The sequence below is a fragment of the Paenibacillus sp. ALE2 genome (assembly GCF_054113385.1).
The window spans coordinates 3,098,527-3,156,197 of the sequence record NZ_CM134213.1 but is presented as its reverse complement, the minus strand read 5'-3'; the positions used below and the strand labels follow the sequence as shown (position 1 = coordinate 3,156,197).

Annotated in this window: 44 protein-coding genes and 1 riboswitch (2 of these 45 only partly in view); of the genes, 5 read left to right on the top strand and 39 right to left on the bottom strand. The window is 46.8% G+C overall.

The annotated features are described in order from the left end of the window. Positions 1–1,091: the 5' portion of a dihydroxyacetone kinase subunit DhaK gene (dhaK, locus tag ACXHJ1_RS13800; RefSeq protein ID WP_457904776.1), read on the bottom strand. Its footprint begins 670 nt before the window's first position; only the first 1,091 of its 1,761 coding nucleotides appear in the window; its start codon is at positions 1,089–1,091; its stop codon lies beyond the left edge, outside the window. A 1-nt stretch (position 1,092) separates the two neighbouring features. Then, positions 1,093–2,226: a glycerol dehydrogenase gene (locus tag ACXHJ1_RS13795; RefSeq protein WP_016818681.1), complete on the bottom strand. Its 1,134-nt coding sequence runs from the start codon at positions 2,224–2,226 to the stop codon at positions 1,093–1,095. A 189-nt stretch (positions 2,227–2,415) separates the two neighbouring features. On the opposite strand from ACXHJ1_RS13795, the gene ACXHJ1_RS13790 reads away from it, so the two are divergent. After that, positions 2,416–3,447, top strand: coding sequence for a PocR ligand-binding domain-containing protein (locus ACXHJ1_RS13790; RefSeq protein WP_457904775.1), 1,032 nt, complete (start codon positions 2,416–2,418; stop codon positions 3,445–3,447). Between the two features lie 145 nt (positions 3,448–3,592). Here the strand turns inward: ACXHJ1_RS13790 and ACXHJ1_RS13785 are convergent, their stop codons facing one another. The 14 genes from ACXHJ1_RS13785 to ACXHJ1_RS13720 all read right to left on the bottom strand — a co-directional run bounded on the left by ACXHJ1_RS13785 (position 3,593) and on the right by ACXHJ1_RS13720 (position 18,651). Then, on the bottom strand, positions 3,593–4,525 hold the full coding sequence (locus ACXHJ1_RS13785; protein WP_016818679.1) for a DUF2167 domain-containing protein: 933 nt from the start codon (positions 4,523–4,525) through the stop codon (positions 3,593–3,595). A 578-nt stretch (positions 4,526–5,103) separates the two neighbouring features. Then, positions 5,104–5,880: a DNA and RNA helicase gene (locus ACXHJ1_RS13780; RefSeq protein ID WP_153794490.1), complete on the bottom strand. Its 777-nt coding sequence runs from the start codon at positions 5,878–5,880 to the stop codon at positions 5,104–5,106. 17 nt (positions 5,881–5,897) lie between these two features. Beyond that, positions 5,898–6,053 carry a hypothetical protein gene (locus ACXHJ1_RS13775; protein ID WP_162835280.1) on the bottom strand — a complete coding sequence of 52 codons (156 nt, stop codon included), beginning with the start codon at positions 6,051–6,053 and terminating at the stop codon, positions 5,898–5,900. A 55-nt stretch (positions 6,054–6,108) separates the two neighbouring features. After that, a complete protein-coding gene (locus tag ACXHJ1_RS13770; protein WP_153794491.1) occupies positions 6,109–6,621 on the bottom strand; it encodes an RDD family protein in 513 nt (170 codons plus the stop codon). A gap of 62 nt (positions 6,622–6,683) precedes the next feature. Further along, the gene (locus ACXHJ1_RS13765; RefSeq protein WP_457904774.1) at positions 6,684–9,335 is read right to left on the bottom strand and encodes a molecular chaperone; all 2,652 of its coding nucleotides are present in this window, start codon (positions 9,333–9,335) and stop codon (positions 6,684–6,686) included. A 31-nt stretch (positions 9,336–9,366) separates the two neighbouring features. Then, a complete protein-coding gene (locus ACXHJ1_RS13760) occupies positions 9,367–10,056 on the bottom strand; it encodes a hypothetical protein (protein ID WP_016818675.1) in 690 nt (229 codons plus the stop codon). Beyond that, positions 10,053–11,372 carry a normocyte-binding protein gene (locus tag ACXHJ1_RS13755; protein WP_457904773.1) on the bottom strand — a complete coding sequence of 440 codons (1,320 nt, stop codon included), beginning with the start codon at positions 11,370–11,372 and terminating at the stop codon, positions 10,053–10,055. Before ACXHJ1_RS13755 ends, ACXHJ1_RS13760 begins: the two co-directional genes overlap by 4 nt. A 46-nt stretch (positions 11,373–11,418) precedes the next feature. Next, a complete protein-coding gene (locus ACXHJ1_RS13750; RefSeq protein ID WP_457904772.1) occupies positions 11,419–13,296 on the bottom strand; it encodes a serine/threonine protein phosphatase in 1,878 nt (625 codons plus the stop codon). Between the two features lie 22 nt (positions 13,297–13,318). Further along, positions 13,319–14,149 (bottom strand): PP2C family protein-serine/threonine phosphatase, encoded by an 831-nt coding sequence (locus ACXHJ1_RS13745; RefSeq protein WP_044787224.1) that lies wholly within the window; start codon positions 14,147–14,149, stop codon positions 13,319–13,321. 35 nt (positions 14,150–14,184) lie between these two features. Continuing rightward, the gene (locus ACXHJ1_RS13740) at positions 14,185–14,712 is read right to left on the bottom strand and encodes an FHA domain-containing protein (protein WP_025365579.1); all 528 of its coding nucleotides are present in this window, start codon (positions 14,710–14,712) and stop codon (positions 14,185–14,187) included. A 64-nt stretch (positions 14,713–14,776) separates the two neighbouring features. Further along, positions 14,777–15,325, bottom strand: a complete 549-nt coding sequence (locus ACXHJ1_RS13735) for an FHA domain-containing protein (protein WP_457904771.1) — start codon at positions 15,323–15,325, stop codon at positions 14,777–14,779. Between the two features lie 32 nt (positions 15,326–15,357). Then, on the bottom strand, positions 15,358–15,807 hold the full coding sequence (locus ACXHJ1_RS13730) for a J domain-containing protein (RefSeq protein WP_016818669.1): 450 nt from the start codon (positions 15,805–15,807) through the stop codon (positions 15,358–15,360). Between the two features lie 130 nt (positions 15,808–15,937). Then, entirely contained in the window at positions 15,938–16,363 is a 426-nt protein-coding gene (locus ACXHJ1_RS13725) for a hypothetical protein (protein WP_007431573.1), read from the bottom strand. Positions 16,364–16,482: 119 nt separating this feature from the next. Next, positions 16,483–18,651, bottom strand: coding sequence for a hypothetical protein (locus ACXHJ1_RS13720; RefSeq protein ID WP_025365581.1), 2,169 nt, complete (start codon positions 18,649–18,651; stop codon positions 16,483–16,485). A gap of 637 nt (positions 18,652–19,288) precedes the next feature. Between ACXHJ1_RS13720 and ACXHJ1_RS13715 the strand changes: the two genes are divergently transcribed. Beyond that, positions 19,289–21,379: a vWA domain-containing protein gene (locus ACXHJ1_RS13715; RefSeq protein WP_243208214.1), complete on the top strand. Its 2,091-nt coding sequence runs from the start codon at positions 19,289–19,291 to the stop codon at positions 21,377–21,379. Positions 21,380–21,419: 40 nt separating this feature from the next. Here the strand turns inward: ACXHJ1_RS13715 and ACXHJ1_RS13710 are convergent, their stop codons facing one another. From ACXHJ1_RS13710 to gcvH, 15 genes are all read right to left on the bottom strand, one after another. Beyond that, a complete protein-coding gene (locus ACXHJ1_RS13710) occupies positions 21,420–22,331 on the bottom strand; it encodes a serine/threonine protein kinase (RefSeq protein WP_107734588.1) in 912 nt (303 codons plus the stop codon). 177 nt (positions 22,332–22,508) lie between these two features. Continuing rightward, the gene (locus ACXHJ1_RS13705; protein WP_457904770.1) at positions 22,509–23,762 is read right to left on the bottom strand and encodes an L-lactate MFS transporter; all 1,254 of its coding nucleotides are present in this window, start codon (positions 23,760–23,762) and stop codon (positions 22,509–22,511) included. Between the two features lie 189 nt (positions 23,763–23,951). Further along, complete coding sequence (locus ACXHJ1_RS13700; RefSeq protein ID WP_044787231.1) at positions 23,952–24,716, bottom strand: LytR/AlgR family response regulator transcription factor; 765 nt, start codon at positions 24,714–24,716, stop codon at positions 23,952–23,954. Beyond that, positions 24,713–26,374 carry a sensor histidine kinase gene (locus ACXHJ1_RS13695; RefSeq protein WP_174820839.1) on the bottom strand — a complete coding sequence of 554 codons (1,662 nt, stop codon included), beginning with the start codon at positions 26,372–26,374 and terminating at the stop codon, positions 24,713–24,715. Before ACXHJ1_RS13695 ends, ACXHJ1_RS13700 begins: the two co-directional genes overlap by 4 nt. 26 nt (positions 26,375–26,400) lie before the next feature. Then, a complete protein-coding gene (locus ACXHJ1_RS13690) occupies positions 26,401–27,387 on the bottom strand; it encodes a S66 family peptidase (protein ID WP_457904769.1) in 987 nt (328 codons plus the stop codon). 182 nt (positions 27,388–27,569) lie between these two features. After that, complete coding sequence (locus ACXHJ1_RS13685) at positions 27,570–29,066, bottom strand: methyl-accepting chemotaxis protein (protein ID WP_457904768.1); 1,497 nt, start codon at positions 29,064–29,066, stop codon at positions 27,570–27,572. Positions 29,067–29,273: 207 nt separating this feature from the next. Then, complete coding sequence (locus tag ACXHJ1_RS13680; RefSeq protein ID WP_044787235.1) at positions 29,274–29,915, bottom strand: 50S ribosomal protein L25; 642 nt, start codon at positions 29,913–29,915, stop codon at positions 29,274–29,276. A 228-nt stretch (positions 29,916–30,143) separates the two neighbouring features. Then, positions 30,144–32,672 carry a type I pullulanase gene (pulA, locus tag ACXHJ1_RS13675; RefSeq protein ID WP_457904767.1) on the bottom strand — a complete coding sequence of 843 codons (2,529 nt, stop codon included), beginning with the start codon at positions 32,670–32,672 and terminating at the stop codon, positions 30,144–30,146. 267 nt (positions 32,673–32,939) lie between these two features. Continuing rightward, a complete protein-coding gene (locus ACXHJ1_RS13670; protein ID WP_457904766.1) occupies positions 32,940–34,595 on the bottom strand; it encodes an amino acid ABC transporter ATP-binding/permease protein in 1,656 nt (551 codons plus the stop codon). Further along, positions 34,588–36,741 carry a DUF454 family protein gene (locus ACXHJ1_RS13665; protein WP_457904765.1) on the bottom strand — a complete coding sequence of 718 codons (2,154 nt, stop codon included), beginning with the start codon at positions 36,739–36,741 and terminating at the stop codon, positions 34,588–34,590. The genes ACXHJ1_RS13670 and ACXHJ1_RS13665 overlap by 8 nt, the downstream gene beginning before the upstream one ends. 210 nt (positions 36,742–36,951) lie before the next feature. Continuing rightward, positions 36,952–38,097, bottom strand: a complete 1,146-nt coding sequence (locus ACXHJ1_RS13660) for a mannitol-1-phosphate 5-dehydrogenase (protein ID WP_457904764.1) — start codon at positions 38,095–38,097, stop codon at positions 36,952–36,954. Then, complete coding sequence (locus tag ACXHJ1_RS13655; protein ID WP_025365592.1) at positions 38,094–38,528, bottom strand: PTS sugar transporter subunit IIA; 435 nt, start codon at positions 38,526–38,528, stop codon at positions 38,094–38,096. Before ACXHJ1_RS13655 ends, ACXHJ1_RS13660 begins: the two co-directional genes overlap by 4 nt. Next, the gene (locus ACXHJ1_RS13650; protein ID WP_457904763.1) at positions 38,525–40,603 is read right to left on the bottom strand and encodes a BglG family transcription antiterminator; all 2,079 of its coding nucleotides are present in this window, start codon (positions 40,601–40,603) and stop codon (positions 38,525–38,527) included. The genes ACXHJ1_RS13655 and ACXHJ1_RS13650 overlap by 4 nt, the downstream gene beginning before the upstream one ends. Positions 40,604–40,686: 83 nt before the next feature. Then, positions 40,687–42,165, bottom strand: a complete 1,479-nt coding sequence (locus ACXHJ1_RS13645) for a PTS mannitol transporter subunit IICB (RefSeq protein ID WP_457904762.1) — start codon at positions 42,163–42,165, stop codon at positions 40,687–40,689. A gap of 426 nt (positions 42,166–42,591) precedes the next feature. Further along, complete coding sequence (gene gcvH / locus ACXHJ1_RS13640; protein ID WP_016819056.1) at positions 42,592–42,990, bottom strand: glycine cleavage system protein GcvH; 399 nt, start codon at positions 42,988–42,990, stop codon at positions 42,592–42,594. A gap of 408 nt (positions 42,991–43,398) precedes the next feature. Further along, positions 43,399–43,472, top strand: a riboswitch (glycine riboswitch). A 189-nt stretch (positions 43,473–43,661) separates the two neighbouring features. Between gcvH and gcvT the strand changes: the two genes are divergently transcribed. From gcvT to gcvPB, 3 genes are all read left to right on the top strand, one after another. Continuing rightward, a complete protein-coding gene (gcvT, locus tag ACXHJ1_RS13635; protein ID WP_457904761.1) occupies positions 43,662–44,762 on the top strand; it encodes a glycine cleavage system aminomethyltransferase GcvT in 1,101 nt (366 codons plus the stop codon). A gap of 123 nt (positions 44,763–44,885) precedes the next feature. Further along, complete coding sequence (gene gcvPA, locus ACXHJ1_RS13630; protein ID WP_457904760.1) at positions 44,886–46,241, top strand: aminomethyl-transferring glycine dehydrogenase subunit GcvPA; 1,356 nt, start codon at positions 44,886–44,888, stop codon at positions 46,239–46,241. Next, positions 46,238–47,734: an aminomethyl-transferring glycine dehydrogenase subunit GcvPB gene (gene gcvPB / locus ACXHJ1_RS13625; protein ID WP_019688296.1), complete on the top strand. Its 1,497-nt coding sequence runs from the start codon at positions 46,238–46,240 to the stop codon at positions 47,732–47,734. Before gcvPA ends, gcvPB begins: the two co-directional genes overlap by 4 nt. Before the next feature lie 128 nt (positions 47,735–47,862). On the opposite strand, the gene ptsP is transcribed toward gcvPB, so the two are convergent. From ptsP to ACXHJ1_RS13585, 8 genes are all read right to left on the bottom strand, one after another. Then, positions 47,863–49,575, bottom strand: coding sequence for a phosphoenolpyruvate--protein phosphotransferase (ptsP, locus tag ACXHJ1_RS13620; RefSeq protein ID WP_016819060.1), 1,713 nt, complete (start codon positions 49,573–49,575; stop codon positions 47,863–47,865). Continuing rightward, positions 49,568–49,843, bottom strand: coding sequence for an HPr family phosphocarrier protein (locus tag ACXHJ1_RS13615; protein WP_007431597.1), 276 nt, complete (start codon positions 49,841–49,843; stop codon positions 49,568–49,570). The genes ptsP and ACXHJ1_RS13615 overlap by 8 nt, the downstream gene beginning before the upstream one ends. A 110-nt stretch (positions 49,844–49,953) precedes the next feature. Beyond that, positions 49,954–51,999: a glucose-specific PTS transporter subunit IIBC gene (ptsG, locus tag ACXHJ1_RS13610; protein WP_016819061.1), complete on the bottom strand. Its 2,046-nt coding sequence runs from the start codon at positions 51,997–51,999 to the stop codon at positions 49,954–49,956. Positions 52,000–52,238: 239 nt separating this feature from the next. Next, positions 52,239–53,114 carry a glucose PTS transporter transcription antiterminator GlcT gene (gene glcT / locus ACXHJ1_RS13605; RefSeq protein WP_019688297.1) on the bottom strand — a complete coding sequence of 292 codons (876 nt, stop codon included), beginning with the start codon at positions 53,112–53,114 and terminating at the stop codon, positions 52,239–52,241. A gap of 192 nt (positions 53,115–53,306) precedes the next feature. Then, complete coding sequence (locus ACXHJ1_RS13600; protein WP_457906181.1) at positions 53,307–54,842, bottom strand: SPFH domain-containing protein; 1,536 nt, start codon at positions 54,840–54,842, stop codon at positions 53,307–53,309. 48 nt (positions 54,843–54,890) lie between these two features. Beyond that, positions 54,891–55,409, bottom strand: a complete 519-nt coding sequence (locus ACXHJ1_RS13595; RefSeq protein ID WP_013372583.1) for a hypothetical protein — start codon at positions 55,407–55,409, stop codon at positions 54,891–54,893. A gap of 173 nt (positions 55,410–55,582) precedes the next feature. After that, complete coding sequence (locus tag ACXHJ1_RS13590) at positions 55,583–56,746, bottom strand: iron-containing alcohol dehydrogenase (RefSeq protein ID WP_016819065.1); 1,164 nt, start codon at positions 56,744–56,746, stop codon at positions 55,583–55,585. A 185-nt stretch (positions 56,747–56,931) separates the two neighbouring features. Beyond that, on the bottom strand, positions 56,932–57,671 hold the final stretch of the coding sequence (locus ACXHJ1_RS13585) for a UDP-glucose--hexose-1-phosphate uridylyltransferase (RefSeq protein WP_457904759.1). Its footprint extends 904 nt past the window's final position; 740 of the gene's 1,644 nt are visible here — the last part of the coding sequence; its start codon lies beyond the right edge, outside the window — the gene reads right to left on this strand; its stop codon occupies positions 56,932–56,934.

Here is a 57,671-nt window from a genome sequence, read left to right as displayed (position 1 = left end):
GCAAAAGCAGGGGCAGTTTCCACCTCGAAAGATACTTGCCGATTTTCGTCTGCTACAGTTGATAGGTCTGTGAACACGACTTGATCAGCAGGTCCAGACACCTTGAACGCAGGCGTGTTGCTTTCATGGGAAAGTAAGGTTTGCAGTTCGTCGTCCAGCTTCATGATTGAAACTGAGATGCCCGCCATATCGATACTTGTCATATAATTGTTGACGAAAGATCGATTGATCTTGATTCCCTTCGCTGCTAGTTCGCGAGTGACCGCATAATTGAAAAGATACAGTTCTTGCAGAGGCGTACCGCCAAAACCATTGATCAGCAGTGCAATTTCTCCGCTGAATCCGTTTTCGATCTGCATGTCTCGAAGGAGGTCGGTTACCATTCTGCGTGCCAGCGTATCCGCATCTGTCAGCTTCTCGCGTCTGATTCCAGGCTCGCCGTGAATGCCCACGCCGTATTCGATTTCATCAGGCCCGAGCTCAAACGTTGGCGAGCCCTTCGCCGGCACGGTGCACGACGTCAATGCAAATCCGATACTGCGTACATTCGCAGCGGCTTTCTCCGCCACTGCTTTGACTTCTGCCAAACTACGCCCCTCTTCTGCCGCTGCACCCGCGATCTTATGCACAAGTACCGTGCCCGCTACACCGCGCCGTCCGACCGTATATAGACTGTCTTCTACAGCGATGTCGTCTTCAACCTTTACATAGTCCACTTCCAGACCATCTTCAGCAGCCAGATGAGCGCCGTTTCTAAAGTTCATGATATCGCCGCTGTAGTTTTTGATAATCAGCAGTGTGCCTTTTTTCCCAGCGGTCGCACGGATGGCCTGATACACTTGAATTTGCGAAGGAGAGGCAAAAACATCACCGCAGACCGCCGCATCGAGCATCCCCTTGCCGACAAAGCCGGCGTGAGCGGGCTCGTGTCCGCTGCCACCACCGCTGATAAGCGTTACTTTCTCCGTGTTCAGTTCCTTTTTCTTGAGCACTTTATATTTTGGTAGAAATTCCAACTCGGGATGCGCGAGCGCGATACCACTGCACATCTCAAGAACCAAATTTTCCGTACGGTTGATGACCTTTTTCATGCTATTTTACCTCCGCTTTGTACTGGCTGCCGATCCGGTCGGCCGCAGCAATTGCCGCTGCAACTTGCTCTACCGTGATCGGAAACGGCATGGCATGAATCGATTCCTCCTCAATGCAGGCTTTAGCAGCTACTTCCATGAGTTCTTCCTGGCTGATATGATCGACACCGATATCGGCCAAGCAGACCGGCAAACCGATGGTTAAACAGAAATCCAGTACCTGATGTAATTCTTCCGTCGGTGCGTTTTCGAGCACCAGCTGTGCGATCGTACCGAACGCGACTTTTTCTCCATGGTAATAGTGATGCGTGCCTTCCAGAATGGTAAGTCCATCATGAATCGCATGGGCCGCAGCAAGTCCGCCGCTTTCGAAGCCAAGACCTGAGAGTAAAATATTAGTTTCAATGATATTTTCGAGTGCTTGTGTAACATGATTTTCATCGCATGCCGCTTTTGCTTTGGCACCGTCTTTTAAGAGCATTTCATAGCATAACGTTGCAAGTGCCAACGCCGCATTCGTACCTACGGCTGGCGCACACTGTCCCTCGCGTACTCCATTAGGCAGTCCAGCGTTGACCCTGGAGTAAGAGCGAGAGGTCGCACGGGCTTCAAAGTATGTCGATAGTGCATCACCCATACCTGATACGAGGAATCGGGTTGGTGCATTGGCAATTACAGTGGTGTCAACTAATACGACACTCGGGCTTTGTTTAAAATAGGCGTAATCGTCGAATGCGCCTTCTGGAGTATAAAGAACGGCCGAGTGACTTGTCGGCGCATCCGTCGCAGCAATCGTCGGACAGATGATAAGCGCTTCCCCTTGTGCCACACATTTCGCCGCGTCAATCGCTTTGCCGCCGCCGAGACCAACGATGCAATCACATCCATTCGCAGTGGCGATTTCTTGGAGTCTAGACACTTCTTGTCTGGAGCACTCACCCATAAAACCGCTTTCAATAAAGGTTACGTTATACTTTTCCGTAGTGGAATCAAGCTTATCTTTCACCCGCTCCACATCGGCTGGATGCGCGATCAGTAAAGCAGATTTGCCAAAGGTACTCACATAGTAACCCAAATTCAACAATTCGTTTTCACCTTGTACATATTTGCTTGGGCTGATAAAAGCTTTTCTCATCTATAATTCCTCCCTTTAATGGTGTTGGTTTCGTTCTGATTAAAACTATAAACGAACTATGTGAACTTTACATTGGAGGAATCAAGGAATATATTATAATTTGCAATCGTATTTTTTTGCACTGAAGCATGTAAATTGTACTTTTTTGTTGTTGCTTACAGGATAATTTACCATTAAGGGATGAGAATCTTGATACGTGAACATTTGAGCATCCAGAAAATCTTTGATTTGAAAAAGTGGGAGCAGTTGCAGGATTCATTAGCATCCGTTACCAAATTAGCCATTCTCACCGTCGATTATAGAGGGAATCCCGTAACTAGTCACAGCCAATGTCAATCGTTCTGCAAGAAGGTTCGCCAAGATGAGAATCTCCTTCCCTACTGCCAGAAATGTGACTCTCGTGGTGGACTTGAAGCGGTGCGTTCCAACAAACCTTATATTTATCTCTGTCATTATGACATCGTTGACATCGCGGTACCAATCATTATCGACGATAAGTACATCGGCGCCGTCATGGCAGGTCAGGTTCGCCTAGCCGATCCTTCGAACGCTTTACAGTTGGAACAAATCCTCACATCAAAAAATGAAAAACTGTACAGTTCCAAATGGGAGGAACTTAAAGACTACTATGCCGATCTACTGACGATGACCTATCAGGAAATTCAGATGATCTCCAACATGTTATCCTTATTGTGTAATTATATTGTTGAAGAAGCAATGAACAAAAATCTTCTCGCGGAAATGTTCGAAAAGGCTTCGGCCATACAGTCCAGTCCGCAATTGTCTGATATCCTTCCTGGCTACTCGCTGAAGCATATCGAAAGCCTTAAGAAAGAAATGAATAATTTCTTAGCAGATGCCTATCTGAACTCCTCAGGGGATGAGGATATTCCGTGCGGAAATCCTGTACTCAAACCCGCCTTTGAATATATTTATGAGCACAAAGGTGAAACTTTCTCTCTAAAAGCCATGGCTGACTTGTGTCACATTAGTCCGAGTTATTTTAGTCGGCTGTTTGCGAAGGAAACGGGTGAGAACTTTTCCAGCTATCTTGCCCGCTTAAAGATGAAATGGGCGAAGCAGCTGCTCGAAGCTACAGATATCCCTGTATCCCAGATCAGTAGTGAGCTCGGCTTTAATGAGCCAGGGTATTTTATTAAAATATTCAAAAAATATGAAGGCACAACACCCGCGGTATACCGAAAGTATTACAAGGGATAAATATAAAAAACAGATGATTCATAGGTCTATCATTACCATGATCATCTGTTCATAATGTTCTTGCCCATGCTACCTCTTCAGTGTGTACTGATCAGGCTGCCTGACCTTTTTGTTAGTAATTATATTATGGTGTGTTTCTTTAGAGCTACTGTAATGTTTCTGACTGATCCTGAGCATTCGTTTCATTGTGCATAGATTCTGACTTTTTCTTGCGAAATAATTTGGCAAAAAACTTGCCTATCACACCAAACACACCTACACAAGCAGCACCAATGAGGACAAGCACCTTAACTCCCGCGCCCTTAATAAAAGCAAGGATTAATGCCAACAAGCCTACCTTTTTAGCTACTGCCAAGCCGGCCCCTCCCAAAATCAGTCCGGTCAGGCCATATTCAGAAATTTTGTCCGTTGAAGCATTAAAATCTTCGTATCGCTCACCTGATTTGACTGTCAGCTTGGGTAATATTTTCTCATTCAAGAACTTCTTATCCGCGTCCAAATGTGCAGGATCGGACACTAATATGGCAGAGATATAACCCTGACGAGTGAGCACACGAACATTATAATTAATCAGCTTTTCCTTGTTCCCATCCTCCGCCAGCATAGACCAGGTTAAATTATGGGTAGTTTCATTATAAAAAGGCTCCACATCCCAGCCTGTAACATACAGACGATCACTTTCCACTTTTTCCTTGTTACTCTCTTCCGTACCCTCTTTATAACTATCTAGAATGGCATCTGCATCGATGTCTTCTTTTTCATCATCCTTGATATGTCCAAGTTCATAGTATTCAAAAACAACTTCCCAATTTTGATTTTCATCCTTCGGAAATATACTCCCAATTTCCTTGCCAGATGGCTTTTCGTGATTCATCTCGCTTACCTTCGCAGTGTTAGCCGCATCCAAAAAAAGAAGAGATGAGTCTAAATCAACCGCAGCTACATTTCCCAGGTCTACCTTTCGGCCACCCTCAATCCATTTTAATTGTTCACTAGATGAAGCCCACGCATTTCCTCCACTGAGTAACACCAGACTAAGCGCCAACAGCGCTCCCAAAATCGTTTGGCCCCATCTCATTTTGTAGTTACATCTGTTATCTAGTCTCTTATTCAAAACTCATTACCCCTTTATAAATTCCAATATCTCCCGTGTCCTCAACCATATTAGCCACTGCTTCATATTTTGTCAATTCACCGTAGCAAAGGGCGCTTCCACGACTTTATACTCATTTTTATACATATGTATGCAAATTTTCTACTCTAATCGGACTGGTTTGACAAGGTATGGATGAGCGATATAAAAAGACTCATCATGGACAAGCACAATTGCGCAATCGCTGCAACTTATCCGTTCAAGTCTCTCTCACTTATAATTTCTTAAAAGACGTATTCCTTGATATGACAATCTTGTTGATCTCAAGCCTAGTCTCAAGCACATCCATCTAGCCTATAAAATGTCGAATTTCAGCAGGTTAAGGAATGCATACTTCACCAAACAAGCGACTATAGTCTTAGTGACTTTATTCCTGTTTTTATACATATGTCGTCTTTTTTATTTAAAAAAATGTATAGGCTTACACCGGATTGATTTAACAAATACTGGGGCATAGAAGTAAAGATAGAGGGGATGCATACTCCACTCCTCTATCTGATGTTCTAATCCACAATCATCCGTCCAGCTCCACCGCCCTGCCAGCGGCCTGTTGTGCGCTTCCCCCGTCCGGCTCCTTCCAAAATCAGCACTAGTTGCCTATGGAGCTGAGCATGTGAATATTCCTTATATTCCGCACCACTTCGGTTTGCAATATAATGCTGGATAGATTCTCTGTCCACAGCCTCCAGGTTCAGGCACATCATAGCAAACATACAATCCATCGGATCGGTTGTACCGCTTTTGAGCAGCTCGGATGCAAAATAGCGCAGCGTTTCTGGGCGCAACGTACTTTGATACAACCCCGCAAAGGGGGCATGGATATCACTCCATGTATTGAATTCAGTAGCCATATCAGCAAAATCCTGATAATTGGAGCGAAGCACAGCTCCATCTTTGAGTTTGAATCGACCCAACTCCAGCTCATCCAATCCGATCTCAGCCTCGGCCTCTAGCACAATATCTGCATGATGCACGGTGAAATCCGGGCGATCGGTTTGTTCCAAAAAGAGCAGCTTCAACACCGATAGCCGCCCCGTAGCCACATATGAAACTTCCTGCTCTTGCTCCAGCAGGTATAATCTATTTTTATGCTTTACAATGCCTCTGCCTACGGTCAGCGCATGTTCCCCGACGGTCACATTCATTCCGGTAATAATACCATCCGAATAATCCTGATACCGGATATCCAGAAAGCTACGGGGGTAATCCCGCAGATTTTCCAGCATCTCGGTTTTGAGAATGCGACCTTTTTCAAACTTTGGAACGATATGCGTTAACATGGGATTTCCTCCTTTCTCTATTCTTCTTTATTTAAGGGAACAGATAGCCGATTCACACCAGGCGCAGGAGGCGGAACAATAACTCCATCATCGGTGGTGGGTGGAGCTTTACTTACTCCAAGTAATCCAATAAATAGGCGAAAATTCTTTTCTATACATCTGCGTATATCCATCGTGCTCCCCCCGATTGAAGACTGAGGTTTAATCTCAGAGTTTATTGATCTACCTTTACATCCCGGCTCCGCGCCCAGCCTGCTCGCGCAGTATATAATTCAGCTCGCGCTTGTCCACAACATAGGTACGTGCAATCAGATCGTGAAGAGCCTGTTTTCTAGCTGTAAAGCCTGCCATGATAAAACCGATCCACAAAATGATACTCGATACAATTTTACTCCAGTAGCGGGCACTCGCACGTCCAAAGCGCAGCTTTTGGTTAAATTCATCTACTACAACGATACCAAGAGCCAGCTTGCCCACCGTAGCTCTGCATTTGGACGATTCCATGATCGCAAAATACAACCATGAAGCCCCCAAATTCATCAAAGTTTGTCCTAATAATTGCATAGTAAAAATAGCAGTCGGCCCGTCTGTCAGCATAGAGGTTTCTGCCGGAGATGGCACCCAATCTCCAATGGCCTGAATGATGATCCAGACCAGTCCGATAATCATAAATACAAATCCTAAAATAAGGCTGTCAATAATATAGGCCAAAGTTCGTTTCCAAAAACCTGCATACAGCATGTTATTCCCTCCATGTGTTGTGTGCTTTTCTGATTTCTGCATTTTGCAAAATCCTTAATTTATTATTTCGTGCCGTCAAAGAAATCCAGCTCGGAGAGATCATTTTCGAAGGCATAAAAGCGCTTCGGACCCAGATACAGCAATTCATCACGGCGAGTAATCGGTACGACGTAAAAGCCCCAACGACTATCCCCGACAAAAACAAAATATTTCGTCTCCTCATTGCGAATGGAGTCCGTATCATCCTGTGGAATATCCTGCCCGTACAGCACAGCAATTTCCTCATACGGCATGGGTTCAAAGGCATCTGGCCGACTGCGGTACACATGACGCTGACGCAGCTTGCCCCCGTTGGCCGTCAGGAAGAATTCTACTTCAACCGCTTGAGACGGCCGGGAAATAGAACCGCGTACCCGATTGCTTTCCAAACTCGCAATCAGTTCCTTCTCACGCCCCGTATGCGTCCATGCGCTGACCGTATACGGAATCGCTGGAATATGATTGGTAATGACAGGCTCAATGGTTCCCATTTTTTTAGCGTTCAGGTAACGGATAGCCCCGCGCAGACAGGCCATTTTCAACTCAGGTACTCGGCTCAGGTCTTCTGCCTTTTGTCGAAACTCAATACTGCGCCCCGGTACAAATTCCTTGAGTGCTTCGCGGAACACGTCAATCCGGCAGGACTGCCCGGTTAGCTTGATAATCGAATAATCCTGCAAGCGTCCCTCCAAATAAAAATCATCCAGAAACTTGCGCACAATATTGTAGATATCTGCCTTAAGTAGCTGCTGTACTTCACGAATATTAAACACTACATCAGGTAGACCATATTCATCACGGAACCGTCCATTCTCAATGACCGAAACCAGCCAACGATCCATTACGGCAATGTTCAGGTCGCTTTCAGCAGATAATACCTGCTCGGATTCAAAGCGGCTGCGCAATATCCCCGTACGTAGAAAAAATTCCTTTTTCATATTTTCTGCCGCACTCCACAGCAGATGAAAATTACTCAGTACCCGTTGATATTCATCCCGTGTAGCATGCTCATACCGTTTGAACGCGGTAGGCAAGATCGCCTCTGCCTCACGATACCGTTCCTCCAGCCCTGCATATACAGCATCTACACCAAACTCATCCACATGACGGTACAAATCTCCCGAAGGAATGCCGATCAGAGCATCAATATCAGTGTCAGGCAAACGCGTCTCCGCAGCGTAATAACCTGCAAATACAATTTTCATAAACTGCATAATCCGATACGTCAGATTATTTCCACCAAAATTGGTATCCCCATTTTCATACGTTGTGTGAATATCCAGCTTGTAAGCAATACGTCCATCTTCAATCCGGAAGCGGCAGGAAGACAAATCTGTCGTGCCCCCACCACAATCAATGACAAGTGCCTGATACTCCTCACCGTCTGCAAAAGTTCCTCGTTCCATCTGGTCTGCCAACGTGTTGTACAGCACTGCCAGCCCTTCGTCCAGCGCATCCTCCGCTTCAATCCGATAATCAGGCAAAATATCGCTAAACATCTCAATAAATTGGGGCTGCAGCTTGACAGGAGCAGAAAAGTGTAAATTGCGAAACCGACACTTAAATTGCTGCTCGGCTGTAGCAATCACATAACGGATAAACGCCGCTAAAATATCGCTGCGGGAAGCGGTTGCTGTATTCCCCTCAGAATCCATTAATTCTTCGATTCGCTTATAGTCATTGACCCAACGTTTAATCCCCCGCAATACCGTAGCACGGCTGCCTGCCACATCACTTCCACGTAGTGCCTCCTCCCCAAATACATAAACGATATGCTCGGGATTGGAGCAGTCCGCGACGCGAATGGCGGTCGGCAGCACTTCGATCCAGTCGCCTTCCGTACCTTCTGGACCAGGGAATGACACATAATTGATAGCGTCCAGCCTTACTGTGCTGCTCATCCCTGTATCAGGGGCCGTAACGTAGGAACTATCCAAATAAGCACCTGCCGTGGTGTTCGAGGTGCCAAAATCAATCGCCAGTACCGCTACGGTTGTTTCCGTGCCCCGAATGATCAGCTCTGCCACCGGGATTCGATGACCCTGAAGTTTCAGCGGTAGCATCGGCTTGTCTCCATAGTAGAGGTTATAAAAATATTCTGACTCCTGTCTTCGCAGAAACAGCAAGCTATAGCTATGATTAGATGTCTCTCGCAGTTCAGCATCGCGGTGACGAGAAAGATAATATACGCCTGTTCGTCCCTCATCCTTCACCAAATTTAAAACACCACATAATTCCCCTGTCGCATTCACCAGCAGCACATTAGATGAGCTCAGCCAAGGCAAATCGGATTCGATCCGATAGTTGTCCATGCGACCTGTGCGCACACCCTGATACAGCGTGATTTTGGCGGGAACCCGAATACCGCCACTCTCCTGCGGGCGGTCATTCCAGTTGCGCTGTAGTGCCGATTGCATACGTTCAAAACCGTCAGGATTGGGTCTGGTAATGAGTAGATGCTCCTCCGCGCTTCGAAATCGCAAGATTACGCGAATCAATTCTTCACGTGCCAGACGATTCGCAAAGCCCTCGACCAGTCGCTCTTTATCACATATCCCGCGCAACTGAAAGGTCGTCATTTGCTCCAATTCCGCCTGCGTGTATTTAGTCGTGAAACGAGCGCTTTTTCGATCGGTGAGCGGGTCTAGCAACCTGTATGTATAGGGTCCGTTCATCGTTCACATGTCCTTTCTTAGCCATTTAGCCTTAATAGAGGGCGATAGCATCTATTTTCATCGTAGGGTCTTCCTCCAAAATGCCGAAATGACTGGTCCAATACAATTCCGTCGTAAACCGTGCTGGAAGAAACAAATCGAGAATCAGATCGACTTTGATTCGTGACAGCATCGTCTCCTCCTGGCCAATATATATGAGTAGTTCGTCTTTTTCCTCACAGTTGGTGTAAATGATCGAGCGATGGAAGACGCGACGCATCGTTTGTTTTAACAGATGTACGGCTTCCCCCGTCTCATACAGGCGCAGCAGGCCTTCAGCAATCGCGTCCTGTTCCTCACGGTTTAATTGTCCAAAGGCTTCCTTTACCTTCGGGCCAAAGATGCCATCCGCAATATCACGCTGAACAAACCGGATATGGTACTCTCGCCGATTCATCCCTTGATACAAATCGATCTCCGCCAGAAAATGCATCATAATATCAAATAGCGATTCTCTCAGCTCCAGATCCTCTGCTGCATCCGGTGGAAACAGATCCCGAAAAATAGAATAAAAGCGGTAGTACGGATTAATCTCCACTACCTGCTCCAAATGGGACGTATTCAGCTCAGCCAAGCTAAGCTCCATATACGGAGAATAGCTGACAGCGGGTACGAAGCGGAATTTATCTACATCCAGCCCCTGTTTCCTTGCGCGCATGAGCAAATCCCAAACGTAATTCACACCCATTCTCCTTCACACTTGTACTCTGGAAAATACATCTGCACTTCCGACACCAGAAAGCTCATTAAATCGGATAAAATGTAAGCAGGTGTGGTTGGCAACACATCCTCAGAACCACGTCTGAACCCCAATCGCATGATCTGCTTGCCATCCTCTGTCCGTACATTATCGCTGACAAACGGATTTAACGGATACGTCTGAGTTTTGGTTACAAGGTTGCTTGTATCATTTCGCCCAGCACCTCCCCAGATGTCCACACGCTCTAGCTCTAGCCCCTGTGCCGCTTCAAACGAATTAACGATGCGCGTGATCTCTGCTTTAGCCCGGACAATCACGGCCTGTTTTCCTGCATAGCGACCCAAAAAGCTGTCCTGCCGCCGATTAGACAATACCGGAAAAGTCTGACGACTAAGCTTGGTTGTAAATGGTTTCGTAACCTTCAACACATTCCATTCGCCAGATTTATCACGTGGTGTGACAATCGTCAGTTCCTCTTCTGTCCGCTTGATATAGCGGATATCACTTTCAGTCCCGTCAATCAGGTAACCATGCTCTGATCCTGTTTTACGCAAAGGCAGCACATGCTCATAGTTCACACGATCCATAGCTGGTATAGGAAAACCGCTGTTCTTTAGAGCCAGTCTTTCAATGTTCCACAACGGAAAAACATCGGCTTTCTTATAAACGTCGAATTCCTCCAACGAAATCGAGATTTCATGGATTTCTTCATGAGCGGCCGGCTCGCCGTCCCCACCAATCAATACACAGTCCACAAATTTATAAGCGTATGGATGATTAATCGTTTTCCACGGCATGCCATTTTGCATAAATGTATGATACAACTGCTCAATCTCCAACATATAAGAACGATTATGCTCCAGACGAAAACGAATCGGGTATTTTGCAGTTTCCGTGACCAGCATTCCTAAGAAAATTCGTTTGCTGCGTACCAGTGCCGAGATTTGTTCGGTCTCCATTCCGAGAAAAAGCGTAAATAGCGGCATCTCCCCGCCTTCGCGCACCACCTCTGCCACACGACTGATGTCTACCTGTTTTTCTACTGCATCGGAGGGCAACACAGGATATAAAAATTCATGAATCGGGTCATAGTCCTCACGCGATGTCAATGACACATACACATCAAACTTTTCTTCTGTATTCTCAATTTCCTCAAATACCCGCCGTTCTAGCTGGCGGGTCATTTCTTCCTGATATTCGACGAGGTTCATAAATACCCCCGCCATCATATTTTTCAGTAAACGTCTCTGCTCTAAATCGTCCATCTTGCTCAAACGATCTTGTACCAGCTCTTTCACGACGTCTCACTCCTTTCCGGCTCCAGCATTCAATGAACATAAAAACTTATTTCCCGTTCGCAGCAGCCTGATCTTGACTCTCTGAATTAGACGCCCCGGCTGCTTTAGAAGCAGAATCAGCAGTTCCTTGCTCTTTGCTGGTGTCCGCCTTGGTCGAAGCGGCATTGCCATCCCCCGTACCACCACTTTTTGCAGTCGGAGAGGCTTCCCTCTTCGCGGGCGTAGTACCCGCTGAAGCCGTCGGCGCAGCCTTCGCTTGCGATGCTGTGGCAGAGGTTGCCGCAGCGGAAGATGAAGCTTCACTCGCTGCGTCTCCAGCATCTGTGTCGTTCAACACTCCGTCAGACAATCCCAATCCAGCAGGAAGCTGTCCATTTTTCTGCTGCTCCGCGCTCTGCTTTTCCTCCGCCTTGGCTATGCTCCGCTCCAGCGCCAGAACACTTTCGAGCTTATCAATCTCCTGATAGATCTCCTGTGCTCCGCTATAAGCATCAATGGCCCCTTCATAATCGAGATCTTTCATCAGCCGATCCCCTTTGGCCTGAAGCTTGCCAGCTTGAATCTCCTTGAGCTGCTGCTGAATAGCTGTCAATTTATCATTGGTCTCTGCAATCTTCTTCTCCAGCTCTTTTTGCGCGGACGTATAGCCGGATTCCATCGCAGCCTTATTTGCTTTTTTGTACAGCTTGAGTGCATTTGTGTAATCGCCACCCTGGAATTTTAAATCTCCGTCCTTCATCCAGCTCGCCGTCTCGGCATAGCTGTCCAGTTGGTCGATTTTATGCTCAATGTCCTTCACATTAAAGGGTGGATATAGCCCGGCGCTTTTCCGTGCTTTATCGTAGCTGGCTTCAGCTTTGGTAAAATCGGCCTTTTCCACATAGCCGTCTCCGTCGACCATCAATTGAGATACTTTCTGCTCTGCCGTGTACAACCGCTTGTGAATTTTATCATTAATCTTAACTGCCGCGTTTTTCGCTTCACTGTAGGATTTGAGCGCTTTTGCATAATCACCAGCTCTTGCATAATCATCCGCAGCCTGAGCCGATTCGATCATCGTTTCCAGCGCAGCCGCTTTGTTCGCAGCCATACGCGCCAGTGTAATCCATGCTCCTCCGCCCACGATTACAAAGGCGAGCAACGCAATCAAAATCCGTTTGATCAGCTTACGACGGTTTTTAGGCTTTTCCTGGAAAACTTTGTTTACATAAATGGCGGCAGCCGTGTAATTATTCACCGTCCGGCGCTGTTTGCTCAGCAGGACCTCTTCCAACGTATCCGTCAGCATACCCGGGTCCTTCGCTTCCTCCAGCGCACCCAGCATTTCCGCCAGTTCAACGTCCTCCCACATCCCAGATGTAGCGAGCAGCATGACATCTCCATCTGCAAGCTGTGTCTTTTTGGCGTAATGGGCATGAAACCCATTCGGATTCCCCAAGTATTCCAGCAGATTCCCCCGTTCCTCGTGTGTACTGGTCGCTTCGTCTGGAATACGACCATCATCTGCCAGTGACTGAGCCAGGCTATGATCCTTACTGCGAAAATTAAGCCTTCCATTGCGAAAATGATATAGCCGCACATTACCGCACGAAACGTACACCATTTTGTTGTAGTTGGTCACTACCATCAGTAGACTGGCCTTAAGCCGGACACGACGGCTTTCAAATTGCAGCCATTCCTGCGCTTCACGCAGATCTCTCATCAAACGCCGCTTGGACATGGAAGGCTTCTCCATAAAGTTTTCCAGCACCGTTTTGACTACCATTTCTGCGCTGCGCAGCTCCTGATCCGAATCCAGACCGTCTGCGAGGACATAACAGGCCATGTCGTCCGTCTCCATGAATGCAAAATAGTCCCGGTTATCTATATAAGAGCCCGCTTCCGACACAAAGGCGGTACTAAAATCGCTGTTGTCCTTGCGCATCGCTACCCCCGTCTTTCTTGTTTCATCCTATCGCCAAAATAAGCACTGTCGCATTATCCTGACTTTTAAACCCTTTATCGTTAATGGTGTCGATCATGGCATCCGCCATTTCCTGCGGTGTTCCGCCCTTGCGCATGATCTCTTCCTGCTCAATCTCAGTCAGCGCCTCCTGAATGCCATCACTGCACAGCAGCACATAATCACCCGAATACAGGCGAATCGGTGCATTCCCCAGTTCCATGCTCTCAAAGCCTTCATAACCCAAGTAGTTGACCAGTTGATTGCGTACAGGACTCGTTTTAGCTTCCTCTGAGGTCATTTGTCCAGCAAGCACTCGTTCTTCCAGCAGTGTTTCCGCTGTATGCTTAGAATTGACTGTCTGAAAGTGACCATTGCGGTAAATTGTAATCAAGCTGTCGCCCACCGCTCCGTAATACAGCTGATAGCCGCACACAATGACCGCCGCGAGCGTCGTTCCCCCGCCCTGCCCATTCAAATTTTGCAAAATACCGCGATTGCTTTGGGTTGCCGCCTCTGCAAAATATCCGTTCAAATTCGTTGCATCTTCTAACTTGGCAAATGCCTTCGTAAAAGTCGTCACAGCCAAGGTACTGGACATACGTCCATTAGCCAGCCCACTGATCCCGTCTGCAACAACAGCCAGCGTACCCACAGGAGTGGTCATACTGGAGAAATAATCATCCTGCTCGCTCCGGCTCCCGATCGTTTGACCATTTCCAATCTCAATTCCACTCACGGTACGGTTGCCGGAACTTCGCGTCAGTCGTATACGGATGATGAGAAGAACAGCGAACAGCACCGCAGCTCCACATACAACAAAATAAGGCTGCATCTCGTTACCTCCCTGCACCATTGCCCACTTCCGTTCTAATTTTCGTTATCCCACTCGAAATGAGCGCCGCACAGCGGAATAAAGATAAATTTGCTGCGTCCGAGCTGAATCACGTCATAAGCAGCCAGCTCCACTGGTGAATATACCGCCTCGTTATTGTGATACGCCAAGCCTGACGAATCGCCTGGCAGCAAGTAAAAGTTGCGTTTCTTCGGATCATACACAATGACCGCATGATTTCTGCGGGAAATCGTGTTGTCTCCGATAATACGGACATGCATTTCCTCTGCGCGCCCGATAAAGTTTTTTTCTGCCATAATGCGATAGTCCTGACCCACCTGTGCTCCTTCGATACATACCAGCCATCCGGTTACCGGGTGAATCCCTACCGTCTCGCCTAAATACGGCATGGTTTTGTCATCGTCTCCCGCAACGTTTGTTTTCGCTGCTGGTTCCGCGCTCTTGGGTGCGGCTATATTTACTACCGAATTACAATAAGGACACGTGTTTCCGTGCTTTCGTGTACTGAACATGTGTCCATTCGGGCATCTTGTCAAACTCATAGTCGGTTCCTTCCCCCATTGTCTTGATTGTCTTTACAGCGATCTACGTGTTGTGCAATTTCTTCTATTTAACGAGCAGCCTGGTATTGGCAATATATAATAAGTCGCCTGAGTAAATTCGGTAAGGCTCGCCACTTTCCAGCTTTTTGGTGACACTTTCGTTCGCAGACCGTAGCCCGGTACCGTTGTCGGAATCCACATCCTCCACAAACCAGTCGCTGTTTACCCGGTTGAGTACCGCATGCTCCACACTTACCAAGGAAGCATAATCTGTACCTGCTAAATCAATATCCGCTTCAGAGCGTGATGTTGTTTTGCCGATTAACAATGAGGTTTCGCCTTCAATATACCATTCTTTAACAGACTCACCCTCTTCATCAATCAACACCAGCTTGGCAATCCGTTTATGCTCTGCCTTTGGCTTGGGCACAGGTACCACGGACACCAGATTGCGTAGTATGTATACAAGCACGCTAATCCCAATACCTATCGCGACCACAGTCTTCAAACCGCTGTAGCCTGTACGATTAAACACATAAAAGGCGATCGCCAGCATCAGCCCGAACATGGCAACATCTATGATGAAAACCCATCTGCTCTGCGCCGTTTTCACTGCTTGCTTCCCCCGTTTCTATCCTGAAATCATCACTTTTTACGAATACCAAAAAATTGGTTGAACATGGCTGAGGTATCCGTCGGATCACCGGATTTTTTTGTTTTTTTCCCTGGTGAGCCCTCCTTCGTTTTCGGATGAAAGCCGAAAAATTGCTCAAAATCAGTGCCTATGTCAGCCGGATTGAATCCTTTAGCTGTCCTACGCGTACCGCCTGAAGGTGCTGCCCCTCTCGCTTTATCTTGCTGTTCTCCGCTAGTTCCCGTAGCTTTTCGGATGAGCTCAGCATCGTATGCCTGCCGCAATGCTTCGTCACGCAAGGTATTGTAAGCCTCGTGAATCAGCTTGAACTTGCGCGTTGCTTCCTCGCTTCCCTGGTTGGTATCAGGATGATACTTTTTGGCCAGTTTACGGTAAGCTTGCTTAATCTCTGCCTCCGAAGCATCCCGGCCGACACCGAGCAGCTCATAGTAGTTGGTCATTGTCTGATGTTCCCCTCTCCGAAAAAAATAAATATTAAGAGACCCGTAGGCCTCTTAATATTTATCCACCCTTCACGTATGCGCCGGGTGAGTGTGTGTTTAAGCCGCGCTTAACATTAAGACGTTAAGCTTAAACCGGATATCCGCCGTCGATAGTAGCCAACTCGGTTTTGTCTTTCTTTTGTTTGATGTAGAGTGTAAACGCACCTACACCTTCTGTGTCACCGAAGTGCTCGTTGTAGTCTACAACGAAAGCATTCGGGAAGTAGATTTTACGCACCACTTGATCGGCTGCGATAACTTCCAGTGTTACTTTACGGTAGCTGTCTGCTTTTTCAGCAGGAACCAGAGACCACAAAGCCAGTTTCAGCGTGTCATCCGCGCTGTCACCATCTACTGCTGTGATGATTTTACCGCTGATGCGCAGCGTGGAGCCTACGTCAGTGGAGCGTGCATTGGAATCGTCCGGTGTATCGGTGTCATAAATAACCGTTTGGATGTTATCCAAGCCCAGCTCGATTGTTTCTTGTCCTTCTACTTTCAATCTGAATCCCATGTGTGTTGCCTCCTTGATATTAGGTAAAATGATGGCGGAAGAAGCAGGGCTTCTCCGCGATTTATGTATAAAGGCGGTTCTGGATAGAAACGCCTCTACCATCTTTCGTAGTGCTCGGATCATGATTTGACCGAGCTGGTTCCCTTAGTGATCATGACTTCCAGGTTCTTCACATTACCATTGAAGACCAGATCGATATGACACATATTGCTTTTCTCGTCAATAATGAAGCTCATATCATCTCCGTCCTGAATGATCGAGTTCACAGATCCTCTGCTGCTCAGCCACTTGCTCTTCTGGCTGCTCGGATTGTTACTAAAGAAGCGGACGATATTTTCGTGTTTGAAGTCACCTGTTTGGTAGCGCAAAATACGTTCAATGTACGTGCTGACCAGCGTTTTGTAGATGGAGTCAAAGCCGTCCTCGGACATCGCCATGCTTCTTGCCTTGTAGACAGTAATCCGGCGGATATCCTTATCCTGAATCTGAGCATTCTCGGACGAGAATACAAAGCCAAAGTTTTTACGGTTGATGGCATCCTTGATCGTGTTGGTGAACCCAGTGATTTCCTTGGCCATCGTCGTCACCGTGCGCAGACTGTTGTCTCCAGCTTCAATGTCGAAGCGTACACCCGGGAAGTTTTTATTGACCGTTTTGAACGTCTCACGCAGGTATTCAGGACATTGATAGGAAGCGACCAAGCCAGCGGCCACATAGGCAGCGCCCACATATACGCCCTCGATCCACAGCTTGAGAATATCTTCTTTTTCCTTGGAGAGCTGCACACCGTCTTCGGTCTGTAGCATTTTGCTATCAATAATGACACCCGATTTATCCTTCGGAATAATGGTAAAGTTCGGTACACAAGGAATCGCAAATTCGCTATATTCTCTGCGTACAAGACTGGCGCATTTATCGACATATTTATCGATGCCTGCTGTCGCCATACTGTTGAAGGTCGTCTCTTCACCGGATTCAAAGTTAAAGAACATTTGAATTTTATAATCCTTCACGACTTGCAGCAGCATCGAAAGCGATTCCATCGAATTTCCGCCCTGCTTTACGACCTTCTCGTTGCCCTTAAAGCGTTCACGAGAAACTTTTACCTTACCGGCTGCTTCAAGCTCGATAGATGGAACGATCCCGAACCAGATGGTGTCGCTGAATTCATTTTTGGCATTTACGGTGTTCAGGTACGTTTCCAGACGCGGGATATTGCTACTTTTCACCAGCATGTCCAGCTTGTTATTCGCTACCAGCATTGTCGGCAGCATCCCTTTGCTCTTCGTCGCATATTGATCGAAGAACATTTTGACACCGAGGATTTTTTCTACCAGCGGCTTAACCGCCTTTACGAAATCATCCTTGGCATTTTTATAGAACTCCAGATACGTGTTGTAGTTCTGAACTTCAACCGCTGTGTCAACCTTAGTCTGAACAGCTGGCAGTGGCACAAACGTGCGAACCACCAAGTCTTTTACATAGTCAGAAGGCGTATCTGTAATAGAGTTGTAATCTTCTTCGAATACTTGGGAGAGATCGCCAGTGCTGTTCTCATCCAACAGCATCAGTTCAGTACTTTCGCTCTTCGGCGCTTCAATAATTTTCAGTTCGCCGCTTTCCCCAATGGAGAGCATACCCACCTGAATCAACTCACCGGCGTTTTCCTCTTGGGCCCCACCGAGCAGAAGTCGGGTTTTGATGTCCTCAATGGCCAGTGGCAGCATAGCCATAACGTTGTTATAGTTCTGGCTCGCTTCCTCGAACATGGCATTGAGCTTGTCACCCATATCAAGTTTCTTCGGATCGCCATCATCCAGCTTGTCGTATTCACCGTACATATAGTGAATTTCTTTGCGGACTTGACGAATATCGTCCATAACCTTTTTCGGTGAAATCATATCCAACAGATTTTCAAATTTGAAATCTACATTGGTGATTCCTTGACTGCGCTTAGTATCAATGAGCGTAAACAACATTTTCAGAAAATCATTGCTTTGATTGATACGAATTTCAGAAATGCTATCCTCATCAATTCCCTCAGGCTTTTTAAGGGTGTAGACGACCTTTTGATTGGCCGCGTTAAAAAATGAATACACGGTCGGTGAAAACTTATCCAAAAATTCGTCAAAGCTGCGCACCAGAAGGTGCTGATTAATTTCCTTGATCTTCTCATCGCTCAAGCTGTCGATACCCTTCACATCACCTACAATGGTGATCAGGTCCAGCTTTTCCGGGTTAATCTCTTCAAAAAGCATTGTCCGGTTGGTTTGATAAATGATTTCCATCGCTGTCGACAAATGAATAAAGTTTGAGTATAGGTCCATTGCTCCATATTCGAACATGGGATGTCCAATTTGAAACGGACGAATATTCATTTTTAGTTCATTTGCCTCCTCCCCCCTACTTAACATTTAAATTCGTCAAAGGATTGAGCTTATACCACATTTACGGTACAGGCATATAACCTCGAAAATCGGTCCGAAGCGCTATTCGGCTTTTAACGGCAAGGCATTCAAATGAGATAAAATTCAAAATCAAAAGTCATATAACACAGAAACTTCAAATTTATGATTTCGTATTCCTAACTTCAATCCCAATTTTTGCCGTTGATACGAGAGCTATCATACAAAGCACCCTTTAGTTTTGTCAATTTCTGTAGTCTCAGATTGAAATAGGGCATTTTGGCTCATTTTATGCGTGAATACGTAATTTTTATGATATGTTAGACCTGTTTCTTCAGGGAAATATTCACAAATGGAATCCAATTGCCGATAGAAGTTCATTGGATATTTCTGATAAGCGTAAAAGTATCAAATTCATGGCTAATGTGAGGGTTTTCAGCTGTTTTGATCCTTTATCCCTTATATACCAAGGATTAGGAGAGTTGGCACGCCCACATTGGTCTCGCCGATGGAGGAGCTTATGTTCAGAATAAGGAAACTAGGAATTATCATTTTCATGACTTTTGTACTATTTTTCCAAATGGGCTTAAACGGGGTCATTTGCACTGTAAATCAGGCTAATGCAGCATCTTCGGGGACTGCTCCGATTGAGGGTTACGATGCTGTTTTTGTACTGGATACCAGCTATTCCATGAGAGACACGGATCCCGAGGGTATTGCCGCCGAAGTCATTAGTATGTTTATGGACTTAAGTGATGCAGACCGTACACGCGTGGGTTTCGTCGCCTACAACCATCATGTTGTCGCCTCAAAACCACTTACCTCGATTGGCGTGGCAGCGCAAAAATCGCAAATTCAGCAGGAAATCAGAATGTTGAACCGTTCTGGCTATACAGATTTGGGACTTGGGCTGCGTAAAGGCTCAGAACTGCTAGCTGCCGGAGCATCCCAAGGGCGTCAGCCTTTTATGATTTTATTGTCAGATGGAGAGACTGATTTTGGTGCCTCTTCTGGTTCTCGGTCTAAGGGTGACTCGAATAACGATGTATCCTCTGTCATCAAATCTGCACAGACCAAGGGATACCCGGTGTATACGATTGGCCTGAACCATGATGGCACGGTAAACCGGCAAGAACTCGAACGGATCGCTTCTCAAACGGGAGGAGCTTCTTTTATTACGAGTAGTGCTGAGGATCTGCCGGAAATTCTGAATCGTATTTTTGCCAGTCAAATTCGCTCCAAGCTCGTTCCAGTTGCTGCAATTACGACCACTGGCGAGATGCAAGAATTAACGGTGACTCTACCGGACTCTAGTATGGAGGAAGCCAATCTGGTGCTTTTGTCGGAGCATCCCCTGCTGGAAACCCAGCTATACTCCAATTCAGAAAATGTCCGTAGGTACAAGTCGAGCCGATATGCAATTTTGAAAATTGAGCATCCACAAGCAGGTAAAGTGAAGTTGAAATTACGGGGCATACGCGGAGATTTGGTTAAAATCAATTTACTTGGCAGCTACCGACTGGAAGCTGAAGCTACTATAAGAGGAACGCAAACAACAGCAACTCATGGCGGCAAGCCTATGCAATTGCTGAAGGGACAAGCGACACCATTTCAAGCTCAGCTCCTATTACCGGATGGCCAAAATCTTACAGATGAGGCCGTATATACATCTCTTCAAGCCCATATTATAGTTACCCCTGTAAAAGGCGGTACAGCTAAAAAGGTGCCTATGACCTATAAGTCAGGAGCCTTTCATACCGAATATGCGTTCCCACAAACGGGTGATTATACATGGCAGCTATCTCTGGATAGTCCGCAGTGGTACCGTAAGGGAATTGTACATAAAGTTCACGCCACCAATGCAGCACCACAAGCTTTAAACGACCTGACGATACATCTGGTAAAAGAAGACGGTGATTCCCGTCGAAGTTTAGAGGATTTTATTGTTGATCCCAATCATGACAAGCTGAATTATAAGCTGGATTCAGGAGCCTCTGAGGATACAATTAATGCCGAGATTAACGGTAATGATCTGCTGCTATCTAAGCTTCACACAGGTGACACGAAGCTAAAGATTACCGCTACCGATCCAGAAGGTGCATCCAGTAGCGCTACACTGACCGTTTCAGTCCAATCCCGGTATACAGCCATTAAATGGACGGTAGCCATCAGCATTGTGATAGCTGCTCTTCTGTATTGGTTCTTGCGACCGAAGCCGCAGTTTGCTGGAAGAATCGAAGGATATTTTCTCGCTACAGCGAGTGGACAGGAGATTCCGGTAAAATCTTGGCCGCTGACCTCCTTTCCGGGTCATAAGGTCAGCTTGCAGGAGTTATTCCGTACGCTTGACGTTCACGAACCATTACCAGAAGCGGAACGAATCCTATTTTCCGCAGGTAAAAAAGGAACTCTGATCGTGAAACATGATACACGCTGTGCCCTGCAGCATGGAAAAATCAGATTGACTCGCAACAAAAAAGCGGTCATGGCGTATGGTGATAAACTGTACATCACGTTTGAGGACGGCGTCACTGAAATTGAGCTGCGGTACAAGGCGATTAAGCCGAACACTTCAGTGTACACCGACCATATTCAAGCTCCGACAGGATAACGCCCGTCGGAATAAAAAAGAGAAGCACCTACTCTTACGATTAACGAACCGTAAGAGTAGGGCGCTTCCCTTTTTTTATCCAATATTCCGCACGTAGTGCGGCTTTAAACCATCGAAGTGAGCGGCAACGCTTGTTAGCCTGTACCTCCAGGCCACGCCGAATCACGTACGGCAGTAGTGAAATCCCTGCATTTTCGATCCGAATCCGTTCGGTCCGATCTGCAAATAATCTGCCTGGCACGTCCGGTGGAGGTGATCCTTTTTGGCAATAATACAGCGTGGCGGCCAAGCTATAAATATCCGACACAGGTCCCTGCCGCGAACGGTTAGAGTAAAATTCCAGCGGAGAATAGCCTGCCGTCGTGAAGATCGGATGCTCCTTGCCTTCGAAATGCACAGCAGAGCCAAAATCAATCAGCTTGACGTTGCCATGTTCCCCAATCATAATGTTGCCTGGCTTAATGTCCCGATGAATAATTCCTTTGTTGTGTATATACTCCAAGGCATCAATTAAAGGCAGCAGCGTTTGGTACAGAAAAGCAGGATCAGACGTTGGCACAGCCTCTTCTTGCATCATTCGATCCAGCGTCTTGCCTGCACAGTATTCCATGACCAGATAAGCAGTTCCATTTTCCTCAAAGTGATCTATATAACCGACAACCCCCGGATGATTTAATTCCTTCAACATTTGCCCTTCACGCAAGAAATAATGCATAAACTCTACATATTTGGATTGCATAGAAGCGCTACAAGTGACCGTTTTTCGATCCATCCCCCGCAAAGCCAGCGCATTCGGAAAAAATTCCTTTACAATCACCTTTTCTCGGTTATCCAACAGCCTTGCCGTATACACGATGGCCAGCTCACTGCGGGACAAGGCGCTTCGAATTTGATATGTATTTCGCAGCTTCGTATTGCGGGCAAGCAGATTCCCGCTTGTATCCACGATCATGACTCGTCCTCCTGTCAGGTTCTTAGCTTATGTCTTTTGTATATATCGGCTTATTACACGTCTTTTTATTATACCGTAAATCAGGTTATTGGAAAAACAAATAACCTGCCATAATCTCCCTTAGAGAAATGATGACAGGTCTTTTGGCATTTATCTGGTCCTATTTTCTCAAATCGTTTAACCTAATTTTGTACCTGGCTTCATGCTGCGCACACCGTTGGTATTTTTCTTCCGTTCGCTGCGCAGTTTGCCTTTACCTTGTTCTGGAGTGCGAATGGTGAGGGCAATCAGGAACGATACGACGCACAGCACAGCAATTGTGGTAAAGGTCGGGATAAATCCGCCGAGCAAGGCAGCGATAAATGACCCCGCCAGCGCACCAAGGCCAAAGCCCTGATACACAATACCATAGTTTTTGCTTTGGTTCTTCAGACCGAAGAAATCAGCTACGATGGCAGGAAAGACGGTAATATTGCCACCGAAGCAAAAAGCAATTCCTGCTACACAGGCAAAGAACAGACCAAAATTCAGGGGTACCAGACTCAGTACTGTAACTGCAACTGCTGTTGTTAAAAGTGCACCTGCTACGACTTTCAGACGACCTACCTTGTCCGATAGCGCACCTAATATAATCCGACCCGCCGTGTTGAAAATAGCGACCATAGCGACCGCATTGGCAGCTGTTGCTACATCCAAGCCAGCCATCCGTACGCCGATATCTTTGACCACTCCGATCAGGTAGAGACCACTCATACAAGCGGTAAAGAACATGACGAACAGCAGGTATGCCTGCTTGGTGCGCAGCATTTCTTTAACGGTATAGTCCCGCTGTACAGCCCCATTTTGTTCCGAAGGTTTGTTTATGACTACTGCTTCTTTCACCAGGAAAGAACCACCGACGATCATGATCAGCACGATGATACCCCAATACAAAAATGCCTGCGATACGCCAACAGACTGAATCAGCGAACCGTTAATATACTTGAATATCAGACTGCCTGTTCCGTAAGCCCCAACTGAAATACCGGAGATAAGTCCTTTCTTCTCGGGAAACCATTTAATCAGATTTGACAGTGATGTAATATATGCCGTTCCATCCGCAAAACCTACGACAATACCTGCCAAAATGTACAGCAGCGATAACGAAGTTACCTGTGAACTGAGCATGAGCCCTGCCCCTAACACGACACCTGCACACAAAATCAGACGACGAAGTCCCCATTTATCCTGTAGCTTGCCTGCAAATAATGTAGCAAACGCCAGTGCAAAACTGGTAATTGAAAAGGTAATAGCGACCGAACTGAGGTTCCAGCCAAAGCGGTCCACCAACGGTTGATTAAATAAACTCCATGTGTAAATGGTACCTAATCCCATTTGAACAATAATCGTTCCCAGTACGACCAGCAGGCGATTTCCGCTGTTTGATTTCATATTGATCTCCTCTTTTCATTCCGGCTCTACAGCATCCAATTGTTATGATGATAACCGTGAATCCAATACGCTTTGCACCTGTGAAAGAGCAATTCTGTAAGGATTCTGTTTACACGGTTATTATAACCCTGCATGTCAGCCAGAAATCGTTTGAGGAATGAAATGCACATATAGCGGAATGAAATGCCTTTAAAGTCGCATAATTTGCCGAAACTCCTTGGCCTTACTGCGACTCACCGGAATTTCTGCTTCTAGTCCACGCAAGCGCAGGAGATACGTATGATTGAACCAAGGTACAATTTCACGGATTTGCGACAGATTAACCGTATACGATCGGTGACAGCGAAAGAAGTCCTGCTGCGGCAGGCGGGCATGAAATTCCGAAATGCTCATCGGCATCGTATATTCTTCGTGCCTTGTAAAGACACGAGTTACCTTTTCCTGCGCACACGCATAGTAAATATCGTTTGCATCCGTTACGATAATTTTGTCATTTTTCAGCAGATTAATACGCCCCGGAGCAGCAACGGTACTGGTTTCAGCAGCTCGGGGTTGCCCTGCCTGGACAGGTTCCTGTATTTGAGCGTTTCGCTGCTCATAAGCATTTTCGAGCTTATGCAGCATGGATGCGATCCGTTTTTCATCATATGGCTTGAGAATGTAGTCGAACGCCTCCAGTTCAAAAGCCTGCGCCGCATGTTCTTTATAGGCGGTCGTAAAAATAATATAGGGCTTTTTAGCAAATTTGCTAATGTTCTGTGCCAATAGCATCCCGTCCAATGAAGGAATGTTAATGTCCAGAAAGATCGCATCCGTCTCCTGATCTTGCAGAAACCGGAACACATCCAGCCCATCCTCAAAACTATCGGTCACCTCAATGTTGCTATGAGTCTGAATAAGATACTCCAGCTCTTCACGCGCTGGAAGTTCGTCTTCTACAATTATGGCCTTCATGACTTCTCCTTTGGTATGTCAAAATATACTTCGGTGCCCGGATCATGTTTAAGAATAATGACTCCTTCACCGTACATAAGCTTGAGTCTTCTGTGCACATTGTACAAGCCGATCTGTTTAGCCGGAACTTGATCATGATATAGGTTATCCACTACATCGTCCCGTATACCCACCCCGGTATCAGCTACAGAAATACGCACCTTTTCGCCACGGTCTTTTACAGAAATGGTTACTGTACCTGGCCCTTTTTTCTTGAGGATTCCATGATTAATCGCATTCTCAACTAGGGGCTGGATAATTAGGCTCGGAATACGCACGGACACCTCATCCATTACATACTCCACCTGAAGCCGATTGCCGAAGCGAGCTTTTTCAATTTCTACGTAATCCGACACCTGTTGAAGCTCCTTGTGAATTTCGATCAAATCATCATTCAGCTCCAAATTATAACGCAGATAGCCTGACAAATTGATAATCAGCTCTCGCGCCTTATCCGGTTTGGTGCGCGTCGTTGAGGCAATGGCATTCAACGCGTTGAACAGAAAATGAGGGTTGATCTTCGTCTGGAGTGCCTTTAACTCGGCCTTATTCGCCGCTTCCTTAATTTGCTCCACACGCGACACTTCCATTAACGTGGAAATGATCTGAGACAAGCCAATCGCCATCGTCTGCAACGGATACGTGATTTTATAAGCTTTTCGGTAGTAAATCTTTAGGGTTCCGGTTACTTCTCCCCGCTCCTCTAACGGGATAATGAGCAGAGACTGGATTTGGGGCGTTTTGTCGTCAGCAATATGGTTGCGGATCGTGATTTTACCACTGCGGATCGTCGATTTAGTCACATCGCTAATAATTTCATCCCCGATATGATAGCGTTCTTCGCCAAATCCGACATAAGCCAGCACATCTCGGGTATCCGTAATTGCCACCGCGTCTGCCTTGATGTCTTCTTTTATAATCGAGCAAATCGTATGCAAGGATTCCGCATTAATCGAACGAAAATAAGGCAACGTCTTGTTGGCAATATCCAATGCCAGCTTGGCCTGTCTGGCTGCGATATTCTCCTTTTCCCCCTCTACACTTTGGATCAATAGAACGATTAAACCGATACTGACCTCTCCGATAATCATCGGTAGACCGATCTTGGAAACGATGTCCACACCAAGGCCGTGAGGTTGTGCCATTACCAGAATGAGCAGCATCGTCAACGCTTCACAGACCATACCTGCGGCGATACCAACCAGCCATCTCTTGGAACGATTCACCCGGCGACCGATATATCCTGACACCACACCTGCCAGAATACTTGTAATCAGACACGGAATCGAGGTCACTCCCCCGATATCAATTAGATAACGATGGATCCCCGATACAATACCTGTAATGATCCCAACCCAGGGTCCGAACAAAATACCGCCCGCCATAATTGCAATGATTCGAACGTTAACCAGCGAGCCTTCAACTTCAATCCCGGTGTAGGTACCAAACAGGGCAAACATACAGAAAATCAATGTTAGTAAAGTCAGCTCTGCCGGAGAATGACTGTTCTTCTGCAAGGTTTCCTTAAATCGAGGGATACGTGTAATAAAAAACAAACAAATCAGCAACAATGCTGCGCGCTCAAAGAGCTGCATCAGCATTTCCAGCAAGGCGTTCACATGCGTTCCTCCCAAATAAAAACCCATTATTCACATATTTCAATTCCTACCCTGCCATTACGGGCACGAATAAGCACCTTCCCGCCAATCGGATATGTAAACTGCGGCGTGGTATGACCAAAATCGACATCTGCAATCACAGGAATAGATGCCAATTCTCTTTTCGAACGAATGATTTGCCGCAGCAATTCTTCTGTCATATGCGAAGCCTTCTGAAATCGACCTATGATGATTCCTTTAACCTGATCAAATTCAGGCTGGTGCAACAATGATTGCAAATCCCGGTCAAATGTAGCGGGAGAGCTTTCGTAATCATCCTCAACAAACACTATGGTTCCTTTTAGACTTGGCATGTATGGGGTTCCCTGTAACAAATTCAGAGTACACAAGTTTCCGCCCACAATCGTACCCTCTGCTTCGCCTTCATGAATCGCATATGGACCCGCATTGCGGTGAAAGCTTCTTTGATCCTGATCCTGATACCAAGCATCGTCACTCCACTCTGGCGACGATTGGATTTGAATGCTACCCTCTTCCAACATTAACCTTTGGAAATAAGTCGTCGTATATTCATTTCCTCGCAACATGGCGAACGTCAAAAAGTGAGGTCCTGCATACGTGATAAGCCCTGTTCTGGCATAAATCGCATGGCTTAACGCCGTTATATCCGAATAGCCACATAATCGTTTAGGATGAGTGCCGATCAGATCATAATCCAGATGGGCTAGAAGCTGATTGGCATTATAGCCCCCAATTGAGGTCAGAATGCCCTTTACCTTTGGATCGACAAAAGCTTCGTGCAAGTCAGCTACTCTAGACTCTATCGAAGAAGATGCAAAATCATCGTTTTCCAGCACATGCTGCGAAAAGCTCACTTTAAACCCAAGCGTCTCGAGTCTATCCTGAGCAATCAGTCGATTTTCCTCCGAAACAATAGACAAGCTTCGGGATGGCGAAAGAATACGTATCTCGTCTCCAGCTTTTAATTTAGGTGCTTGCTTTCCCATCATCATCGTCATTCCCCCTTGTTACAAAGCATTTAAACTGCCACAAATTATACCATCAACTTCCATCTAATTATAGCTTCTAAAACTCCCCACTTCATTCCCTTCTTCCCAATAAGAAGTAAAAAACCGGGGATACCGCTTGTTAGCGATAAGCCCCGGATCTCTAGTCCGATGATGATGCTTTTCGGTTATTTACTTTTGCCGATTTCACTAGAGCTGTTGTTCTCATTCTGATCATGGACCAGCTCTTTCAACTGAATAATCAATGCCTCCAGCTCACTAAATCCCGCCACCATATTGGAGGTTATATTTTGCTGCTCTTCTACTCCAGCCAAAATTTGTTCAGACGCTGCACTTGCTTGTTCTGTCACACTGGAAAATTCCATCATCTCTTGAACGACCTGAGACGAAAATTGTTGCATACTATTCGTACTGGACTCTACCTCCACTGCCTGCACCAATACTTTATTGGCATTTTGCAGGATATCTTCCAGTACAATTTCGGTCGAATGTGCCGACTCCATGCTTTGCTGTAATCTTTCCTGTCCCATGTCAAATTGGCTTACGACGGAATCCATCTGAGTTCTCAGCTGCTCCAAAATACCCTCCATAGCCACTGAGGTGTTCCCAACCATTTCAGCCAAATTACGCACTTCTCCAGCCACGATCGCAAATCCTTTTCCATGCTCTCCCGCTCTGGCGGCCTCAATGGATGCATTCAAGGACAGCAAATTGGTTTGCTTTGAGATTTGAGTAATATCTTTAAGCATGGCAGACATATTGTCACTCTGCAATTTAAACTCATCCAATTCTTCTTTGGTACGACTCATCACCTGACCCAAATCTTTAATTTGAGATGTTAATGCAAGCAGTTGACTGCTGCCTCTACCCCCGGCATTTTTCGTATCTTCAGAGAGCTGCTTCAGCTCCCGGGAATGATCGGCAACCTCGCGCACATGCCGGTCAGACTGAGCCAAGTTATCGGTTACCTCAGTGATATTCGAAGCCTGCATCTCTACCCCTTCGGCAACCTCCTGAAACCCGATGGCAACTTCATTCGTCACAATGCCTGTAGCATCCACTTGATTCCTGAATCGTTCTGTAAAGCTATGTAATCCCGCTACAGCTTGCCTCACTTGCTCAAACAGAAATTCAATACGTTGCCTTGTGACATCCATATTTTTATTTTGTTCCTCCGTTATCTTAAACTGCTTTTGGTTTAACACCGATACCACTAGCAATAGTAACCCAATCAGCCCTACAATAATAAATTCATGTACATAACGCAAAGAACCGGTAGCTGGCAGAGTTGCAGGCGTACCGATCGTAATTTGTATAAAAATATTACATAGATTTAAAGTCATAGCTACCAGAAAATATGGATAAGATGGGTAGAGTAACAACAATGAACAAATAAAGATCGTAGTCACTACCTCCACGCTAGATAAGTTCACAAATATACATATTAATGCACTATAAAATGTAATAATCCAAGGAATAAGCCGGATTCCTATCTTTTGTATATTCAGAATCGTCAAAACCGCCGCGACTACTAATCCTACACCGCTAGATATCCACATCGAGGGATTAGATATTGCCGGGACGATGCTGCTCAAAGTCATAATCCAAAAAATAATGATCACCAATTTGTTTCTTTGCCACAACAATTCATTCGTTCTGTCCATGATTGTGTACGCGCTCCTTAGAGATATATTAGGTATTTATAAAATAAAAATGTAAATGCCATACTATATATATCGTCATATCAGAACGCGTATTGAATGATGGTCGTACTTTAAAGAGAAAAACCGCCCCCTAACAGGGAACGGTTTTAATTCACGGTTTGATCATCTTCTTTAATTGGCAGACGTTCAATGTGCCTGCTGAATCCATTAAGATTCCTTGTTTTCGGAAGCCTCTTCAGCGCCTTCAGTTGCCGCTGCATCACCTTCCACAGCAGCATTTTCTACTTCGACTGCACGCGGAACGATCACGGATGCCAGCAACTCCTCTTCAGAGACATGCAGCGTCACGCCTTTAGGAAGCTTCAAGTCGCTTGCGCTCAGCTTGTCGCCAATATCCAGTGCGGATACATCCACTTCAATGGTGGACGGCAAGTCAGAAGGCAAACCTTCAACCTCGACTTCTGTTTCTTGAACTTGCAGAATACCGCCTGATTTTGTACCTATAGGTGTACCCTGATAATCAATCGAAACACGCACACGAAGCGGTTTGTTTTTGGAAATCTTCAAAAAGTCGGCATGCAACCATTGGTTGTCACGCTGTTGATAATCTTTAATAATGACTGGAATCGTTTCTCCGCCTTCTACTGTGAGATTAAAAACCTCTGAACGTCCGGTTCTGATTACTTTATTAAATTCCTTGGCATCGACATGTACAGGGGTTCCCTCGATTTCAGAGCCGTAAACCACAGCTGGAATCCGTCCTTTTAACCTCAATCCACGAATGGCCGAACCCTTCTTCTCTGTTCTCGGCTGGGCGGTTAGTTGAATACTTCCTCCATTAGAACTCATGATATACAACCTCCTTCAGGTTACCTTACAAATGATTTTCCTCCAAGAATCTTGCTTGTTTACCAGTCGTACTACAGAATATAAGCCAGCAAGCTGGCAAAACTAAACAAGTCCATAATTCTATTTTACCCCTTTTTTCTGAAACTGACGCACATTTGCATAAAAAAATAGCATTTCTCGAAATGATCGATAAATGCTATTTCTCGTGTGGCAACCAAGCATACAAGTCTATCCCGCCCGGTTATCGTTAACCAGTAATAAATATTCCTCTCTGCCACTATGAATCAATACCTGCATCACAGACTGGGTCGGATCTACATCAATATATCGATCTGCCTCCACATCCTTGGCATCCCAGTGATTCAGTCGGACAATGTAGCCAATTCGCTGTACATCAGGAGCCACCCGAATGCGGGCTACTGCCCGACCATCATCCCAATCGTGAAATTCAACATGTCCGTCCTGGTGTCCGGTGCCCCATACCCACACATTCCAGCCAGAGTATTGCCGGTCTGCACGCTCGTAGATCAGTTCAATCGTACGAAACGGAATAACCGCTCTATCGTTTCCTCGCTGGGCATCTGTCATTGCTGTACCTGCAATCTCTTGATTCGTCCCCTCATCTAAGCCCTTCGTTTCGTTATCCACTTGCTCGTTAGCTTGATCTTGCTCAGTCAAAAAGGAGGCTTGGGGAGGTCCAGCCTGATCATACAACACCATCATCGACCAGCGCGATACAGTCACACGATGGCCTACCACTTCATAGCGTGTCTCATTCCCGGCCCCGTGTGCATCCACGACCACATGCCAACGATCCGATTCCGCAGGCAATGATATTGTCTGCTCTGTATCCGAACCGTTATAAATCACCACAATATGATTCCAGGCATCGCCGTTAGCATGATGCCTCAATGCAAAAGCCACCACATGCCCACTGCTTTGTAAGACTTCCATATGCTGCTCCACCAGCTCACGCTGATCCATACGGAATGCCGGGTGACTGCGCCGCAAAGCAATTAAGCCCTGGTAGTAATCAAACACGGATCGAAACCTCGCCTTGTTATTCCAACGGATGGCATTCACTACATCAGAGCTTCGGTAGCTGTTATGGTCTCCATATTTGGAACGCAGCAGTTCATCCCCTGCATGGATAAAAGGAATACCTTGCGATGTCAGAATCATGCCGTTAGCCAACAGAGACTTACGTACAGTTTCGTTTTCAAGTAGGTTACTTTCATCCAGTTCCTGATACGGGTCTGCTTCAGCTACGGCTTGTTCGGCTGTCCTTCCATCTTTGGGGTTCCCCTGCTCCCATTGCGGAAAACGACAGTTCTCCCGTACATGTCTCACCGTCAAAATTTTATCCCACAAATTGAGATTATCGTGGGCCGTTACATAATTGACGGACTCTGATGGATGAGCTGTAAAATCATAGATAGCTCCAAAAGCACCTTGAAGTACCCGTTCCTCCTGATTTTCCGCCCCCGTAGCAAACCCATTCCCGGTACCGTCGCTATCTCCCTTAATGGCAGAGCGGTAATTGTCGTTAAAAACGGCAAAGCCCTTATCCCGCTGCGTTCCTTTTAATGTAAGCAAAGGCTGCGGGGACTCCCCACCCGTCCAAGGCTCACCATAGATCAGCAGATCGGGACGTATTTCAGCGCGAAGCTCTCGGGTAAGCTGCTCTACAGTCGGTGTATCAATTAACGCCATCAAATCAAACCGGAAGCCATCTATGTGATATTCCTCTGCCCAATAGCGTAGTGAATCCTTGATATACTTGCGCACCATCGGACGTTCGGTTGCCAGTTCATTACCTACACCTGATCCATTGGTGAGCTTCCCTTGCTCATCCGTACGGTAATAATATCCTGGTACAACCGGCTCAAACGGACCCTTTTCCACCGAATACGTATGATTGTACACAACATCCATAATGACACCAATGCCAGCAGTATGCAGAGACTGTACCAGCCGTTTCAGCTCTCGTATACGCGTCTGCGGGTCAGCTGGATTAGAAGAGTAAGATCCCTCCGGCACATTATAATGCTGCGGATCATAGCCCCAGTTATATTCAGTTCCTAATTCCGAAAAGTCATTCACCGTATGAAAGTCAGCCACTGGAAGCAAATGAACATGTGTAATGCCCAGCTCCAGCAAATGATCCAGTCCGACACTGTTACCCTTGACATCCGTTAATCCTGTATACGTAAAGGCTGCAAACCGCCCCTGAGCAGTAGATAAATCTTTTATACCCGTATTAAAATCGGGGTCCATCGAAAAATCACGCACATGAAGCTCATAGATAATAGCATCTGTCGTACGCTCAAGTACGGGGCCCTCATCCTGTTCCCATCCATCCGGGTTCGTTCGATCCAAATCAATGATAGCCGTACGTTGCCCGTTGGCTGATACCGCTCTGGCATATGGGTCGGTAGCATAATGAATGCTGTGGTCCGCCCACTCCAGCCTGTACATGTAATAATATCTGTTCCAGTCGCCTTCCAGCTCTATAGACCATACTCCGTGACCATCACGATTCATGAGAAATTCCTGACCACCGCCGTGCTCCTGAACGATTCCTTCATGATCGTACACCCCTGCGTCGGTATACAACGCGATATGAACCTGCTGTGCAGTCGGTGCCCATACCTTAAATTTGCTGCCCGCAGGCGTATAAGTAAGACCCAAATCATAGCCTTCATATATGGGATATGCTGTGTGCTCAAGTCCCTTGAGCTGATTGAAATCAGACATTCCTGTTCACCACCCATTTCTATACATCGGCTTATAGCCTCTGTTCATCCATCATTTATGATGTTTATGACTTGTCAATATACCTCAGGATTTGCAAAATCCTCACCTCATAGGCTATCAAAATAAGACAAGCTTGAAAAGCTGGATGATTTAAATAAGGATGACGCTCCCATTTCAACACGCACACTCCATTTTATGACAAAACGATGAACAGGCTACAGCTTTCGCCTTCAAAGCATCACATTTATTTCCCAGCTTTCATCACGTTCAGGAGAGTCGACGGTTATCCATTTGAAAAATTTCGTCAGCCATTCGCATAGTGGAGTTTCGATGCGAAACAAGGATAATCGTTTTGTCTTGTTGCTGTTCTTTTAACGATTTTAAAATAATCGCTTCGTTCAAACTGTCCAAATTGCTAGTTGGTTCGTCCAGCAGTAAGAGGGGCGCATCATGAACAAAGGCTCTGGCCAGCCCCAAGCGCTGGCGTTCTCCCCCAGACAGCCTGTCCCCCAACTCTCCGATTCGGCTGTCATATCCTTGAGGCAATGTCATAATAAAATCGTGTACTGATGCCTTACGGGCTGCTTCCACAACCTGTTGATGTGTAGCATCCGGCTTTCCAATTTTGATATTAGCTGCTATGGAATCGTCAAACAGGAATGTATGCTGATCGACGTAGCTTTGCAAGCTTCTCAAATGTCGGGTCTCAATGTCCTTCAAATCGTGGTCAGATAGTAAAATCCCACCCTTCTGCGGGTCCCTGAATCGCATCAGCAACTTCAGCAACGTTGACTTACCGGACCCACTTTTACCCTGAATACCTATAATTCGCTTGTGTGGTATCGTGAGACTTACATCATTCAGCACCGTTTGACCATCGTACGCAAAAGTCACCTTGTCTATCTGCGCTCCAGTAAAGCCAACGGTCATTCCATTCATATTTTCTTCTACCTCCGGGGTCTCCTCCAGCAGACTTAGCACTCGCTCCCCGCTTGCCAGCGTTTGAAGCAAATTGTTGGACAAATTGCTCAGTGCGACCACCGGACCAAATGAACTAAACAGAGCAATGACTGAAATCAGCATACTTGTAAAATCCATCTGTCCTTTAGACATGCCATACAATCCAGCTAGCAGCATCAAGAATGAAAATCCGACTACAGCTGTATCTGTGACTGCTCTTGTGATGCCTTCATGATGCTTCAAATCCTTCTGCTTGGCATCTAACTGATCCGTACGACGGTTAATTTCATTTAATCGTTGTTTTCCTTGCCCATATTGCACAATTTCCTTCATCCCACGTAAGCTGTCCAAAAAATAACTGCTCAGCTGGCCGAAGCTGCTCCGGTATTCCATCCCTTGGCGCTTGCCCATACGTGTCGTAAGTAGGGGAATAAACAAACCGACGGTTATGTAAGCAAGCGCAGCGATCCAGCCTAGTAAAGGCTCATAAGAGCCTATAAAAAATACCATGAGCAGTGAAGTGATGATGCCAATCATAACAGGCGCTATCGTATGCGCATAAAATACTTCCAGCAGCTCAATATCACTTGTAATCAGCGATATCAGATTCCCTTTGTCCTTGCCTTCAAGCTTGGCTGGGGCCAATCTACGCAAGGCTTGAAGCACCTTGTCTCGCAGCACAGCCAGCAGCTTGAAAGCGAGATAATGACCACTCATTTGCTCGCCATAACGAAATACACCGCGCAATACAGCACATAGCACGATGGCAGTCAGCAAAAATGTCATGCTGTAGCCTGTCGTGATGCCCGTTGCTGTCAGTAGGGCAAGGGCCCCGTACACAATAATGCCAATAGCACAAACAAAGCCAAGCACTCCTGTAACAATCGTGATAAGCAGCACAGGTAAAAGAGGTCCTGCCAAGACCAACAATTGACCCATGATTCGTAAACCGGGTCTACGCATATACTGCACCCCCTTTTACAAACTGTTCCATCCGATGCTGACTGAGATACATCTCCGCATAATGTCCCTGCTGGCTCAACAGTTCCTGATGCGTTCCGGATTCTGCCACCAAACCATTTTGCAGCACATAAATACAATCAGATTGGATCACGTTTTCCAGTCTGTGAGAGATGAGAATCACTGTTTTTTGACCTGCCAGTGCATGTATGACCTCCATGATTCCTTCCTCACTCTCAACATCAATGTTAGAAGTAGCCTCATCAAAAATATATACATGACTGTCGTGCAGCAACGCTCTGGCCAGTGCTAGACGTTGACGCTGTCCTCCTGACAGATTCGCACCCTGCTCCTCTATCTCTGCTTCCAATCCCCCTTCGGAGAGAATAAAATCATACAGTTTCACTTGCCGCAATGCCTCCAGCATTTGTTGCTCATCCGCGTGCTCATTGCCCATTCTCAAATTTGCTTCGACGGTGCCTTTAAAAATATAGCTGTTAAAACCGATCCAGGTCATATGACGCATGCGGCTTTCTTCCGAAATGAAGGTCAGTTCGGTTCCTCCGATCGTCAGGCTTCCTTGATAACCCTCATGATGTCCAACGATCAATCCGGCTACCGTACTTTTACCTGAGCCTGATTCTCCAACAATGGAAACGAAGCTGCCTTGAGGAATGTCCATGGTTATATTACGCAAGGTATCTCTTTCGTCGTAAGCAAAATTTACCCGTTCCAATCGAATGTCTGTAGCTTCTATGCTTTGTTGTCCTTGTACAAGATCCTCTGTACTCAACATTTCGAATATTTTGTCACTTGCTGCCATTCCGTTCATGGCAATATGAAAGTAGGAACCGAGCAGACGAAGCGGGATGAAAAACTCTGCCGACAGCAACACAATGATGAGCGCTCCCGCCAAGCCAATGTGACCCGAAGAATATTCGCTAACCGCGACCAGCACACCTGCGGCGGCACCACCAAATGCGATAAGATCCATGACAGCTACGGAGTTTAACTGCATGGTCAGGACTTTCATTGTCATTTTGCGAAAATCCTCAGCCGCTGTGTTCATTTCCTGATGTTTATTCTGATCTGTCCCATAAATTTTGAGCGTAGTCAGACCTTGTACATTTTCCAAAAAGCTGTGGCCCAAATTGACGTAGCTGCCCCAATATTTCCGAAACAGCTTTTTAGCCATCCGCATAATAACAATAATGGACACTGGAATTAAGGGAACGCAGATCAATAGAATGATAGCCGCTTTGAAGCTGACAAAAGAGAGGGTGATGAACAACGTTACAGGTGCAAGCAGACTATAAAATAGCTGAGGCATGTATCTACCAAAATAGGTTTCAAGCTGCTCCACCCCTTCTACAGCAACCTGAATAACCCCTGAGGTGGAGGTATGATCCGTATAAGAGGATCCCATCTTTAACAGCTTGCTGTAAATCTGCGAGCGCAGCGTTTTTTTAGCATTGATTGAAGCCCGATAGGACAACATACTGGCTGCGTAATTACTCAGGAAGCGAACGGCAATGGCAGCAATAACAATGACTGTCATGGATAGAATTAGCTGGCGAGTTACTTGTCCTTCCCATGCTTGCTGCATCACAAAGGCCATAGACAAAACGGCGGCTATACTCCCTAAAAGACCGATCCACTGTACGAGCACACCCAAGATGATATATTTTCGAGAATGCTCCACCAGGCCTAGTAGACGACTGTCGACCATTTTAGACCTTTTTTTCGGAGTAGGGACGGCTTCAGATGAAGACGGAGTTTCCGCCTTACCTTCCCTCACAGTTCCGACTCGGAATATAAAATAATAATATTTGAACAGGATGACCAAAACGATGAGCGCCTTGCCCCACACAATGGGGGTAAAGATAAAGCCTGTAATGAGCATAGCTGACGCTAAGCCCAATGACGTAATTTTTGTAGACAGCTTCAACGACCTGGTTTGTACAAAACTTTCCAGATACTTATGGTACAAAGATGTATTCGAAAACCACTGATGAATCCTTTCAGACCCCCGCATAAAGAAAAAGGTTGCCAGCAGCAGAAACGGTGTAGTCGGCAGCAACGGCACCACTACGCCAATCACTCCAAGCGCCAAAAATAAAAACCCTAAGGTAATATAAATCGGTTTCACTGTAATCCCCCTAATATATATACTGTTAATGATATTTTATAGATAATGATAATCATTATCAATATATATAATTTAGTCAGGTTGTTATGTGATGTAAATCACGCATATAAAAATCCTCTTGAAGTTCAAATCTACAGAACACTTTTGTGCTCATGTAGATGTTTTGTCTTCAAGAGGATTATCAAAATAAGTGCGTGTTATTGCGTTGTTTTACGAACTTATAATATCATATTGCTCCAATATCTGCCGATGTAACGGGTCATCTGCAGGTATTGACGTATAACGTGTCAGCGCTTCACTCATCCCTTGGCTGCGAATCACCTGCTGAAGCTCAACCGCTTCGGGGTCTTCTGTAATATCAAATTTACAGGCGGCAGCCATTCCCAACGCCAGATGATCGGTCGGGATACCATACTCCTGCGCTTGCAGCGCGGGACGTACAAGACGGTCATTGGGAGACAGCTTGCGCAGCGGTGAACGTCCGACCCGAGTAACCTCGTCTGTCAGATTAGGATTGCGGAAGCGATCCAAAATCTTAGAGATGTACTTCTTATGCTCCCCTTGATTCAAACCGAAGCGCTTTACAAGCACCGCTCCTGTTTCCTCCAGCGCCCCGTGTATGGAGTCCACCACCTTGGTATCCTTCATGGCCTCCTGGATCGTGGCATAACCTGCGACATAACCAATATAGGCTGCCACGCAATGGCCCGTATTCACCGTGAACAGCTTGCGTTCAATGTAAGGCTCCAGATCCTGCACGTAAAGAATGCCTTCAATCTCTTGATGATCAGGAGCCATTTGCGAGCGATCCACAACCCACTCGTAAAAAGGCTCTACCTGCACATGCAACGGGTCCTCATGATGCTGAATCGGCACAATCCGGTCTACAGCGGCATTGGGAAAATAAACCGAAGCCTCTGCCTTGGCACGAGTCGCCTCATCCAGTAGCGCAAAAACATGCTCTTTCAGTTGGGCGCTGCCTCCAATTGCATTTTCGCAAGCAATCACATGCAGCGGGCCTGCCCCTCGCTCTACCCGCCGCGCTATGCCCTCGGCAATACCTGCTGCAATATGCCTGAGGATGCTAACTCCTACCGCGGTCGTGACCAGATCAGCATGGTCTACCGCGTCTGCTACAGCCGATGCATCTCTGCCGTCAATCGCGGTTACATTCGTAACTGTCTCCGTATCCTTCGTGTCATTCGCCAACTCTACCGTATACTGCTTGCGGCGGCGTAACTCAGATACAAGGGTCTCGTTGACATCTGAAAAGACAACCTCATAGCCTGCACGCGACAAAATCAGCCCAATAAAGCCACGACCGATATTTCCTGCTCCAAAGTGAACGGCTCTCATAACTCCAGCTCACTTTCGAACAGATCTATAATTTCCTGTGCGGTCACCGCGTTGCGAAGTTTGTCCATATTCTCTTCCTCCGCACATACCACAGCGATACTCGTCAAAATCTCCATATGATCGCCGCCTTGGGCTGCAATACCGATCACCATGTATGCTTTTTCTTCCCCGAAATCTACGCCTTGCGGGAACTGAACGATGGAGATGCCAGTGGATTGAACAAGCGTCTTGGATTCCTTGGTACCATGTGGAATAGCCAGCCCGTTCCCAATATAGGTGGATACGATCTCCTCGCGTTCAAGCATCTTGTCAATATACTCACTTGTAATATGTCCTGCATCCAGCAGAATTTGTCCTGCCATACGAATCGCCTCATATTTGTCTTTGGCGGTTGCGTTCATTTTTATTTTGTCTATCGTCATAATACTCACGTTAGATTCCTCCCTGTCCCTAATTTACTGTGGAAAAATTCAGCCAGCTCACTCGATATATAATTGGCAATCTGATCCCTGCTACCGTGTTCCAGTAGCGTAATCATGTCTTCCTGCAACAGTAATGCACTAATCTCGCTCAATACCTCCAAGCTTTCTTTCGGCAACTCACGAGGTCCCAACATCAGCAGAACGCATTCTACCTGCTCATCTACATCCGCCAGCAGCGGCTCAGCCAGCCTATACAAGGTCAGCGAAGGCTGGCGAACATAGGGACTGCGCGTATGAATCAAAGCAACGGAGGTATCAGAAATCACCTGACTCCCTTGACGCTCTCTTTCTACAAGTTGTTCAGCAATAACAGAAGGCTCTGTGACATTTCCCCGCACTGCCTCCAACATGCAGATAGCCTCTATAGTGGCTGACATATCCATCCCTTGATTTTCCAGCGGGTATACTTGAAATTGCTGTACAATGTGTACAATCTCCTCAAGGCTTTTCCGTAGACCAGTAAGCCACTCCATGCCCTGACTAGGCAGAACAGCCTGTTCCTGACGATGGTCATTGAGTTGATTGAGTGTAATATGCTGGATGAAATGACGCAGACGGTCACTCTCCTCTTGCGTTAGCAGCGGGCTGATTTTGAGATATCGATCCGGTTCAAGCGGCAGCTCCACTGTCGAAATGATCAGATCATAATCCTCCTTGGGAATTCGCGTCGCCTCGTACCATGAGGCCCTATCCACGATTTTGATCTGTGGCAGCTCCTTGGCCAGTCTGGTTGCCAGAAGTCTGGAAGATCCAATCCCGCTCGTGCAGACTACGATCGCCCGCACCTCCCGTTGCAACTGTCTCAGCCGCTCCAGCGAAGCGCCAAAATGCATGACCAGAAATCCGATCTCTTCATCTGGTACTTCCATTTCGGTCATATCCGCCGCAGCCTTTTTGACCGAATCGAATAAACTGCCGTAATCCTTGCGGATTTGCTGAAGGAGGGGGTTGCGGATGGACCTCCCTTCCCTCAAACGTTTGAATACTGGAGTCATATGGGCAATCAGCCCTTCACGCAGAACGCGGTCCTCTGCCAATGGTGTGCCAGTCTCTGCCTCCACACGACGAATCAACTCATGAACCGACTCCAGCAGTACAAGATCATCCAGTGGCAGCAAGCGGGTGGAATGATCCTCAGCATCACGGAACAGCAGCCCGAAATAACATCGCTCCGATTCTGGAAACTCAATATCCAGCGCTGCTGACAATTCTCCACATATGCGTTCCACCATAGCTGTGCGCAGCATGATATTCTCCTCTGAATCTGTTTTCGAATACGAGAGACGATGATCTACAACGTACCCAAGCCGCAGACGTGCCAGCGAAACGCAAATTTGAATCAGCAACTCCATATATTTGCTTTCCACCATGTTTTTCAGCCATTGATCATGAGGCTGCCAAAGGGCATTTTCCACGGTTAGCAGGTTCTCCCTACCCATCATCTCCATCAACTTTTCAGTGACACGTGTCACTGAACGAAGCTCCTCTCGACCGGAAAACAGATCCGATTCATCCAAATATTCGAGAGCCAGCTCAGAAATCGCCCGTCTTTTGTCTATCTCCCGTCCTGTAATCTTGACACCGTATCCTCGTCTGCGCACAAGCACGAGCCCTCGATCTCCGATCCATCCTTGTAATTCGTCCAGATCATGACTGACCGTAGTTACTGTGACTTTCAAATCCGATGCCAGCGCCAGTAGCTTGATCGGCTCCTGTGTATCCAGCAGCATGCACAGCACTACAATTTTTCTCTCCTCAGCGGAGTATTCGTCTGACTTCGTATGCAACAATTGCTCCCGCAGACTTGCAAGCTGAGTCGGGCCGGCATCCACATAGATACCGATCCCTGATTTTTTCTCCAGCTTTACCTCATGAGCCGCCAACCAACACTCAACTGCGCCAAGTTCCCGATGAACCGTCCTTGTGCTGACATTGATCTTCTCGGCAATTTCCCCGGCCGTAACCTCTTGGGGCTGCTCCAAAAGATACTCTACGATGTCAGATTGTCGTTTCGTAATATTCATAAGCGCATACCGTTCCTTCCCAAGCTCTCATCCCATCCAGCAGGAAATACAAACTGTATACAACCGGCCTGACTTTATAGGGATTAAAAGTCGGATTTCAGCCGTTCAACCAGCGCTTCGTATTCAGGGCTTTTCAGAAAATTGTCAATGGAAATGTGTTCAGCATTCGGGGCTACCGTTTTAGCCCGGTCTGTCAACGTTTTTTGCGTAATGACAATGTCCGCATCCTGTGGAATTTCACTGATTGCCGTATTCGTTACCGTAACGCCCACGCCCGCCTGTTTCATTTTTTTGCGTAAAATTGAAGCTCCCATGGCACTTGAACCCATACCTGCATCACAGGAAAAGACAATTTTGTTCACTTCGGATTTATCCTTGAGCATTCGATCTGCGGCAATCTCAGCAGCACGATCAGATGCGTGGTTATCTTCCATTACAGTGGCGTTAGCACTTGCACCCTTGCTTTGATTTTTCATATCTTTCAGGCGGGATGCAGCTTCCTCCAGCCCCTCTTCCTTTTGCTTACCTGTCTTGAGCAATACTGCGGCCACAGCAAAGGATACGACCGCAGCAGCGACCACACCGCTCAGCATCGGCAAATATCCGCCTTTTGGTGTCATCAGGAAATAAGCGATGATACTGCCTGGTGAAGGAGCAGCAACCAGTCCGGCACCTGTTAACATAAAACAGAAAGTCCCCACAACGCCCCCTGCTATAGCAGCAAAAATCAGAATCGGCTTCATCAAAATGTAAGGGAAATAAATTTCATGAATCCCGCCGAAAAAATGAATGATGACTGCACCAGGAGCAGACGACTTCGCAGATCCTTTACCGAACAGGCAATAGGCCAGCAAAATGCCGAGCCCCGGCCCAGGATTGGATTCAAGCATGAACAAAACGGATTTTCCTGTTCTTGCAGCTTCCTCTAGCGCAATCGGACTCAATACTCCGTGATTCAATGCGTTGTTTAGAAATAATACTTTTCCGGGCTCAATAATGAGGTTGACAAGCGGCAAGAGCCCTGCATTTACGAGAAACTGTACCCCTGCCGACAATACTTGGCTGATGGTTTGAACGACCGGGCCAATCCCCACATGAGCGAGCAGTGCTAGAATGGCACCGATAATCCCAGCCGAGAAATTATTGACCAGCATTTCAAAACCTGATTTGACTTTGCCTTCAATGGCCTTATCGAACTTCTTCAATATCCATGCAGCCAGCGGACCAGCTACCATCGCACCCAGGAACATCGGGATATCGGCCCCCACAATGACACCCATCGTCATAATGGCACCGATCACACCTCCGCGCTGTCCGTGAATCATCGTGCCTCCTGTGTAACCGATCAGCAGCGGCAGCAAATAATTTTTCATCGGATCAACCAGTTGTGCAAAACCCTCGTTCGGGAACCACCCGGTCGGAATAAAAAGGGCCGTGATTAATCCCCATGCGATAAAGGCTCCCATATTGGGCATTACCATACCGCTGAGAAAACGGCCAAAACGCTGTACGGCGACACGAGCGCCACCGTTTGAACTGGACTTTGTGTCCACTGTGCTCATATTCATATCCTCCTTGTGAGTAAATAGCATCACTACCTTTTCTTAAAATTCATACTAAATGACAGCGCTATCTTCATCAACGAAATGAAAACGTACTTTCGTCATGAACGTTGATGACAACATTTAAATTTAAAATAACGGACAACGTATTATACCTGCATAATTCTTCTTAATATGACCGATAACAATAGAAATTAGTCGAAAAAACAGTGCTGTAAATCTGCACCTTATATAGAGGAGCTCACCTCTAAATCTAATGAATTGACGTAATTACGTCTTCTAAAAGACAACAAAAAAATAGCCGCCATGTCAGATCATAGCGACTATTTTATACACAAAACGAGCGGACTAACGATGCTTTTATTCAATTCAATATCCATATAAAAATTTAGAATAAAGCGCTAATATTCCATCTTATATTGCTCATTATTGTTCATCCGAAATCAACTGCTCGTACTGATCCGCAGACAGCAGCTTGCTCAGAGCTTCCTCGACATCATTGCCCATCTCTACTTCGATCATCCAACCCTTTTCATAGGGAGATTCATTCACCAGCTCAGGTGTGCTTTCCAGAGCTTCATTTACTTTCAATACGGTTCCCGCCACCGGAGCAAAAAGGTCGGATACGGTCTTCACCGATTCAATTGTACCAATCTCTGCCCCCTGTTCAATCGTTGCTCCCGCCCCAGGTAATTCCACAAAAACAATATCACCCAGTTGATGCTGTGCAAAGTCTGTAATGCCGATCCGCAACGTCCCGTCTGCTGTGCGCTGAACCCACTCATGTTCGTCTGTATACCAAAGTTCCCGTTTCACTTCACTCATCCTGCTTTCGCCTCACTTCCACATGAATAAAATGCTTTTAATCACCTGTATTAGACAGGTTAAGATTATGACAACATGAACACTCATGTCAATAATACTAACAAAAATACTTCATGTTATCTCATATAGCATAGAATATTAAAAAATGATAACTTGTAACAAACGCTTACATATCCTTATTTATACATTAAATGTTTTTTGGATTGTTTTATATGACATTTTTATTGACATTTTGAATGAATTTGCGTATTAATGGGTTATAGCAAATGCTTTTGGAAATACCCCGACAACTGCAAACGCGGATGAACGCGGAGGGAGAGACTACCCAAAAGATTCGCATAGCTGTTATCGTTTCTGAGACAGTTGTGCACGCGAACTCGGATCAACTTGTTACCTGCAAAACCGGGTAACCTACCGTTGATCCAAAAGGTAGCGCCGAAGGAGTAAACTTGCATTGCAGGTGAATCTCTCAGGCAAAAGGACCTCTGCCGGACGCATCTCTGGAGAGCATTCGCGATTAGAGCGGATCACCCAAGAGGAAACCTGGTTTACACCGGGGTAACTTTCTGGTATCAAGGACAGAGCTAAAAGAAGAGTATGGACTGCCGTCTATACGTTTCTTTCAGCCTGTCTTTTTTGTTTAGCCGATTACACTGGATAGGAGTGAAAAAATGTCTAATTTGCGAAGAACACCATTATTTTCGTCCTACGGGACGCAGCCCGGGGTTCGTTGTATTGACTTTGGCGGGTGGGAGCTTCCCGTTCAGTTTAGCGGCATCCAAAAAGAGCATGAGGCCGTCCGGCAACGCGCGGGTTTATTCGATGTCTCGCACATGGGCGAGTTTTTGGTTGAGGGCAAAGAAGCCGAGGCTTTTTTGCAACGGGTAACCACGAATGATGTCAGCCAGTTGGAACCGGGCCAGGCACAATATTCACTCCTGTGTTACCCCGATGGAGGCGTAGTGGATGACTTGCTTGTATACTGCAAAGGACCAGAGCGCTACATGCTCGTTGTGAATGCCTCCAACATCGACAAAGATTGGGATTGGCTCATGCGCCACGTACCTGCATCGGTTCATCTGGAGAATGTGTCTGATGCGATCGCATTGCTGGCATTACAAGGTCCGGAAGCAGCACATATTGCCGCAGCCGTGACAGATGCAGATATTACGAATCTGGCATCTTTCCGATTCCATGAGAACGTGCAATTGTTCGGAGCAAAAGCACTCGTCTCCCGAACCGGATATACCGGGGAAGACGGTTTTGAATTTTATATACCTGCTGAGGAAGCACCCGCCGTGTGGAATGGTTTGCTTCGTTGCGGTGAATCGTATGGGCTAATTCCCGCTGGGCTTGGTGCTCGCGATACACTGCGGTTTGAGGCACGGCTGCCGCTGTACGGACAAGAGTTATCTGCCACCATTTCACCGCTTGAGGCTGGTTTAGGTTTCTTCGTCAAGCTGAATAAAGGAGATTTTATCGGCAGAGAAGCACTGCAACACCAGAAAGAACAAGGAATTCCTCGCAAGTTGATCGGGCTGGAAATGATTGACCGCGGTATCCCGCGCGCTCATTATCCAGTCTTCGCGGAAGGCCAACACATTGGTGAGGTCACAACGGGGACTCAATCGCCCACCTTGAAGCGTAATTTGGGGCTAGCCCTGGTGGACAGTCGTTTTAGCACCCTATCTACACCGTTAGAGGTCAAAATTCGAGGTAAACGCCTGCGTGCGGAAGTGGTCCCAGCCCCCTTTTATAAACGGTCACGCTGATCTTAATCCTCTTCACTCTAAAAAAGCGATCATGTCAGATACGAAATTCTGGATTTTCCAACTACGATTATGTATTAGCTAATTTACTATCTAAATTTTGCTTTTCGAAAGGAGCCAGAACTTATGAAGCAGCATCGCTATCTCCCCATGACCGAACAAGATCAAACCGAAATGCTGCGTGTGGTGGGCGTATCATCCATTGATGATTTATTCAGTGACATTCCAGAGGCAATTCGATACCAAGGGGAACTCCCTCTTTCCTCTCGGCTCGACGAAAGAGCCCTAACTCGCCACATGGCCGAGCTGGCCGGGCACAATGCCAATACAGATACACATGCCAGCTTTCTTGGTGCAGGTATTTATGATCATCATATTCCGTCCGTCATTCAGCACATCACCTCACGTTCCGAATTTTACACAGCCTACACCCCCTATCAGCCGGAAGTAAGCCAGGGCGAGCTGCAAGCCATTTTTGAATTTCAGTCGTATATTTGCGAATTGACAGGCATGGCAGTAGCTAATGCCAGTATGTACGATGGAGCGACAGCTCTGGCGGAAGCGGGCTCACTGGCCGCCGCAGCCACGCGCCGTAAACAGCTTATTGTATCAAGGTCTGTCCATCCAGAGGCACGCCAGGTATTGGCAGCCTATGCGCGCGGATTGGACTTGGACATCGTGGAGATCGGCTGTTCGGACGGCGTAACGGATGTCGATGCGCTTGCCGCGGCCGTATCGGAACAGACGGCGGCTGTCTTGATCCAAAGCCCCAACTTTTTTGGAGCCGTGGAAAATCTGAAGCCGATGGCTGACCTGATCCATGCACACAAGGGGCTAATGGTCGTCAGTGCCAACCCATTGGCACTTGGCTTGCTGGAGGCGCCCGGCAAGCAGGGCGCGGATATTGTTGTAGGAGACGCGCAGCCGCTTGGGATCTCGTCCTCCCTCGGCGGTCCGACCTGCGGTTACTTTGCCGTTTCTCAGGCACATATGCGTCGTATCCCTGGGCGTATCGTAGGCCAAACCACAGACCGTAACGGCAAACGCGGCTTCGTGCTGACCTTGCAAGCGCGGGAACAGCATATCCGCCGCGAAAAGGCCACGTCTAACATTTGCTCCAATCAAGCGTTGCTTGCATTATCTGCATCTGTGTACTTGTCCGTCATGGGGAGACAGGGCATCCAGGAAGTAGCCGAGCTGAATTTGCATAAAAGCCGCTATGCGTTAGAACAATTGCTGAGCTTGAAAGGCGTAACTGCCTCATTTCACGCACCGACCTTTAACGAGTTTGCCCTTAGGCTGCCTGAAGGTACGGATGTGAGCCAACTTCAGGACAATCTGCTAGCTGCCGGATTTATCGCAGGCTATGATTTGGGCCGGGACTATCCGGAACTTGCGGGTCACATGCTGATTGCAGTGACGGAGCAAAGAACCAAAGAAGAGATTGACCAATTTATACACACCTTGGAGGGATTGCTATGACACACACCGGACCGGACCAGAAACAAGAGCTGTTGAAGGAACACGATCAAGCGCTCATTTTTGAATTGAGCCGTCCGGGTCGCATCGCTTATTCCCTTCCCGAGTGCGACGTTCCTCGTCGCCCGGTGGCAGAGCTTTTGCCGGATTATGCGCTGCGCAGCGAACCTGCGGCATTACCCGAGGTATACGAAGTAGATGTTATTCGCCATTATACCGCCCTGTCCCAGCGCAACTTCGGCGTCGACAACGGGTTTTATCCGCTTGGCTCGTGTACGATGAAATACAATCCAAAAGTGAATGAGGATGTCGCCCGTTACGCAGGCTTCGCTAAAATTCATCCATATCAGCCGGAGAATAGCATCCAGGGGGCTATGGAGCTGCTGCATACGCTCCAAAACGATCTGGCTGCGTTGACCGGCATGGATGCCGTCACGCTCCAGCCCGCTGCTGGCGCCCATGGCGAATGGACCGGGCTGATGATGATTCGCTCGTACCACGAGGCACGTGGTGAGCGACGTACCAAGGTGCTCGTGCCGGATTCCTCGCACGGTACGAACCCCGCCAGTGCAACCGTCGCGGGCTTCGAAACAATCACCCTTCCCTCCACCCCTGAGGGGCTGGTGGATCTGGACGCGCTCCGCCAAGCGGTAGGCAACGACACCGCTGCGCTCATGCTGACCAATCCGAACACGCTGGGCTTGTTCGAGAAGCAAATTACTGACATTGCCGCGATCGTGCATGACGCAGGTGGTCTGCTTTACTATGACGGGGCAAACTCCAATGCCATCATGGGGATTACCCGCCCCGGGGACATGGGCTTCGATGTGGTGCATCTCAATTTGCACAAAACGATGAGTACTCCGCACGGTGGAGGCGGCCCTGGCGCTGGACCCGTCGGCGTAAAGCAGCGGCTGATACCCTATTTGCCCAAGCCGTTTGTCGTACGTGATTCGCAGGGTGTGTACCGCTGGGATCGGGAGCAGGGAGATTCTATTGGGCGGGTCAAAGCCTTTTACGGAAACTTCGGCATTCTCGTCCGAGCCTATGCCTATATCCGCAGCTACGGTCCTGATGGCTTGAAGCGAGTGTCCGAATGCGCTGTACTCAATGCCAACTACATGATGCATCGGCTGGCTCCGCACTTTGACCTGCCTTATCCTGGGCATTGTAAACACGAATTTGTCATGTCGGGGCGAGGTTTGAAGAAATTTGGAGTACGCACGCTGGATGTAGCCAAACGATTGCTTGATTTCGGTTACCATCCGCCTACCATTTATTTTCCGCTAAATGTAGAGGAATGCATCATGATCGAGCCGACGGAAACAGAAAGCAAAGAGACGCTGGATGCTTTTGTCGACACTATGATTCATATTGCGCGCGAAGCCGAGGAGAACCCTGAGCTGGTGCTCAATGCACCCTATACCACTCCAGTCACACGCCTGGATGAAACCACTGCAGCCCGTAAGCCTGTGCTGAATTGCGCATGTAGTTAAGGTTAAATTCAAACACAACCATCCAAAGCATACAAAAAAGCCGGTATCTGTTGAGATACCGGCTGCTGTATGTATACAGCAATTTTTGTTGGAAAAAGATATAACCTTTGAAAATGTGATACCCTTCCTTATGCTTCGATGCTTTGAACCAATTCAACAACCTGCTCGGCTGTTTGCATATCCAGAGCTTTTGCAGCCAATTTCTCCATGTCCGCACGGGACAACTTAGAGATTTGACTACGTGCTGGCAGAATGGAAGTTGCGCTCATGCTGAACTCATCCAGTCCCAGACCCAGCAGCAACGGAATTGCTGTTGTGTCTCCTGCCATTTCACCACACATACCAACCCAACGTCCTTCACGGTGAGCGGCATCAATAACCATTTTCACCAGACGCAAAATGGATGGATTATATGGTTGATACAGGTAAGAAACCCGCTCGTTCATACGATCCGCTGCCATGGTGTATTGAATCAGATCGTTAGTACCGATACTGAAGAAATCCACTTCTTTTGCGAATTGGTCAGCCAATACCGCTGTGGAAGGAATTTCTACCATGATGCCCAGCTGAATTTCTTCAGATACGGATACACCCTCGGCTACCAACTTTTCTTTTTCCTCCAACAAAACAGCTTTAGCTTCACGGAATTCGTTCAGCGTAGCAATCATTGGGAACATAATGCGCAGGTTACCGTGCACGCTTGCACGCAACAAAGCACGCAATTGAGTGCGGAAAATATCCTGGCGATCCAGACACAGACGAATAGCACGGAATCCGAGGAACGGATTCATTTCTTTCGGCAGATCCAGATAAGGAAGTTCTTTATCACCACCGATGTCCAAAGTACGGACTACAACCGGTTTGCCTTCCATTCTTTCCAGAACCGTTTTGTAAGCTGTATATTGTACTTCTTCGGATGGGAGCTTGTCGCGTCCCATGTACAAGAACTCCGTACGATACAAGCCAACGCCTTCACCACCGTTGTCTAGAACACCAGCTACATCGTTAGGCGTACCAATATTGGCTGCCAGTTCGACATGGACACCATCGACGGAAACCGTAGCTTCGCCGCGCAGCTTACGCCACTCTTCGCGTTGCTTGTCATATGCCACTTGTTTAGCGCGGTATTCTGCAACGATTTCTTCGGTAGGATTCACGAACACGTGACCATCCAGACCATCGACGATAATCAAATCGCCGCTTTTAGCTTGAGACAATATATTTTTTGTTCCTACAACAGCAGGAATTTCTAATGAACGAGCCATAATAGCCGAGTGTGAAGTGCGTCCGCCGATATTCGTTGCAAAACCCTTAACAAATTCACGGTTCAGCTGAGCTGTGTCGGAAGGTGTCAAATCTTCTGCAAGTACAATCGTTTCTTCGGCAATTTCTGCAGGGCTGACAAAATGAACACCAAGCAGATGATTGAGCACCCGTTTGGTTACATCACGCATGTCCGATGCGCGTTCTTGCAAATATGCACTTTTCATGTTCTCAAACATGGAAATAAACTGTGTAGCTACTTCATTCAAAGCATAGTCAGCATTAAGCTGCTCGTCTCTGATTTTAGCTTTAACCGGATCGATCAATTCAGGATCATTCAGAATGAGGAGGTGAGATGCAAAAATTTCTGCTTTTTTCTCACCCAGCTCACGAAGCGTTTTCTCCTTAATCGATTCCAATTCGGTTTGAGATTGTGCCAAAGCCGCATCCAATCTTGCGATTTCAGCTTCAACATCACCAACCGCGCGTCTCTCTACAGCGTAATTCGGATGCTCCAAGATAAACGCCCGGGCAATGGCTATGCCTGCCGAAGCGGCAATCCCGGAAATTTTAAGCATGAATTTCGCCCAGCCCTTCGTTAACGATTACATTTTCAAGAGCTTTCAATGCTTCAGCAGCTTCAGCGCCTTCGCAGATAATGTTAATAGTATCCCCTTGTTCCAGACCAAGAGACAATACACCCAGAATGGATTTCAAAGTTACTTTTTTACCGTTAGCTTCGGCGAAAGATTCAGCACCGCTGAATTTGTTAGCTGTATTTACCAGCGCAGTTGCAGGACGTGCATGGATACCGTCTTCATCCGTAATTCTAAAAGTTGTTTGCATAATTTGTTCCTCCCACTTTCCTAAAAATAATATTTGTTTACACGCAGCATACCAGATAATTGATCAGACGGCCTAAGCCGCCTAATCAACTAATCCGAAACACATAGAGTTTATTTTATCGTAATTATACCATCTTCGCCAGCCTTCAATACTCCAGTTTTGTTTAAAGTTACCGAAGATCCTTCTGGAAGGTTGGTAAAAATGACAGGTGAGATGATGGATTTAGCGTTTGCCTTCACGTATTCCAGGTCTACTTTCATAATAGGCTGGCCGGCTGACACAAGATCGCCTTCGTTCACCAAAACGTCAAATCCTTGACCTTTAAGCTTCACTGTATTTACCCCGATATGAACAAGCACTTCTTTACCACCATCGGATTGAATACCAACCGCATGCTTGCTTGGGAATACATTAAATACTTTACCATAAACAGGAGAAACAATGGTTCCATCATTTGGCACAACTGCAAATCCATCACCTGTCATGCGTTCTGCAAAGACCGGATCGGGAACGGTCGAGATGTCAACCAATTCACCGTTTACTGGCATCACGATATCTTCCACAACGATTGTTTGCTTTTGTTCTCCGGCTTCCTTTTCCTCTTGTGGAGCTGGTTCTGAAGGAGCAGGTGCAGGTGTACGTCCTGCCATGATATCAGCCATTTGGGTTTTAATCGTATCGGAACGGGTACCGAAGATCGCCTGTACATTGTTACCAACTTCAAGGACACCTGAAGCGCCAAGTTGTTTCAGACGAGCTTTATCCACGTTTGATTTTTCATTAACTTCGATCCGAAGACGTGTAATACATGCATCCAGATGCTTGATATTCGATGAACCACCGAAAGCAGCCAAAATGTTATGTGGAAGCTCGTCACTGCTACCGCTTGCTGCACCCTCCACATTATCTGTAGCTTCTTCACGTCCTGGTGTCTTCAAGTTGAATTTCCGTATGATGAATCGGAATCCGAAGTAGTAAATAACCGCCAAAATCAGACCGACGATAATTACATACCACCATGGCGTACGGGTTGGAATAATCCCGAATATCAGGAAGTCAATAAATCCACCTGAGAACGTCATACCGATTTTAACATTCAAAATTTGCATCGTCATAAATGACAAACCTGCAAATACACAGTGTACTGCAAACAGCAATGGAGCTACGAACAGGAAGGAAAATTCCAGTGGCTCCGTAATACCTGTCAGGAACGAAGTCAAGGCAGCTGAACCCATGATACCTGCTACATATTTTTTGTGTTCCGGTCTTGCTTCATGATACATCGCAAGTGCTGCTGCCGGTAATCCGAACATCATGAATGGGAACTTACCTACTTGGAACGTACTTGCTGTCAGTGCCACGCCGTCGCGAAGCTGATTGAAGAAGATCTGCTGGTCACCGTGAATGGTTTGACCTGCTTTGTTAACATATTCACCAAACTCAAACCAGAACGGTGAGTACCAGATGTGATGCAAACCAAACGGAATGAGCGCACGTTCGATAACCCCGAACAGGAACGCCGACAAAGTCGGGTTGGAATACACCATAAAGTGAGATACTGCGTTAAGCCCTTGTTGAACTGGGGGCCAGATCAAAACCAGTGCCAGTCCGACAATCAGTGAAGATACTGCCGTTGCAATTGGAACGAAGCGCTTACCCGCAAAAAAGCCCAGGTACGAAGGAAGCTCGATTTTGAAAAATCGGTTGTACATAGCAGCGGCCAGTATACCGATGATAATCCCGCCGAACACCCCGGTTTGAAGTGTAGGAATACCCAACACATTCGCATAACCCGGTACTTTTTGAGCAATCAGACCAGGTGTAACACCTACAGCTGTACCCAGCGTAATGTTCATTACGAGGTAACCGATGATCGCAGCCAAACCTGCTACACCTTCGCCGCCCGCCAGACCGACGGCTACGCCGACTGCAAACAACAGCGCCAGATTATCAAAAACAATTTGTCCGGCGTTCATCATGATTGTCGCTACCGATTGAACCCAGCCCGCATTTAACGCAGGGATGTACTGGAGAAAATCAGGATTGACCAGCATGTTGCCGATACCCAATAAAAGCCCCGCAGCTGGCAAAATGGCTACTGGAAGCATTAACGCTTTACCGACACGCTGTAAAACGCCGAAAAGCTTTTTGAACATACCTTCCACATCCTTCTCTGAAATTTAGAACAGAGGCAAAACAACAAAAAAGGCATGAGCCGATTTAAGTATGTTTGAACACAACCTTGGGATATAGCATACCCCAGTAGGCTGTAAACAATCATAACTTAAAACAACTCATGCCTGATCGAATCAGTAACACGTTAAAATGTTTAGTTGTTGTCTTCCTCATTGCAAAATTGATTATAGCACCACGCTAAATGCGAGGCAATACTTTTTTATTCGGGCTTTATCACAGTTTGTTGCTCTCCCTGCTCCTTGCGTTGGGACAAGCGCTGCAGATGCATCGTTAAATAGCTAACTTCAGCTGGATACACCGGTTTACGTAGCCTTTTCTCCATAATCTTCGTAAGTTTCCAGGCCAGCATATACATTTCTGGATATTCTTCATTCAAAAGCTTGTCCAACCGGTAAATCTCCTGCACAATTTCTCCTCGTCGTACACGTTCAATCGCAAATCTCAGATGAGTCAGCAGACGAGAATAATCAAGGGATTGGAGAGGAATTCGGTAATCCAGTGTCGTCTCGACGACCTGAACCATGTCAGCAATCAGACGAGAATCCTTCCTAACCTCGGAGATATGTTGGTTCGTCATAGCACTATAAATATGCAGAGCTACGAATCCGATTTCATCTTCTCCCAGATCCACGTCCATCTTGTCCTTGATCAAAGCAACAGCCTGCTCAGCCATCTTGTATTCCTGAGGATATATTTCCCTAGTTTCATACAAGAATGGATTATGAATCGTAATCCCCTGTTTTTGACGGTTGATGGAGAAGGCAATATGGTCAGTTAAAGCTATCAGTATGTGCTCATTTAGAGGCTTCTTTGCTTGAAGCTGAACAAGATGAAGCACCTCACCGATGACCTCAATGAGCTTTTCATCCAGCTCAGGAAGCAATCGTTTGTATTGCTCCTGCTCTTCATGGCTTTTTAAAATAAATAATTTTTCAACTGAATCCAACGAGATAAGATCGCCAGCTCTGCGATTGAAACCGATTCCTTTTCCAATCACGACAACCTCATCATGCTCGGGATGCATCCCTATAATCACGTTGTTATTCAGCGCTTTGGCCACTTTTAGGCTGCTCACATCCGCACCTCTTTTATCAGAACCTTGATCCTAAGAATTATAGCATGAAGCTCAGAGGAATCCACGTTAAAGTACCAAATATTCCGCTAAAGGTCAATAAAAAGAAAACGCTTATCATCACAATTTCCAGGAAATGCTGTGATGATAAGCGTTCTTTTGGAGGCCGAGAATCTACTCCCCAAAAACTTATTGTTATTCTTTATCCGTTAGTACCACCTCAACCGAGGCTGGATGGTGTAGCTTGTTCGGATCACCGGAGGACGGTACAGAATGAAGACCATCTTTTCCCGTGGTGAGTCCCTTGATCAACTGCTCTACATCAATACCGGATACACTCTTAAGCATCTCGGGAGCCGTCGCCATCAGTTCGGTGACATAATTGCTGACACGCGTTGCCCCTTCCCCTTTACCCGTATCCACAACAGTCAGTTTATCAATGGATGCAATCGGTTCGGCAATGCGTCCGGCCAAATCCGGCAGCATTTTCACGATAATATCGAGCACGGCGGCCTCTCCAAACTTCTGGAACGCCTCCGCCAGTTTTTCCTTGGCCTCAGCTTCCGCGAGACCACGCAAACGGATGACATCTGCATCGGCTGTACCTTTGGCCCGTTCTGCATCCGCTTCTGCTTGCCCGTTTAGACGTTTTTGTTCAGCTGACGCTTTAGCCTGTGTTTCAATCGAGTATTGCAGCGATTCCGCCTCACGCATTTTACGCGATTTGTCAGCTTCCGCCGCTTGTTCTACTGCGTACCGATCGGCTTCCGCCTTCTTTTTCACTTCCGCATCATATTGCTTTTCACGTACCTGTATTTCCTTGGCTTGAATATCAATCTCCCGTTCCTTACGTACCAACTCGACTTTCATCTGTTCTTCGACGGCAGTCTGCTTGGCACGGGCCTCCTGAATGTGATAAGCCTGATCGGCTTCTGCTTTGGCAGTATCCTGTTCTTTCTTAAACGAAGCCACCTTCAGTTCCTTCTCCTTGGCTGCCTCGGCAATATTCGTATCCCGCAACAGCTCGGCCTTCTGTCCTTCCTGTTCTGCTTGCGCCTTCTGAATTCGGGCATCCCGTACTGCCTCGGCTTCTGCAATCTCTGCATCCCTTTTCACAGCAGCAATTCTCGGCTTACCAAGCGCATCCAGATACCCATGTTTATCGCGCACGTCTTTGATGGTGAATGAAACGATCTGCAAGCCCATCTTTTTCAGATCGCGCGCAGCCACGCCCTGTACTTCCTGCGCAAACCGATCCCGATTACGATATACTTCCTCTACCGTCATGGAGCCGAGGATTGCCCGCAAATGTCCCTCCAGCACTTCTTGAGCCTCTCCTCTAAGCGCTTCCAGCGGCTTTCCGATGAACTGCTCGGCTGCTGTGGCTACATCCTCAATGGAACTGCCAACCTTGATGATCGCCACACCATCCGCAATCACGGGTACTCCTTGCTCTGTATATACTTCCGGTGTAGTTACGTCCAATTTGTGAGACAACAGAGAGATAAATTCGGACTGCTGGAAAATAGGCCAAATGAAAGCGCCCCCACCACGTACAATTTTAATCTTGCGACCAGAATCATCCTCGGAAATATTTTTATTTCCCAGAAAAGAACCTGTCACAATCATTCCTTCATCCGGTCCTACCGTTTTGTAACGGGCCCAAAAAGCAATCCCTAATATGACGATAACAATGACAACAATTCCAGGGATCAACACAATATCTTGCAAACTTGACACTCCCGATCACGCTCCCTTCAAGTTAAGCGAATGCGCCGTCTATGTGTCCAGGTACGCTACGCGGACGACGCCCTCTGCGACCTCAACCACGACAATACGGGTTCCCGCAGCAAGCGGTTTGTGATCAAAGCTAGATGCTGTATGTATGGTGTTGCCTGCACCCAAGCGGATCATAACTTCCCCGTAACCAACCTCAGGTACAGGAATGGTGACCTCACCGATTCTGCCAGTTAGTTCACGCATTGAGAAGCCACTGGATACCTCTGAATTCGCCATAGGCTTGATAAACGCAAAAAACACTAGCACTCCAATAACAAGTGCAATTCCTAAAGCAAGCACAACGACCCAGCCCATGGTCAGCCCAGTATACTTTGTCAGTAGTACTCCAGCCCCGCCAAAAGCAGTCATAGCCCCAAGTAGAACGACAGGTCTGAACCAATCAAGACCCGGCAGTTCTAACGCCCCATCCAGCCAGCTACCGAGTACATCCCCGATCAACACGCTAACCACGGTAAAGATTGCCCCTCCTGCCAATAACCACCAAAATAAGGTTTCCATGCGACTCCTCCTTCCATGCACCTTTTCAGTCTGGTTTCCAGTCTATAACTATGTTTACGTATTCAACCTTAAAAAGTTTCAAAATTTACCTCCTATATTCCAAATTAAACCCAAAAAAGCACGTTCGTACGTCTAATGACGCACAAACGTGCCTATTATGCTCCAACCGCTGTTTACAGGGATGCTTTGTAAATTTCGACTACATCTTCGCGATTGAGCTTGTTAAAGCCACCGAAAGGTCCGAATTTCACAGCTTTATCAGCCATTACATCAATTTGGGACGCATCAATATCGTAATCAGCCAGACGGCTTGGTGCACCAATCGAGCTCCAGAAATCACGCAACGCTTGAATACCCTCCAACGCTACTTCTTCATCACTCTTACCTTCTGGGTTCACATGGAACACATTCACAGCCAGCTGTTTGAAGCGTTCAGGCTTCACATGCAGGTTATGTTTCATCCAGTTCGGGAACAGAATAGCCAGTCCTCCACCATGCGGAATATCATAAACAGCAGACACAGCATGCTCAATATTGTGCGTAGCCCAGTCACCTGTCAGCCCCATGTTCAGGAAGCCGTTCAGTGCCATCGTACCACAATACATAATGGTTTCACGCAGCTCGTAGTTTTCCAGATCGTTAACCAGTCCCGGCGCCGCATCTATGACCGTACGCAAAATCGTTTCACACCAGCCCAATTGAACCGGAGTATTGGATTCCAAATGGAAATAATGCTCGAGCGTATGTGACATCATATCCACAATTCCGTAAACCGTTTGATTTTGTGGCAGAGAGTATGTGTTCACCGGATCAAGAATGGAAAACGCAGGAAACGCATGTACGCTACCCCAGCCCAATTTTTCCTGAGTTTTTTCGTTTGTAATAACAGAACCTGCGTTCATTTCAGAGCCGGTTGCAGCCATGGTCAGAACCGTACCTAATGGCAAGGCTGCTTTGGGAGCCGCTTTACGCTCTGCAAAATCCCACATGTCCCCATCATATTTTGCACCGACAGCAATAGCTTTGGAGCAATCCAGTACACTACCACCGCCCACAGCCAGTACAAGGTCGATTTGATTTGTTTTACACAATTCAACACCCTTATGTACCGTAGACAAGCGAGGATTTGGTTCTACACCCGCCAGTTCTGTTACCTCTGCACCAATTTCACCAAGCAATTTTATTACATTATCGTACAAACCGCTGCGCTTAATGCTGCCGCCGCCATATACAAGCAGTACACGTTTTCCATATTTAGGAACTTCACGCTTGAGAGCCTCCAATTGTCCTTTACCGAAGATCAATTGTGTAGGATTATAAAATTCGAATGCTTTCATCGCAAACGTTCGCCTCCAATATTTCTAAAGTTTAATGTTAAGAAACTACTCTATTATAACCTTTATGGTTACAGGAAACAAATTGCTTTATTTTCAGAAAAAAAACCATACTCCTTAAGGAGTATGGTTACATTTCACATCTTGGGAGGGTTCTCGTATTGTATTATGTGGAAACATAAGCAACTTTATTCTCCCAAGGTATAGCCCAATTGTTTCATAAAACGGCCAAACGCTTGCTGACCGGATGGATTCCGTTTATACACTCCTGCGTGCTCTAAAATTTCACTGAATTTCAGTCCAACCTCATTTTGTACGGTACGAACAGCCGTCTCCTTATCAGACAGACGACCGAACCGGGTATTCAACTGGTAAATCCAGTCTGCATGCTTAAACAGTGGATGTCCTTCCTGCTGCATAGCCACGGCCAATTCGTCGTCCCCACACAAGATATCAGCAATTCCATCCAGCTCATCCTTGAGTCGACCTGGTAAGATGGCAAGCCCCATCACCTCGATCAGACCGATATTTTCCTTTTTGATATGATGCATCTCGCGATGGGGATGGAAAATACCTTCCGGATATTCTTCACTCGTTCGATTGTTCCGCAGTACGAGATCCATCTGATATCTTCCTTCAGAATCCCGGCGCACAATCGGCGTTACTGTATTATGCGGAATCGTTTCCCCCTCCAGCTCGGTATGAGAGAGAACGTCTACCGATGGATCACTATAACCCTTCCAGGCTTCAAAAGCAGCATTCCCCGCCTCCAACAGTGCGTCGGGATCTGTTGACGTAAAACGAATGACCGACATCGGCCAGTTTACAATACCTGCCGTAACCTGCGGAAACTCTTCATTATGGTATACGCCGTCCACATCCGCTTTTTCAATTGGGAATGTATGACGACCACCCTGAAAATGATCAT

Coding starts and splice junctions, on each gene's coding strand:
- ACXHJ1_RS13795 (WP_016818681.1), bottom strand. CDS start 2,226: ATGAGAAAAGCTTTTATCAGCCCAAGCAAATATGTACAAGGTGAAAAC.
- ACXHJ1_RS13785 (WP_016818679.1), bottom strand. CDS start 4,525: ATGAGATGGGGCCAAACGATTTTGGGAGCGCTGTTGGCGCTTAGTCTG.
- ACXHJ1_RS13780 (WP_153794490.1), bottom strand. CDS start 5,880: ATGTTAACGCATATCGTTCCAAAGTTTGAAAAAGGTCGCATTCTCAAA.
- ACXHJ1_RS13775 (WP_162835280.1), bottom strand. CDS start 6,053: ATGGATATACGCAGATGTATAGAAAAGAATTTTCGCCTATTTATTGGA.
- ACXHJ1_RS13770 (WP_153794491.1), bottom strand. CDS start 6,621: ATGCTGTATGCAGGTTTTTGGAAACGAACTTTGGCCTATATTATTGAC.
- ACXHJ1_RS13765 (WP_457904774.1), bottom strand. CDS start 9,335: ATGAACGGACCCTATACATACAGGTTGCTAGACCCGCTCACCGATCGA.
- ACXHJ1_RS13750 (WP_457904772.1), bottom strand. CDS start 13,296: ATGCGCAAGGACAACAGCGATTTTAGTACCGCCTTTGTGTCGGAAGCG.
- ACXHJ1_RS13745 (WP_044787224.1), bottom strand. CDS start 14,149: ATGCAGCCTTATTTTGTTGTATGTGGAGCTGCGGTGCTGTTCGCTGTT.
- ACXHJ1_RS13740 (WP_025365579.1), bottom strand. CDS start 14,712: ATGAGTTTGACAAGATGCCCGAATGGACACATGTTCAGTACACGAAAG.
- ACXHJ1_RS13730 (WP_016818669.1), bottom strand. CDS start 15,807: ATGACCAACTACTATGAGCTGCTCGGTGTCGGCCGGGATGCTTCGGAG.
- ACXHJ1_RS13725 (WP_007431573.1), bottom strand. CDS start 16,363: ATGGGATTCAGATTGAAAGTAGAAGGACAAGAAACAATCGAGCTGGGC.
- ACXHJ1_RS13720 (WP_025365581.1), bottom strand. CDS start 18,651: ATGGAAATCATTTATCAAACCAACCGGACAATGCTTTTTGAAGAGATT.
- ACXHJ1_RS13715 (WP_243208214.1), top strand. CDS start 19,289: ATGTTCAGAATAAGGAAACTAGGAATTATCATTTTCATGACTTTTGTA.
- ACXHJ1_RS13710 (WP_107734588.1), bottom strand. CDS start 22,331: ATGATCGTGGATACAAGCGGGAATCTGCTTGCCCGCAATACGAAGCTG.
- ACXHJ1_RS13705 (WP_457904770.1), bottom strand. CDS start 23,762: ATGAAATCAAACAGCGGAAATCGCCTGCTGGTCGTACTGGGAACGATT.
- ACXHJ1_RS13700 (WP_044787231.1), bottom strand. CDS start 24,716: ATGAAGGCCATAATTGTAGAAGACGAACTTCCAGCGCGTGAAGAGCTG.
- ACXHJ1_RS13690 (WP_457904769.1), bottom strand. CDS start 27,387: ATGATGATGGGAAAGCAAGCACCTAAATTAAAAGCTGGAGACGAGATA.
- ACXHJ1_RS13685 (WP_457904768.1), bottom strand. CDS start 29,066: ATGGACAGAACGAATGAATTGTTGTGGCAAAGAAACAAATTGGTGATC.
- ACXHJ1_RS13680 (WP_044787235.1), bottom strand. CDS start 29,915: ATGAGTTCTAATGGAGGAAGTATTCAACTAACCGCCCAGCCGAGAACA.
- pulA (WP_457904767.1), bottom strand. CDS start 32,672: ATGTCTGATTTCAATCAGCTCAAGGGACTTGAGCACACAGCATATCCC.
- ACXHJ1_RS13670 (WP_457904766.1), bottom strand. CDS start 34,595: ATGCGTAGACCCGGTTTACGAATCATGGGTCAATTGTTGGTCTTGGCA.
- ACXHJ1_RS13660 (WP_457904764.1), bottom strand. CDS start 38,097: ATGAGAGCCGTTCACTTTGGAGCAGGAAATATCGGTCGTGGCTTTATT.
- ACXHJ1_RS13650 (WP_457904763.1), bottom strand. CDS start 40,603: ATGAATATTACGAAACGACAATCTGACATCGTAGAGTATCTTTTGGAG.
- ACXHJ1_RS13645 (WP_457904762.1), bottom strand. CDS start 42,165: ATGAGCACAGTGGACACAAAGTCCAGTTCAAACGGTGGCGCTCGTGTC.
- gcvH (WP_016819056.1), bottom strand. CDS start 42,990: ATGAGTGAAGTGAAACGGGAACTTTGGTATACAGACGAACATGAGTGG.
- gcvT (WP_457904761.1), top strand. CDS start 43,662: ATGTCTAATTTGCGAAGAACACCATTATTTTCGTCCTACGGGACGCAG.
- gcvPA (WP_457904760.1), top strand. CDS start 44,886: ATGAAGCAGCATCGCTATCTCCCCATGACCGAACAAGATCAAACCGAA.
- gcvPB (WP_019688296.1), top strand. CDS start 46,238: ATGACACACACCGGACCGGACCAGAAACAAGAGCTGTTGAAGGAACAC.
- ptsP (WP_016819060.1), bottom strand. CDS start 49,575: ATGCTTAAAATTTCCGGGATTGCCGCTTCGGCAGGCATAGCCATTGCC.
- ACXHJ1_RS13615 (WP_007431597.1), bottom strand. CDS start 49,843: ATGCAAACAACTTTTAGAATTACGGATGAAGACGGTATCCATGCACGT.
- ptsG (WP_016819061.1), bottom strand. CDS start 51,999: ATGTTCAAAAAGCTTTTCGGCGTTTTACAGCGTGTCGGTAAAGCGTTA.
- ACXHJ1_RS13595 (WP_013372583.1), bottom strand. CDS start 55,409: ATGGAAACCTTATTTTGGTGGTTATTGGCAGGAGGGGCAATCTTTACC.
- ACXHJ1_RS13590 (WP_016819065.1), bottom strand. CDS start 56,746: ATGAAAGCATTCGAATTTTATAATCCTACACAATTGATCTTCGGTAAA.